The organism is Mycolicibacterium sp. SMGY-1XX (assembly GCF_059132455.1).
The window spans coordinates 1719274-1775304 of the sequence record NZ_CP101139.1 but is presented as its reverse complement, the minus strand read 5'-3'; the positions used below and the strand labels follow the sequence as shown (position 1 = coordinate 1775304).

Here is a 56031-nt window from a genome sequence, read left to right as displayed (position 1 = left end):
GGCCGAGAGATCCCAGTCGATGTGGAAGACACGGGCGTGAGCAGCGTCGTCGTTTCCCGAGAAATCGGTGATCGTGTAACTGTCGGCGGTGATCACGACGGCCTGATCCTGGCCCAGCTCGACGGCTTCGCGGGTGTATTCGATGAACGCCGCGACATCGGAGCCGACGAACATCTCGCCCTCGCCGATGCCGACCACCAGCGGGGTGGAGCGCCGGGCCGCCACGATGGTGCCGGGTTCGTCGGCGTTGGCGAACACCAGGGTGAAATGACCCTCCAGTCGGGGCAGCACGGCGTAGACCGACCGCACGAAGTCACCGGCGGTGGGACCGTCGTGGTAGGCCTTGGCGACCAGGTGAACGGCGACTTCGGTATCGGTGTCGCTGGCGAACTCGACACCCGCGGTTTCCAGCTCTTTGCGCAGGATGGCGTAGTTCTCGATGATGCCGTTGTGAACGACGGCGATCTTGCCCGCCGCGTCGCGGTGCGGGTGTGCATTGCGATCGGTGGGCCGGCCGTGGGTGGCCCACCGGGTATGGCCCAGTCCCGTGGTGCCGGCCAGCGCCGCGGTGTCGGTTTCTTCCAACGCTCGTTGCAGGTTGGCCAGCCGGCCGGCACGCCGACGGACGGTCATCCCACCGTCACCGTCGAGCAGCGCCACCCCCGCGGAGTCATAACCGCGGTACTCCATCCGGCCCAGGGCGTCCACGACGACGCCGCGGGCGTGGCGCGTACCCACGTATCCGACGATTCCGCACATGAGGTACCAGGGTAGTCCAGCGGCCCGAGTCCACCTGTTTCAAATCGCCCGCTATAGGGTCTAGGCGTGGCCAGCACGAAGAAGCTCTTCGCCAAACTGCGTCGACGTGGACCCCATCGTGTTCTGCGCGGTGACCTGGCCTTCGCGGGGTTACCAGGGGTGGTGTACACACCGGAATCCGGGCTGAATCTGCCCGGTGTGGCATTCGCCCACGATTGGCTCACACCTGCGCTCAGCTATGTCGGGACACTCGAACATCTGGCGTCTTGGGGCATCGTTGCCGCCGCCCCCGACACCGAAAAGGGAATCGCCCCGTCGGTGCTCAACCTGGCGTTCGACCTGGGTACCACGCTGGACATCATCGCCGGTGTCCGGCTCGGGCCCGGGCAGATCAGCGTGCACCCGAACAAGCTGGGCGTCACCGGGCACGGTTTCGGCGGCTCGGCCGCTGTGTTCGCCGCAGCCGGCGCCCCGGCCCGGGTAAAGGCCGTCGCGGCCCTGTTCCCGTCCAGCACGTCACCCCGAGCCGAGGAACCCGCCGCCGGGCTGAAGGCCCCCGGCCTGGTGCTCAGCGCCCCTGGCGACCCGATGACGCTGCGTTCCAACGCCGTGGAGCTGTCCCGGGTGTGGGAGGCCGGCACGCTGCGAACCGTCAGCGGCGGGAAAGCGGGCGGTCTGGTGGAGGGACGGCGGCTGGCGCGCGCGGTCGGGCTCCCCGGCGCCGACCGGAGCACTCAGAAGATCGTGCGCGCACTGCTGACGGGCTTTCTGCTGTTCCATCTGACGGGAAACAAGGACTACGCCGAGTTCGGCGATCCCGAGGCGGTGTTGCCTAAGACCGAGTTGCCCGATCCGAACGAAGATCCGGTGGACTTGGAGAACAAGGTCATCGCACTGCTCAAGCCCTAGCGGGAATTGGCCAACCAACCGGTTGGGTGTATAACTCGTTCATGCGGACAGGCATCTTTCTGAGCTACGCCGGCGGCTTTCGTGAGGCCGCCGAACAAGTGGTCGAGTTCGAGAAGATCGGCGTCGAGATCGCGCTGGTCGCCGAGGCCTACTCCTACGACGCCATCAGCCAGCTCGGCTATCTGGCCGCCAAGACCTCGACCATCGAGCTCGGCACCGGTGTTGTTCCCATCTACACCCGCACCCCCACCCTGCTGGGCATGACGGCCGCCGGGCTGGATTACGTGTCCGACGGCCGGTTCCGACTGGGCCTCGGCACCTCCGGCCCGCAGGTGATGGAGGGCTTCCACGGTGTGCCGTTCGACGCACCGATGGGCCGCACCCGCGAGGTGGTGGAGATCTGCCGCCAGGTCTGGCGCCGAGAGAAGATCAACTACAACGGCAAGCACTACCAGATCCCGCTGCCCGAAGGCCAGGGCAGCGGCCTGGGTAAACCACTTCGGCTCATCAATCACCCTGTGCGCGAACGTATCCCGATCACGATTGCGGCGCTCGGACCCAAGAACGTGCAGCTGACAGCCGAGATCGCCGAGGGCTGGCAGCCGGTGTTCTTCTATCCCGAGAAGGCCGACGACGTGTGGGGCGATTCCCTGCGGGCCGGTTACGCCAAGCGCGATCCCTCGCTGGGACCGTTGGACATCATGGTCTCGGCCAGCCTGGCCATCGGGGACAACGTGGAAGATCGATTGGCCTGGGCGAAGCCACAATTGGGCCTTTACATCGGCGGTATGGGCGCCCGCGGCCAGAACTTCTACCACAAGCTGGCCACCCGCTACGGCTACGAAGCCGAGGCCGACCACATCCAGGACCTGTTCCTGGCAGGCCGTAAAGAAGAGGCCATCAACGCCGTGCCAGATGAGTTGGTGCGCAACGTGTCTCTGGTGGGGCCGCGGTCGTTCGTCAAGGAACGCCTGGCCGCCTACGCCGAGGCCGGGGTCACCACCATGCTGGTACACCCGCTGGCCTCCGACGAGCGCGAGGCCGTCGGCTTCGTCGAAGAACTCGTGTCGTTGACGTCCTAGAGTTCAAGCATTCGTGACCGAGTGTCACTACGGTGCGGGATTCTGGGCCGGAACCCGCCCTGTAGTGACACTCGCTTCACCGGGCGGCACCGAAATGCGACGGTCGGCACGCCGATGCAGCTCTAAGTGACCTTTCCTCACTCCCCCACCTGCGGCAGTTCGTCCGCGGCTATCTCACAGGGTGTCGCGGCCGGATCCGCCGGCGGGGCCGGCGGTACCGAAGCGGGCGGCTCAGCCACCTCGGTCTCGGGACAGTCGGGCGGCGGCGCATCGCCGGTGTCGGTATCGGTCGCAGCCTCCTCGACCACCGGCTCGCCGTCCGCCACGTCCTCGTCGGCCGCCGCCTCCTCCTCGCCTTCAGGATCTTCCTGTGCGTCTTCGTCGGGGGTCTCGTCCTCGAGCGCCTGATCCTCGAGCGCCTGGTCCTCGAGCGCCTGGTCCTCGAGCACTTGGTCGGGTTCGAGCTCCGGTGGATCAGCAAGGGAGGGGTCGGTGGGGGGCTCGCCCAGAGCCGGATTCGCGTCGAACAGACTTCCCAGAGTCTCGGCGAAACGCCCGGGAAGCCCGGCAGCAGCTCCGAGCGCATCCGGCAATCCCGACGCCATGCCGCCCACCGGCGGCATGGCGGCAGCCAACGGATCTGGTTGTGGTATCGCGGAGTTGGGCGCCGCGAGGGGTGGAGCCGGCTCGCCGGGCAGTGTCGGCGCCGGCGTTGCGGCCGCCGGCTCGGTGAACGACAACGGTGCCGGTGTTGCCGCCGCCGGCTGACCAAAGGCCATCGGTGTCGGTGCTGCCGCCGCCGGCACGGTCACCACAGCAGGTGACACTCCCGCCGCGCTCGGCGGCGTCACCGGAACGGGCCGGGGACCGAGGTCGCCCGGGATGTCGAAGCGGGCACCGGTGCGCGAGGCCACCGCGTCCACCGCCTCGCGATAGACCGATCCCAGGGCATCCAGGGACGCACGCATGGCGGGAACCCACTCACCGGCGATCACCGTGTCCACATACGGCGTGATCTCGCTGTCGACAACGTGATTGGCCTCCTCGGCTGTGGCACCTCCCGCCACCACCGCCCGTGCCGCCGTCAACCACCCTGCCCGTTGCGATGACGTGCGGTCATCGATCGACACCGTGGTGTCCACCTTGTCGCCGACGATTCGCCACAGTTCGTCACGCAGCCGCTCGGCGGCGGCCACCGCCGTCTCGGCCGCCGCCGTGACCCTGGCCGCACTGTCCGCATGTCGGCGCAGGAAATCCATTGCCGCACTGGCGCCTTCACCATCCCAGGCCCCGTCCATCGCGGCGATCTGCGTGCGCACACATTCGAGGGCCGCACTTGCTTGCTGCGCCACCGATCTCAGCACCCCACAATCGGCGTCGAGCAACCGCAGGTCGAGCCCGTCCTCGGTGCGAAACCAGTTCTGCACCTGTGCGCTGTGCTGGGTCAGATCGGGATGGTGATAGCCGCGCAGCGCACACGCGCGCACGTATGTCTGCGTGTTGTCCACTGCGGCAGCACCTTCGGCCAATCTTCCGGCGACATCAAACGACGCGGACATGGGTCAGGACATCCCGTCGGCGGCCGCCTGATCGGCGTCGCGGTACCGGCGGGCACCCACCCGCAGCGTGATGCCGATCTCGGCCGCGGCACGCCCCCACGCCGTGAGGTCGGTCAGCACCGCCTCGACGGCCCGGCGCCACTGGTCTCCATGTCCGGCGTGCGCACGTCCTGCCGACGCGCCGTCGAACCCGAGACGGCCGCGCGCAGCCCGCTCGGTCAGGACGACGGCGTCGTCGAATCGGTGTGCAATGGTGTCGAGCGCGGCGACGTCGACCCTGGCGGTCTGTGTATTCCCCATGCCTCACTTAGTCGTGAGGCCCGGCGAAACGGTTCCCGCCGGCGGCGGATCAGTTCTGCTCGCTCACCGATTCGGCAACCCGCACCGCCAGCTGGCGTGCGGTGTCCTCATCGGCGGCCTCGACCATCACCCGCACCAGTTGCTCGGTTCCCGACGGTCGCAGGAGGATCCGGCCGGTGTCACCGAGCTCGGCCTCGGCCTCGGCGACCGCGTTCTGCACACCCGGCGCGGCGGCCACGGTGGTCTTGTCGGTGACCTCGACGTTGATCAACACCTGGGGCAGCGTCTGCATCGGTGCGGCGAGCTCGGCCAGCGGCTTCTGCGTCTGCGCCATTCGCGACATCAGCCGCAGCCCCGTGACGATGCCGTCGCCGGTGGTGCCATAGGCGGGTAAGACGATGTGTCCGGACTGCTCACCGCCGAGGGTGTACTCACCGGCCCGCAGCTCCTCCAGCACATACCGGTCACCCACCCCGGTGGTGCGCACCACGATGCCGGCATCGCGCATGGCCATGTGCAGACCCTGGTTGCTCATCACGGTGGCCACCAGGGTGTTCGACGCCAGTTCGTCGGCCTCCTGCATGGCCAACGCCAGTACCACCATGATCGCGTCACCGTCGATGATCTGGCCGTCGGCATCGACGGCCAGACAGCGGTCGGCATCGCCGTCGTGCGCCAGGCCCAGGTCGGCGCCGTGCACGCGCACCGCTTCCCGGAGGGCGTCCATGTGGGTGGAACCGCAGTCGGCGTTGATGTTGAGCCCGTTGGGTTCGGCGTTGAGCGCGATGACCGTGGCGCCGGCGGCGCGGTAGGCACGGGGCGCGGCGGTGAACGCCGCACCGTGGGCGCAGTCGACGACGACGGTGATGCCGTCCAGCGGTGCCGAGACCGCCTTGCTGACGTGGCGTAGGTACCGGTCGAGGGCGTCTTCGGCGTCGAGGACACGTCCGATACCGGCCCCGACCGGACGCTCCCCCGGGCCCGAGGACACCAGTTCGGCGATCCGGTCCTCGGCGGCGTCGTCGAGTTTGTGGCCACCGGGGCCGAAGATCTTGATGCCGTTGTCGGGCATCGGGTTGTGCGAGGCCGAGATCATCACGCCGAAATCGGCGTCGTAGGCATTGGTCAGGTACGCCACCGCCGGGGTCGGCAGCACGCCCACCCGCAGCGCGTCGACACCCTCACTGGCCAGGCCGGCGATCACCGCGGCCTCCAGCATCTCACCGCTGGCCCTGGGATCACGCCCCACCACGGCCACCTGCCGTCTCGCCGGACCGGACCGCCCGAGTCGCCGCGCCGCGGCGGAACCGAGCGCGACGGCGAGTTCGGCGGTCAGGTCACGGTTGGCGACTCCGCGCACCCCGTCGGTACCGAAAAGTCGAGCCATGGACCCCAACATCTCACATTCGGGGGTCCGGGAGCCAACTGCCGCACCGGACCGAGGGGCGGTGAATCAACCGATCACGATCAGTTGTAGCCGGGGTTGTTCGGTTCCGGCTTGTCGGCGCCTTCCGGAACGTCGGGCGGTTCACCTGCACCGGCGCCGGATGTGTCACCCTCGATCCCCTCCGGCGGCGCAGGTGGGGCCGGCTCTTCGGGGGCTCCGGTGCCGGCCTCGGTGCCAGGCACCACCGGCGACGTCTCCATGGCCGGCGGTCCGTTCTGGACCAGCACCACATCGCCCTCGGCGCTTGTGCAGGCCGTTTGGCTGGCCCCGGTGGCGTCGACCTGCGCGACAACGGCGCTGACGACGGCATCCGGAAGTGCGCAGCTACCGGCGACCGATTGCGTGGCCTGGGCGACGGGCACGCTGTCGAGCAGCACCGTGCCCCCGACGACCACGTTGACCAGGCCATCCGGACCCGGCGGCGGCGGTGGCGGTGGTTCGGCCTGCGCCAACCCGAGCCCGGCGGTGACAACCAGCGAACCGCCGATGACGGTGCCGACTGCAGCCCGTGCGAGATGTGATCGGAAATTCCGGGAATCCATCAGTTACCCCTTCCGCCATGCAACGTTGCGGTCCGGTGATACCCGGCGGGCGTCCGCATCGGCGTAAGGAGTAGCGGGCGTCCGCCCTTACCTCAGAGCAGTTGACGCCTTCGCAGAATCTCAAACCCGCGAGCCGCGGAAGTGGGTGTCAGTTCTCGCTGGACATGTTGTCGGGTTCGGTCGGCAGGCTTCCGGTGATCGGCGCGGGGCCGTCGGGTTCGCTGCCGCCACCGGATCCGAAGGACGCCGATGTGCCCGGGACAACTGGCGACTTCTCCATCGCGGGCGGGAGGTTCTGGACCAGCACCACATCACCACCCGACCGGCCCGAGCACGCCGTCTGGCTGCCGCCCGCCGCGTCCACCGCAGCGACCATCGCGTCGACGGCCGGGGCCGACAGCGCACACATGCTCGTGACGGCCTGCACCGCCTGCGAGTCGGGGACACTGTCGAGGACCGTCGCCCCACCCACCACGACATTCACCATCCCGTCAGACCCGGGCGGCGGTGGCGGCACCGGCAGAGCCTGCGCTGTGCCCATTCCTGCCGTCGCCATCAGCGTCCCGCCGAACACGGCGGCCACTGCGGCGGTCTTCATTCTGTTGCCGATGCTCATCGGTGACACCTTCCACTCGAGTGGCGGTCCGGTAGGCCTCACCGAGTTCGGCGCAGCCGGCGGCAGTCCCCCGGCTGCCGACGTCGCGATGACGTCCGCTCCTCAATTCTGTTGACTCCGCAGGCAATCGGAAACCCGTGGACCGCGATCCACAGATGGTTCACAACCAAAACACCGCTCACACCCAGGGGCGCGAGCGGTGTTCGGAGTGACCGGCTATCAGATCGGATCCCAAGTGGCGCCGATGCTTTCATCGGCCGCGGGCGAACCGGGCTCTTCCTCTTCCTCGGGCGGCGGCTCGGCTGCACCGGCACCCGTACTGTCACCCTCGGCGCTCTCCGCGGAGCCGGGCGGAACAGGTGCAGCCGGTTCGGCCGACGGGTCCACGGCCGTCTCGGCCGGGCCACCCGGCACCGTCGGCGACGGCGCCTCGGCGCTGATGTTCTGTGCGACAACAACGTCGCCGGCAGGCAGACCGGCACACGCGACCTGGCTACCGCCCAGAGCGTCGACCTGTTGGGCCAACCCCAGGGCGTTCGGTGCCGCGGGCCCACACAATTGCGCGATCGCACTTGCGGCCTCGGCGGTGGCCACGCTGTCGACGACGGTGGTGGCGCCCTGGGTGACAGTCACCAGATCGTCGGGGGTCGGAGGCGGAGGCGGCGCCGGCTCCGCCCCTGCCACTCCCAGACCGGCGGAGAAAAGCAGTGCGCCACCGAAAACTGTTCCTACAGCGGCGTTCTTGAAGTTCTTGCTGACAGCACTCATCAGAGATCCCTTCCGATTTCGCGACGTAGCGATCCGTTGACGCGCAAGGCATTTCGCTCGCGCCCGGGAGGCAGAGCTTTACACTGCCCGGCGCCGGTGTGACGCCCGCTTGGTGATCTTGTTGACGCCTCGCCGGATTCTCAAACCCCCCGAAATCAATCGCCGCCCGCATCACAGGATGCGGGCGGCAAGAGACACCGAGATCATTCCTCTTCGTCGGTGGTCAGCCCTTCATCCTCGCCGACCTGCTGATCTCCCCCGATGCCGAAGTCGGGGTCGGCGGTGGGGTTGGGCGCCTGGGCGGGTGCGCCACCTTCGGCGGAGCCGGGGGGCACGTCGGCCGCCGGTTCCTGAGCGGGGCCTTGCCCAGGGAAGACCGGCGATGGGGCCGCGCCGCCGTTCTGCACGATCAGCACATCACCGGCGGGGAGTCCGGCGCACGCCACCTGGCTGCCACCTTCGATGTCGACCTGCTGAGCCAGGCTCAGCGCATTCGGGGCGTTCGCCCCGCACAGATCCGCCACCACTCCGACGGCTTGATCGATGGCTACGCCATCCGCTACTGCGGTGTCGCCCTGGGTGACGGTCACCAGACCGTCGGGTGCGGGCGCCGGCGGCGCCGGAGAGGGCTCGGCACCCGCGACGCCGAGTCCTGCGGTGAACAGCAGCGATCCACCGAACACGGTACCTACGGCGGCTGTCTTGAAGTTCTTCCTGATGCTGATCATCAGTCACCTCTTCTTGCTTGCGATCTCGCCACAGCCGTGATGTGCAGCTATGGCGATTCGAGTGCCGGCGTTGGGTTCACGCCAACCGGACGAGGTCGGTGTTACCCCGCTCGAAGCGCTCAAACCCGGACACAGTCACCGCCCGCACCCTGGGTGGGTACGGGCGGTGAACCGGCGTCAGTTATCCGGCGTCTTCTTCGCCTTCAGCGGCCGGCGGCTCAGCCGCGCCCGCGCCGCTGGTGTCGCCCTCGGCGCTCTCGGCGGAGCCGGTCGGAGCCTCGGCGGCGCCGCCTTCGGCGCTACCCGCGCTACCCTCGGCCGAGCCTTCGCCCGCGCTGTCGGATTCGGTCTCCGGGAACACCGGTGACGGCGTTTCAGCGCTCACGTTCTGCGTCAGCACCAGGTCACCTCCAGGCAGCCCCGCGCAGACCGTCTGGTTGACGCCCTGGGTGTCCACCTGCTGGGCCAGCACGTTGACATCGGTGGCAGCAGTGCCGCAGATCGCGGCGCTGGCGTTACTGGCGACGTCGGCCGGCACGCTGTCGAGGATGGTGGTGCCACCCACGGTGACGTTGACGAGGCCGTCGGGCACCGGAGCCGGTACCGGCTCGGCGCCTGCAATGCCCATGCCCGCGGTGAACAGCAGCGAGCCCCCGAACAAGGTGCCCACGGCGGCAGTCTTGAAGTTCTTGCTGATTACCTTCATCAGGTACCCCTTCCGAATCGCGAAGCCACGGTCCGGACGCACGAGCGACGTGCTCGGTTCCGGAGGCAGAATCTCTGCCGACGTGACTCAGACGCCCGCGCTTCCGGATCTGAGGCTGTCTCATCCCGGGGCGGAAACTCAACCACCGATCACACAGTGGCCGCGATGGGTGCGGCGCGCTAAGTAACTGTCTTTGGCGACATCGCAGGGCAGCCAGGTGCGGCGATTTCCTGAGATTGTGGTGTGTGACAGGTCACACTTGGGTGTTACTCCCCCGAAACGACGATCGCCGAGCACGTTGACACGTGCTCGGCGACCATCTCGAACTCTTTGGATCAGCGCTTCGAGTACTGAGGCGCCTTACGGGCCTTCTTGAGGCCGTACTTCTTACGCTCGATCGCACGCGGATCGCGGGTCAGGAAGCCGGCCTTCTTCAGCGCCGGACGATCCTCGGGGGTGACCAGGATCAGCGCTCGGGCGATGGCCAGACGCAGCGCGCCGGCCTGGCCGGACGGGCCGCCACCATCGAGGTGAGCGAAGATGTCGAAGCTCTCCAGGCGATCGACGGTCACCAGCGGAGCCTTGATCAGCTGCTGGTGCACCTTGTTCGGGAAGTACGCCTCGAGGGTGCGGCCATCGAGATCGAACTTGCCGGTGCCCGGAACCAGGCGCACCCGGACGACGGCTTCCTTACGGCGGCCGACGGTCTGGATGGGACGGTCGATGTAGATGGGCTCGCGCGCCACTGCGTCATCGTCGTACGACGCGGCGACCTCTTCCGTCACGAACGCTTCATCGGCAACGACGTCGGCGCTGAAGTCTTCTGTGGTGTCGGTGGTTTCGGTCACTGGCTCACCTGCTTGATTTCGAACGGAATCGGCTGCTGAGCGGCGTGCGGATGATCCGGGCCGGCGTAAACGCGCAGCTTCTTCTGGATCTGGCGGCTCAGCTTGTTGTGCGGGAGCATCCCGACGATGGCCCGCTCGACCACGCGGTCGGCGTGCTTGGCCATCTCATCGCCCAGCGAGCGTGCGCGCAGACCGCCCGGGAAACCCGAGTGGCGGTAGGCGAACTTCGTCTGGAGCTTGTCACCGCTGACGGCGATCTTGTCGGCGTTGATGACGATCACGAAATCGCCACCATCGACATTGGGGGTGAATGTCGGCTTGTGCTTGCCGCGGAGCAGCTTGGCTGCTTCGACGGCGAGCCGGCCGAGCACCACATCCGTGGCATCGATGACGTACCACGAACTGGTGGTGTCACCTGCCTTCGGCGTGTACGTAGGCACAGCGCTTACCTTCTCTTCTCGGGCCCTCACGGGCTTGTGGATCCCGGAAACCGGGCGTCGGCCAGGCGAAGCGGTGAACACTTCCGGCGACCGACACTGACCCGGAAGCGACGCGTTCCCGGAGAGTCCGGGCGTACCGCACGCCGACGGAGCAGCTTACCTGTGCGTGTCGGTGCAGGTCAAAACGCCGATCGGGCGGGCGCTCCCGGGGAGGAGAGCACCCGCCCGATCTTGGGCGAGGACGGTGGAAAGGGGATCCGCACTCGCCGATGGGCTTCCTTGATCAGAAGAAGCCCAGAGCGTTGTCGCTGTAGCTCACCAGCAGGTTCTTGGTCTGCTGGTAGTGATCGAGCATCATCTTGTGGTTCTCGCGGCCGATACCGGACTGCTTGTACCCACCGAACGCGGCGTGCGCGGGGTACTGGTGGTAGCAGTTGGTCCACACCCGGCCGGCTTTGATGTCACGGCCGGCCCGGTAGGCGGTGTTGCCGTTGCGGGACCACACGCCGGCGCCCAAGCCGTAGAGGGTGTCGTTGGCGATGGAGATCGCCTCGTCGTAGTCCTTGAACGACGTCACCGCGACCACCGGACCGAAGATCTCTTCCTGGAAGATCCGCATCTTGTTGTGGCCGGTGAAGATGGTCGGCGCCACGTAGTAACCGCCGTTGAGGTCACCGCCGAGCTGGGCACGCTCACCTCCGGTGACCACCTGGGCGCCTTCGCTCTTGCCGATCTCGATGTAGGACAGGATCTTCTCGAGCTGATCGTTGGAGGCCTGGGCGCCGATCATGGTCTCGGTGTCCAGCGGGTCGCCCTGGCGCACTGCCTTGGTGCGAATCGCAGCCAGAGCCAGGAACTCGTCGTAGATATCGGCCTGGATCAGCGAGCGCGACGGGCAGGTGCACACCTCGCCCTGGTTGAGGGCGAACATCGTGAAGCCCTCGAGCGCCTTGTCCTGGTAGTTGTCGGCGGCGGCCAGCACATCGCTGAAGAAGATGTTCGGGCTCTTGCCGCCGAGTTCCAGGGTGACCGGGATCAGGTTCTGCGAGGCGTACTGCATGATCAGCCGGCCCGTGGTGGTCTCGCCGGTGAAGGCGATCTTGGCGATCCGGTTGCTGGAGGCCAGCGGCTTGCCGGCCTCGACACCGAAGCCGTTCACCACGTTGAGCACACCGGCGGGCAGCAGGTCGCCGATCAACGACACCAGGTACAGGATCGAGGCCGGGGTCTGCTCGGCGGGCTTGAGCACCACGGCATTTCCGGCGGCCAGTGCCGGAGCCAGCTTCCACACCGCCATCAGGATCGGGAAGTTCCACGGGATGATCTGGCCGACGACGCCGAGCGGCTCGTGGAAGTGGTAGGCCACCGTGTCGTCGTCGATCTCCGATAGCGAACCTTCCTGGGCGCGGATCGCGCCGGCGAAGTACCGGAAGTGGTCGACGGCCAGCGGGATGTCGGCGGCCAGGGTCTCCCGGATCGGCTTGCCGTTGTCCCATGATTCGGCGACGGCGATGGAGTCGAGGTTCTCTTCGATGCGGTCGGCGATCTTGTTGAGGATCAGCGCACGCTCGGCGGCCGAGGTCTTACCCCAGGCGGGGGCGGCGGCGTGAGCGGCGTCGAGGGCCTTCTCGATATCGGATTCGTCGGAGCGGGCCACCTCGCAGAACACCTCGCCGGTGACGGGGGTGGGGTTCTGGAAGTAACGGCCCGCGTTCGGCGGCACCCATTCGCCGCCGATGTAGTTGTCATAGCGTGCGTCGAAGGACATCAGCGCGCCGTCGGCACCTGGCCGGGCGTAGGTGGTCATCGATTCATCTCCTACCGTCTGCTGCTCCTCCAGCTGAAATCAGCTGTCAGTGAGTCACGAATGTGTCGTGCGTCACCACGGTAAGAGTTGAACCGTTGCACCACAGTTGCATCGTCGCGAACCCGGCCAGAATCGCTGTGATCAGGCGGGTTCGGCGAGTTCCTGGGCCTCGGTCAGCGGGATCAGCGAGGCGGGGTCGCACAGTTGCAGCACCCGGTGCACCGCCGGACTGGGGAGCACCGCCCAAGAAGCCCCGCACCGCATGACCAACGCGTTGACCGCGTGCAGGGCCGTGCATCCGTCGACGGCCAGAAAGTCCAGCTCGGACAGGTCGACGGTGATGTCGCGCCCCTGGCCAGCATCGGCGATCAGAGCACATACCTGGTCGGCGAAGGCCTTGGCGTTCTTCGCGTCGACCTCACCCACCGCGGCGATGACGAGTTCCGAGGTCACCGCGTGGTCGAGGCGGGTGACTACCAGGGGTGTCGAGCGCGTGGCCCGGCGTGACCGCAGGGCGCAGTCATCCTGCACACCTTGGAGGTACGTGACCGTCACCGTGATTCCACCACTCGATAAGTGCTGCTCAGGCCGATTTGGCCGGTGGGTTACCCCAATTTCGAATTCATCAAACCTGATCGCGAGAATTCGGGCACTTCACCACGCGGGTCAGCTGAGTTCGTAGTCGATGCCGGCCAGGTGCCCGCCTGCTTGAGCGCGGCGCAGCGGATCGATCACCGCGCTGTCGCGCAGCACCCGCCACCCGTCGCGGTCATCGCGGCCCTCCGGCGATTCCAGCCACCGCCGCAGCAGGTCCGTCCTCCCACGTGCCGCCTCGGCCAGCACCGCTCCCCGCAGCGACGCGGACAGCTGGGTACGCAGCCGGGCGATGGCCGGTGACGCCGACTGCGGTAGCAGCGGCCCCTGGTATCGGGCCAGCGCCGACTCCACGTCACCGGCGTCGAGCGCATCGAAGATCTCGCCGATGTCGGAGGTGACCGGCACCAGCAGCTTGTAGGGACGTGAGGTGAGGTGCTCGGGCCCGATCACCTTTCGCAGCCGCGACATCTCGGCACGGACGGTGACGACGTCGAGGTCCTTGTCGTCGAGCAGTACCGCGAGGTGGTCGGCGGACAGCCCTTCCGGGTGGCGGCTGAGCAGCACCAGGATGTCGGCGTGGCGTCCGGTGAGTCCGGTGGCCCGCAGATGGCCGAGGTCATCGGTGGTGACCCAGCGTGGCCGCTCGGCCCCGAGCACCACCAGATGCGGTTTGCGCGCCGCTGGTTCGGGGGTGGTGTTGCCGGTGAGCCGCAACAGCGCCAGGTGGCTCTCGACGGCCACCACCGTCGCCCGCACCAGGGCCAGCGTCTGTGGGGAGGCCACCTCGGCACCGCCGGTCAGGTCGATCGCACCCAGCAGCGCGCCGGTGCTGGGGTCGTGGACCGGTGCCGCGGTGCAACTCCAGGGCTGGACGACGCGGGAGAAATGTTCGCCACCGCGGATCTGCAGTTCCCGGTCCAGTGCCAGCGCGGTGCCCGGGGCGTTGGTGCCGGCTCCCCGTTCGCTCCAGTCGGCGCCGGGCAGGAAATTCATGGCCTCGGCTTTACGCCGCATCACCGGGTCGCCTTCCACCCACAGCAGCGTGCCGTCGGCGGCGCTGACCGCCACCACCACGCCCGAGTCGACGGCGTCATCGACGAGCAGGCGCCGGATCACCGGCAGCGCGGGTGCCAAGGGGTGGGTCTCGCGCAGGCGGGCCACCGTGAGCGCCACCGACGACTGCCGGGCACCGCCGAGGTCGGGGTCGACGCCGCCGGCCAGGCTGCGCCGCCAACTCTCGGCCACCACCGGCCGCACCTGGTTGGCGTCGAGGTAGGTGGCGTCGACCTCACCGGTGACGAATCTTTCGTGCACAGCAAGAAGCGTCCGGGCTGCTACCCGGTCGCGCGAATCCTGTGTCATGTCCACCGGCGATCACCGTTCCCTTGGCGAGTGCCACGTCCTCGGACTCGCCGTGTGCCGCCACCCTATCCGTTCGGCGAGCCACTGCGCAGCCACTTGTTCCCGGGCGGTTGCTGTGCGGCCCCGCAGGGCTCTCCATTCCCCGCAGGGCCGCACAGGTTCGTGGTGTCACCGCCAGGCGTTGGCCGCCGCCCGGTCGGTGTCAGCGACGTGTCCGGCGCCCTGGGCGACGGCGTTGCCGAGCCGCATCAGGATGTCGTTGAGCGCTGCGGCGGACTGACGCCAGGCGGTCTGCTGCACGAGGTAGGCCTGCGCCGCTTCCCGGGTCCAGACCTGCTGTAGCGGGGCGATCCGCGCGGTCAGGTCGTCGAGGGCGGCATTGAGCCGCGTCGCGGTGGTCTGGATCTCCTGCCGCACGGCGAGGTCGATCTCGTTGAAGTCGTAGCTGATCTGGTCCATGGGTGTTCTCCTCGGTGGGTCAGGGACGGAGCTCGGAGGCCACGGCGGCGATCTGTTGCGCGTGCTGGTGGCCGGCTTCGTTCAACGTCTGCTCGTTGTGCCGGATTGTCGCGGCGATGTTGTCCAATGCGTGGCACAGCTTGACGGTTTCGGCATTCCAGCGCTGCACCACGTCTTGGAAGCGGGTGGCCGCCATCCCACCCCACACCGAGGGCGGGACCGCCGACAGTCTGCCGATGCAGCCCTGCAGCAGTGTCCGTATCTCCGCGCAGCGGGCGTCGGTGGTGTCGGCAGCGGCGCGCATCAGCGCGAAATCTGTGGTCAGCGAGGCGTTGGTCATCGGCGGTCTCCTTCAGCGTGTCGGTGCTGTTTCTCTGTTCGTCTGTCCCGGAGTCGATTTGGTTCCCTCATCGAAGTCTTTGGGCGGTGCGTATCGCGTCGTCGCAGGCGGCCGCCACCGCGATGCTGCGGCCGGTTGCGTTCTGACAGCCGATGCTGATGCGCACATCACCGTCGACGAGCACCGTCCACAGGATGTCGCGCCCGGGCCGGATCTCGCGGTAGGTGACCGCCGCCCGGCCGGCACGGTGATCGGCGGGGTTGAAGTCGACGAAGGTGCCCTGGGGTTCGGCGTCGACCGCACGCCGTAGTGCGGTCGCGGTGGCGGCCAGGTCCGGATCCACCAGCCGGGACTGGGTGATGTGCACCATCGCGTCGCTGTCTTCCGGCGAGATGACCTGCACACGCGCCGATCCCGGGCCGGAGGTGATCCTGCGAACGATCCAGTGGGCGGGGATCTGCAGGGTGACGCTGCCTTCGACCAGCGCGGCGACCGGCGTGGGGGCCGCGCGTTCGCGACGCTCCCCGGGTGCGACGATGACGCCGGCCGCCAGGATGACGGCGGCGAGCGCGACGGTGAACAACACCGCCGGCCAACGGATCCGTCGCAATTCCCTGGCCTCGACGGGCCCGGGCTGGGGCGTCGAGCGCACGAGTGTGGTTGCTGCCCAGAACAATTGCCGGTCATCCGAGCTCCGGACCTGGACCGAGTGGCATGCCAGCGCCGCTTCGACCGCCGCGGCGACCTCGAAGGCGCCGGCGACCTGTGCCGGGGTGTCGATGACGGCGGGCCCCTCCCGCCCAGCCCCGAGAACGGTTTCGGCGACGCGACGCGCCACCGCATCGGGCGCGCAGATCCGCTGGTGCACGGCGACGGGCAGGCCGTCGCGCAGCACCAGGACGGCGTGCGGCGCGATCTCCACGACAACGGCGCGGGGATGCCGGTGCCCTAGCACCACGGAACGCGACATCAGTTCCGCGTCGGCATCCAGGCCCGCCACCGCGGCGCGCACCGTCTCGATCCGCGGCGCGGTCCACCACGAGGGGTGGATCAGCACCGCGCGGTCAGCGCCGGCGAGCAGCGGTGCCAGGCTGTCCAGCCACACCCGTTGCAGTGGGGCGGGTTCATCGCCGACGAGCACACAGCGCCCGTCCCCGCCATCGAGGGCCGCCTGCACCAGGGCCACCCCGGCGGGGTGCGCCTCGGGTGGGTCGCCGGGCAGCCGGGCGATGGTAGCGGGCCCGACCGCGCAGATCGCCGCGGTCACGCCGGCTCCACCCACGCCAGCTGCAGCAAGTGCCGTCCGGACCGGGTGGTCATCACGGCGCGGCCGGGCCGCAATGGCTGCGGGCGCCGCGCGTCGTCGCCGTGCCCCATCTGCACGGTGACCGCGGCGAGGTCACGCATCGCGGCCGGCACCGGCTCATACAGTGACCGGGCCGTCTCGCGCTGCGCCACCACGAGGCGCAAGCCGATGTCGGAGGCGTGCGGGAGCAGCTCGAGGACAGGTGAGAGCGGATTGCCCGCGGCACCGGCGATGAGGTCATGGTCGTCGACGATCAGGTACACCTCGGGGCCGGTCCACCACGACCGCGCCCGAAGCTGCGCTGCGGTGACATCCGCTCCGGGGATGCGGCCGCGGAGCAGGGCCGCCAGCGTCGCGACCACGTCGGTGCACTGCGCGGCGGTGGCCGCGTATCCCGCCACCCGGTCCGGGTGGTGTTCGGCGAGCAGTGTGCGCCGGGGATCGATCAGGTACACCTGCGCTGCCGATGGCGCGGTAGTGCGGCAGATCTCGCGGTAGAGCAGGCGCAGTACCGCGGTCTTGCCGCACCCGGGATCGCCGGACACCAGGAGCAGCGGATGCTCCGCGAAATCGATTGTCACCAAGGAGCATTCGTCGCCGCCCACCCCCAATACGGGTAGCGGGGGTTTCGGCATCTGGTGATAGTCGAGCTGGTCGGGCAACAGCCGCACCTGGGGTGCTCGCGGCCCGTGGTGTCGAGCCGCCAGCGTGGCGGCGGCCGCGTTGACCTGCTCGGTGAGCCCTGCACTGCTGGACACGCCGTCGAGCCGGGGTAACGCCACCAGCATGGGCGCCCCGTCCGGCGCCAGACCACTACCGGGCCGGTTCGCCGGCACGGCGCGGGCGCGGGCGCGGTCGATCTCCGAGTCCACCGGATCGCCCAACCGCAGCTCGAGGCGAGTGCCGATCTGGTCTTTCAGCGCCGGCCGGATATCTGCCCACCGGGACGCCGACAGCACCACATGCACGCCGAAGGACAACCCGTCGGCGGCGATCGCGGTGATGGCGGAGTCGAGCCCGTCGAACTCCTGTCGCACGGTGGGCCAGCCGTCGACGACCAGGAACACGTCGCCATACGGATCCTCTGACCCGGCCGGCCGTTGCCGTCGGTAGTCGGCCACGGAACCGATGCCGCGAGCACCGAACAGGGCCTCGCGGCGTCGCACCACGGCCGCGACATGCGCCACCGTGCGGTGCACCAGATCGGGCTGCTGCCGCCCTGCCAGCGCGCCGATGTGCGGCAGCGTCGCCAGCGCGGCCAGGCCGCCGCCGCCGAAGTCCAGGCAGTACAGCTGCACATCTGCCGGACTGTGGCGCGCGGCCAGCGCCAGCACCAACGTCCGCAGCGCGGTGGACTTCCCCGATTGTGGCGCCCCGACCACCGCGACGTTTCCGGCCGCCCCGGACAGATCGAGAACCACCGGTGCATAGCGCTGCTCGAATGCCCGGTCGGACATTCCGATCGGGATCACCAGAGGCGCAACTGGTTCCGCCGTCAGGCTGTCCAGGGTCGGTGATCGCGTCAGCGGCGGCAACCACACCCGGTGCGCCGTCGGCCCGGAACCGGCCACCCCGTCGAGGACCACCTCCAGGACCCGCCGGTCGGTGGCACGGACCGCCGCAACCGGCCGCACCACACCGACCTGCGCGCAGCTGAACACCGCCGGCGCCTGCGGCGACTCCACCACCGGTGCCCTGCTCGCGGGCGCCGGCCCAGAGACATGGGCGGCCTGGAAGCGGACCGGATCGGCGGCACCGACCTTGAAGTAGGCCGCGCCCGGGGCGGTGGGCAGATGGTGGGCGTCGGGAACACCGATCGCGATCCGGGACTCATTGGGCGACAGTGTTTTCAGGCAGATACGGTAGGAAAGATGCGAGTCCAGACCACGCAGTCGACCTTCGTCGAGGCGCTGGCTGGCCAACAGCAGGTGGACGCCCAGCGATCTACCCAGCCGTCCGATCGCCACGAACTGCTCGATGAACTCCGGGTGCGAGCTGAGCAGCTCGGAGAACTCGTCGATGATCAGGAACAGCGCCGGCAGCGCCGGAAGATCGGGACGGGACCTTCGCTCCTGCGCGTAGGCCGTCACGCCGGCCAGGTTGCCCGCCGACCGCAGGAGCTGTTGGCGACGCTGGATCTCGCCTCCGAGAGCGTCCTGCATACGGTCGACCAGATGCGCCTCCTCCGCGAGGTTGGTGATGACCGCACTCACGTGCGGGGCGCGCTCCAGGTCCAGGAATGTGGCCCCACCCTTGAAGTCGACGAGGACGAGGTTCAGTTCCTCGGGTGAGTGCCGGGCGATCATGCCGAGTGCGACCGTACGCAACAGTTCTGATTTACCCGATCCCGTTGCCCCCAGGCATAATCCGTGTGGCCCCGCACCGCCGAGTGCCGCCTCGTTGATGTCCAGATACAGCGGTTCGCCCTCTTCGGTGGTGCCGATCGGGCAGCGCAGCCGCGAGCCGGACCCGTCGAGCAAGCCCAGCCAGTCCGGGCGCTCGCGGGGCTGCGGTGCGCCGCAGTGCGCCGCGAGGCGACGGGCACACGTCGCGGCCGACAGCAGGGACAACGCATCGGGTTGCACCACGGGCAGGTCCGGACTCGGCGAGGCGCCGGTGATGCAGATGGCCGCCACCTGCGGGCCACCCGGATAGTTCCCGGCTTCCACACCGTCGATGACGAGCACCGTGATCCGGTCCTCCGGCGTGGCAGCAAGCGCGGCGCTGACTGTCCGGAACGTCAGCCGCCGCGGACCGGCAGCATCGGCCATCAACGGATCCCGATGATGCGGAAGCCATTTCAGCCAATCCCACTGGTGCCGCTGTCCACCGCCGGTCACCGCGACGATCGCCACCTCGGCCGGGCTGTGGAAAACGGCGAGCTGGCACAGCATCGCGCGCGCCAACGCACGGGCAGCTGCCTCGTCGCCGCCGAGTCGCAGCAGCGGCGTCTGCCGCAAGTCCACGGTCTCCGGGACGTCCTCCAGGACGGTGTGCGCAGTGAGCAGTCGCTGTAGCGCCGCGGTTGTCACCGGATCGACCTCACCACTGTCGTCCTGCTGTGGCGCGACCGGCCGGGTGGTCGCCGCCACCTGCCCTCGGCCCACCCTGATCCGGCAGAACGACACGTGGCCGGGGTCGCGCTCCCACTGCCGCGGTGTCCCCGCCAGCTGCCACAACTCGTCGGGCTCGGGGTGCTCGACTTCCGCCGAATTCCGTTGTGCGGCCGCGGCGTCCCCGAGTTGTGCACCGATGTCATGAAGGTAGGCCAGGTAGCGGCGGCGGGCGGCGTTCATCTCGGCCGTGCCCTGCCTGCCGGCACCCTGGGCGAGACTGCCCAAAGCCGACACCACCAGCACCGCGGGGAACATCAAGAACATGGGACTGCTCACCAGCGGCGAGCCGGCCGCGTAGACCGCGGCCACCATGGCCGCCGTGATCACCAGGGTGAGGATCGGGATGAGCCGGCTCAGCATGGCGGTGGGCGCCGCGGTGGGCACCGCGGGCGGTGCCGCCACCGGGATCTCCACGTGCATTGGCCCTCCCCGCCGATAGCAGCTGCGATGTGAGTGCGGACGCTAAGCAGCCGCGCGCCGCTTGGCAATTCACCTGTGCACAACGGTGTACGGCCGGCACGCGGGCGTGCTTACAGTCCCGGGCGTGACTCGCGTTGTGGTGTACACCGGCGGTGACGGCATTGATCTGACCCTCCCCGGCGACGTCCCGGTGGCGGTGCTGCTGCCGGTGTTGCATGACCTGCTGAGCGAGGTGGGGCTGCGTCCCGGCCGCGGGGGCGCGCTGGCGCCCATCGGGCATGGACCGCTGGATTCATCGAAGACACTGCAGCAGAACGGTGTTCGCGATGGATCGGTGTTGGTGCTGCGGTCGGCCGGGGTGGCGCATCGTGCGCCGGCGGTGATCGACCCGGCGGTGGCCGTCGCGGCTGCGGCCGGGCAGTCCCACCCGGCGGGCCCGCTGGTGGTTCGCCGGGCCGGAGCGGTGGTCGCGACGGTGATGGCCGCCCTGACCGGCGTTCTGGTGGTACCGGGCGGACCGGGTCTACCCGATGTGTTGCTGGCGTCGGCCGCGGCGGCGGTCACCGCTGTGGTCTCGGTGCGGGTGGTCGGCGATCCTGCAGGTGCCGGGTCCGCAACGGCGTGGGTGGCGGCGTTGTGTTCGGTGGTGGCCCTGGTGGGAACACTCGGCGGGCTGAGCGTGGCCACCAGTGGTGTGGCACTGGTGGTGGTCTCGCTGGCGGTGCTCACCTGTGCGGCCCGGTTGGTGGTCCGGGTGTCCGCGGGCGCGGAACCCGCTGTCCTGCATCGCCGGCTGGCGGCCCTGACGGCGGGGGCGGCGGCGGGTGCTGCCCTGGGCGTGGTCGCCGTCGCCTGCGCACAGCCGGGGTGGGCCGCGTGTGTGTTGGGCGCCGTGGTGGCGGCTGTCCTGGCGCTTCGTATCCGGGCCCATCGTCAGGCGCTGTCGGCATTCGCATTGGGTGGTGGTGGAATGGTCTGCGCCGCAGCTGCTTTACTGCGACTGGGGGTTCAGGTTCCCCTGGTGTCCTGCCTGGTCGCCGTGGTGCTCGGCGTCGCGGGCCTCCTGCTTGCGGTGTCTTCTGGTCGAATCCCGGTGTCGCCGGTGACCGACCGGGTGCTCAACGGACTCGAACTCGGGTTGCTGGCCGCGGTGACACCGTGGGGATGCTGGACCGTGGGCGCGTTCGGCGGGCTGCTGCCGTGAGGGCGGCGGCCAGCCTCGCTGTCGTCACCCTCGCACTGTCGGCCGCGGTGCCTGCCGCCCACGCCGTGAGTCCGCCCGTGGTGGACGCTGGCCTGTTACCCGCGGCCGCAGCACCGGCACCGCCGCGACCCAGTGTGCAGCGGGAGCCGTGTGCAACTGTGCCGGTGGCGGCCAAACCCCGTTCCGCGCCTGGGTTCTTCGATGTCACGGCGGTCCATCAGTTGTCCCGCGGCCAGGGTCAGCGGGTCGCTGTCATCGACACCGGTGTGGCACGGCATCGGCGGCTCGCCGAAGTCCACGCCGGAGGTGATTACGTGTCGACAGGTGACGGGACCCAGGACTGCGACGGCCACGGCACGCTGGTTGCCGGAATCATCGCCGCCACAGCCGATCTCGACGACCCGATGGGATTCTCAGGCATCGCTCCGGCCGCCGCCATCCTGGCGATCCGCCAGTCCAGCGCCATGTTCACCGCCGCCGACTCCTCTGATACCGGCTCCGGCGATGTGAACACCATGGCCATGGCGGTACGGACGGCTGCCGACCTGGGCGCCACCGTCATCAACATCTCCACCGTCGCCTGCGCCGCCGGCCCGCTGGACGACCGCGCCCTCGGCGCCGCGCTGGCCTATGCCGTGGATGTCAAAGACGCCGTGGTGGTGGCCGCCGCGGGGAACATCGGCGGTGCGGGCAGGTGCCCCAGACCGCCGGAGGACAGCGAATCCGACTGGGAGACAACCACGGTGATCACCAGCCCCGGCTGGTATGACGATTACGTACTGACCGTCGGATCGGTCGGTCCGACGGGTGCGCCGTCCGATTTCAGCCTGCCCGGTCCGTGGGTGGACATCGCCGCACCCGGCGAGCAGGTGGTGTCGTTACATCCGAGTGGCAGCGGCGTGGTCGATGCACTCCCGGCGTTCGGCCGCACCATGCCGATATCGGGGACCAGTTACGCCGCGCCGGTGGTCAGTGGTGTCGCCGCCCTGGTGCGGTCCCGCTTCCCGGAGCTGACGGCACGGCAGGTCATGCAACGTCTCGAGTCGACGGCACGCCCTGTGTCGACGGGCTGGACCCCGGAGACCGGCCACGGGGTGGTGGACCCGGCTGCTGCACTGAGCGCCGAAACGCCGCCCGCTCCGGTACCGCTGCCGGCACCCCGGAGTATCGCCGCACCGACACCGCCTCCGCCCGCGTCGTCGAACGGCAGGGCGGCGGCCACCGCGGTGGCCGGGACCGGGCTCTGTGTGGTGCTGCTGATCGGAACCGCTGTGCTGGGCAGGCTACCGCGACCGGGTGGAGATGGTGTCGTGGGCGGTGAGGGCGGCTGACCGGCTCAGCGCCGGGCCCTGCGGCAGCGCCTCGAGGACGGCGCGCGGGACCGCGGTGGGCGCGGGCAGGGCCAGCACCCGCGCGGTGTCGGCGTCCGCGACGGGAAACCGGGTGCCGAACTCGGTGACCAGCCAGCCTGCGCCCGAACCTGTTCCCTCGGTCAGGTGTACCTGCCGGCCGGCCGGCAGGTACACAGCATCGGTTCGGGGTCCGGCGCCGTCGGCCTGCGCCAACTCGACCGGCATCTGCGTCGCCTCCAATGGAGTCGGCCCGGACAGCACATCGACGCTACCGTCGCGCCATGATGCGCAGACCCCGTGCTCGTCACCACTGACCGCGCCGATCCGGTCGGGGAAGCCGGCCACCGGCAGCACGCCCAGTTCCGGAATCGCGGCCAGCGAGGCCGGGGCAATGGAGGTGACCGAGGAGGCTCGCCCGGCTGCCCGCAGGACGTCCGCGGCCACCTGCCCGATTCGTTGGATCCCGCCGGCCAGCACCACATAGAACTGCGCCTCGCTCGCCCCGCGCACCTGCACCACGTCACCGATCATGAATCCGGGCAGGGCTGCCGGCCCCGGCGCGCCGAGGGCCGGTATCTGCGGGGTACGGATCGGCGCCACTTCCGGCACCAGTTCCAGTAGTGCCCGCGACACGAGGGCGGGGCGGATACCCTCGGCGCCAAGCGCTCTGACGACACCGGGGTCGGTGAGGTCCACCCGGGCCCGCCGGCCGTCGTACACCAGGTAGACCGTGCCCGACGGGCCGGCCACCAGAACCCCGTGGTCCGGCGCGAGCGGCCTCGCGGTGGAGCCCAGAGCCCCCGCGATCAGCGTCGTCGCATTGTGGTCACACACCGTCCACCCCGAGTCGGTCAGCGGTTCGCCGATCTCGGACGGGGCGCCCGGAATGCCCAGCAGCACACCGCGGGCGACGCCTTCGAGGGCCGCCGCAGTGACCTGCTCGGGCACATCGGGGGTCCCGGTGATCAGCCGCGCGGAGGTCAGGTTGAGAACCGGGTGCACGACGTCGTCGACACGCACGTAGAGCGCACCGCTGCCGCGCACCACGACCATGCCGGCGTCACCCCAGGTGGGCGCCGGCCGCAGCCCGGCCATGACCGTGCACAGGGCCACCGCCACCGCCGCCGCGCCCGCGCCTGCCACAAGCGAAAGCCATTGCGAGCGAGGCGAATTGTCGTCGGTGTGGATGTCTGCGGCCAGCAGCGCGCGTTCCATCCGGTGCACCAGGAAGCGCTGCGCGCTGAGCTGCAGCCGTTTGGACGGTCGTGCCATTGCGCCACGCTATGGCGGCCACGCTCGCCCGGGTGTGCGTCCATCCACAGACCGGCGGTCAGTCCTCCTTGGCCCGACGCTCCCGGTAGGCGGCCACGTGCTGCCGGTTACCGCAGTTGCCGGTATCGCAGAACATGCGGGAGCGGTTGCGCGACAGGTCGATCAGCACCGCTTCGCAGTCCGGGGCGGCGCAGGTCTTGAGGCGGCGCAACTCCCCCGCGCGGATCAGGTCGGCCAGCGACATCGCCATCTCGGCGCCCATCCGCTGCGCCAGCGGGTCGTGAATGGAAGCCAGATGGAGATGCCACTCGGGCATCTCGGGATGGCGGGTCAGCCACGGCGCGGCCCTGGTATCCGACAGCAGCGCGTTGACCTGACCGACGGTGCGTTCCTCGTCCTCGGCGACGGCCCAGATCTTGCCCAACCGCACCCGCAACCGGTGTACGTCGTCGAGTTCGGCGTCGTCGTGGTCACGGCGTCCCGTCCATCCCCAGTCGGTCAGGTACCGGTCGAGCGCAGGCTGGTCTCCCAGCTGTTCACCGTCCACCCGATCGGTGTTGACCAATACACAGGCCGCACGCAATGTGAGCTCAGTGTCATGACTGAAAATCATTTGACTCCTGACCTCTCACGCCCGTAGCGTCACTACCAAAGTTCATTTTACTCATTACATCCTCGGGGAGGTGGCTCGACATGTTGATGTCCGAATCGACCGGCGCGGCGCGGAGCAGTACGTTCCGGCTCGGTCTGTTGTTTGCGCTCGGCTCGGCATTCACGTTCGGCCTGTCCGGCCCCTTCGCCAAATCGTTGATGGCGGCGGGCTGGAGCCCCACCGCCGCGGTGACGGCCCGCCTCGCCGGTGGCGCGTTGGCCATGGCCGTGTTCGCCACCGTCGTCAAGCCCGGCTGGTTCCGCCAGGCGCTGCAGCACATCAAGCCCATCGTGCTCTACGGCCTGATTCCCATCGCGGGAGCCCAGCTGTGCTACTACAACGCGGTCTCCCACCTCTCGGTCGGCGTGGCGCTGCTCCTCGAGTACACCGCGCCGTTGCTGGTGGTCGGCTGGGTCTGGATCGCCACCTCACGACGCCCCAGCAACCGGACCCTCGCCGGTGTCGGCACCGCAGTGGCCGGGATCATGCTGGTGCTGGGCGTGTTCGACGGGCTGACGTCGGCCACCGTCAACGTCACCGGCGTCATCTGGGGGTTGGGGGCGGCGATCTGCGCGGCCTGCTACTTCCTGATGAGTGACAACGTCAGCACCGACGGCGACGGACTCGACGCGATCACCCTGGCGGCCGGCGGGCTGATCGTGGGCGCCGCCGCGGTGGCGGCACTGGGGTTGACGGGCCTCATGCCGCTGGCCTTCAGCACCAGCGACGTGGTGGTCGCGGGCTTCACCACCTCGTGGATCGTCCCGGTGATCCTGCTTGCGCTCCTGCCCACGGCCATCGCGTACACGCTGGGCATCGGCGGTATCGCCCGCCTGCGGCCCAGCTTCGCGTCGCTGGTCGGGTTGTCCGAAGTGCTGTTCGCGGTGCTGTGGGCCTGGCTGCTGGTCGGTGAGGCGATGAGCATCACCCAGGCGATCGGCGGACTGGTGGTGCTGGTCGGTCTGGCGATGGCCCGCGCCGGCGACCGCTCCGCCGAGGTGACCGCCGCGACCTGGCCTGACGTGGGCCCGCTGGAGGACACCGACCGCCTGGACCCGAGCCGTCGGGACTGACTGCCGCGAAAATCACACGGCATCCATCTGTCGTGCTGGGCTAACATCTTTGCTGTGACGAGCGACAAACGCACCGTGAACATCTGTAGGGCGCTGGCCGCCGCGCTCGGAGCGGCGGCCGTGGCCATGGCAACGCTCATAGCGGCGCCGCAGACGGTCGTTCCCGCCGCGCAGGCCGAACCGTCCTGCCCGGACATCGAGGTGATCTTCGCGCGCGGCACCGACGAACCGGTCGGCCTCGGCCGCGTCGGCGGGGCGTTCGTCGACTCCCTGCGCGGACAGGTGGGCGACCGCTCGATCGGCACCTACGCGGTCAACTATCCGGCCACCTGGGACTTCCTGGCAGCGGCCGGCGGGGCCAACGACGCCAGCGGTCACATCCAGTGGATGGTGACCAACTGCCCCGACACCCGCCTGGTGCTGGGCGGGTATTCGCAAGGCGCCGCCATCGTCGACGTACTGGCTGCGGTTCCCTTCCCGGCGGTGGGTTTCAACGCGCCGTTGCCCCCGAATGTGCCCGCGCACATCGCCGCTCTCGCGGTGTTCGGCAATCCCACCACGAAAGTGGGGCTGCCCCTTACCGTCAGCCCCGTTTACGGCACCCGGTCGATCGACCTCTGCAATGTCGGCGATCCAGTGTGCTCCGGCGGCAACGACATTGCCGCACACAGCGGTTACGGCCCTGCCGGTCTCACCGCGCAGGCCGCCACTTTTGTTGCGGGACTGGTCTGATGGATTCGGTGGAAACCCGTCGCTGTGTGAGTATTAGCGCCATGAGCGACCGTCCGGAGACCCCGTCACTGTTGCGCCGGATCACCCGTGCCGTTGCGCCCGTCATTGCCGCGAGCATGCTGTTGGTCGCACCGGCCGGGGGTATGGGCACAGCATCGGCCGAACCTCCCTGCCCCGACGTCGAGGTCGTCTTCGCGCGCGGCACCAGCGAAGCGCCCGGAGTCGGCCGTGTCGGAGTGGCACTGGCCGACGCGATCCGCGCGCAGAGCGGACTCAACGTCGGCACCTACGGTGTCATCTACCCGGCGACATACGACTTCTTCGGCGCGGCCGACGGTGCCCGTGATGCCACCAATCGCATTGCGCTGATGTCACAGCAGTGCCCGAACACACGAATCGTGCTGGGCGGCTACTCCCAGGGCGCCGCCGTGGTGGACATGCTGGCCGGAATCCCGCCACTGGGCAATCGGGTCGGCGATGTCGGTTCGGGGCCGCCACTTCCGGGCAATTTGAACGGCAATGTCGCTGCCGCCGCGGTATTCGGCAACCCCTCGGCGAAGTTCGGTGTCCCCCTCAACGGTTCGGGTCAGTTCGCCGGTAAATCGATCGACATGTGCAGCGACGGCGATCCGATCTGTTCTGACGGTCGTAACCCGTTCGCCCACACCAGCTACGAGCGCGGTCCGCTGGTTCCGCAGGCCGCAGGCTTCATCGTCGGCCGGCTCTAAGAACTGACGCGCGCGACGGTTTCGTCCCGGGGCTGAGCTGCACCGCAGGCTATATTGACCACATGGGTCACTTCTGTCACACGCGTGTTCGGCGGGTCCTCGCCTCGACGTGTGCGGTGATCGCCGCCGCCGTGCTTCTGACAGCGCTTCCCGACGGTGCGGGTGCGCTGCCCACCGCCGAGGCCGCGGTATGCCCCCAGGCCGAAGTGGTCTTCGCCCGCGGCCGGGAGGAACCCGCGGGCACCGGCATCGTGGGCACCGCGTTCGTGAATGCGCTGCGGGCCAAGAGCTCGTTGAACATCGGGTACTACCCGGTGGACTACGACGCCGAGATCAGCGTCGACCAGGGCGCCAAGGACATGAGTTCGCACATCCAGTACATGGTGGCCAATTGTCCCGACACCCGCCTGGTGCTGGGTGGCTATTCACTCGGGGCCACGGTCACCGATCTGGTCCTGGCCACGCCCGGGCCGTTCTTCGGGTACAGCAACCCGCTGCCCCTGGGTAGTGACAGCCACATCGCCGCCGTGGCGTTCTTCGGTAACGGCGCCCGCAAGGTCCTCGGCTACCCGGTGTCGGAGTTCCTGCCCACCTACACCCACAAGATCGTAGACCTGTGCAACGCTCAGGATCCGGTCTGTAGCTCGAGCCTGGACGTCAAGACCTGGCCGGACAACTGGGGCGATCACCTGCAGGCCGGCTACATCGATTCCGGGCTGGTGAACCAGGCCGCGCAATTCGCTGCGGCCAGACTCTGATCGAAGAAACCTGGCGGGTTCGGCCCGGCCAAGTACCATGTGCCTCATGCGAGTCGGGCGCGCCATCGGGTCATTGTGTGCAGTCATCGGAGCCGCGGCGCTGTCCTTGGTGGCACCGGCCGTCGTACCGTCCTCATCGAGCAGCCTTCCCACCGCCGCCGCGGCACCGTGCCCGCAGGTCGAGGTCATCTTCGCCCGCGGCCGCGTCGAACCCGCGGGCGCGGGCCAGATCGGCAATGCGTTTGTCAGCGCGCTGCGACAGAAGACCGACAAGAACATCGATCTGTACGCGGTGAACTACCCGGCCGACAACGAGATCGACGTCGGCGCCAACGACATGAGCTCGCGCATCCAGGACATGGCGGGGCGCTGCCCCGACACCAGGCTGGTGCTCGGCGGCTACTCACTGGGCGCCGCCGTCACCGACGTGGTGCTGGCTGTGCCGTTCGGATTCTTCGGCTTCGACAAGCCCCTGCCGCCGGGGATGGACCAGAAGATCGCCGCGATCGCCCTGTTCGGCAACGGCGCCGCCTGGATCGGCCCGATCAGCAACTTCAGCCCGCTCTACAAGGAGCGCACCATCGAGCTGTGCCACGGCGCCGACCCCATCTGCAACCCTGCCGACCCCAACACCTGGCAGAACAACTGGTCCGATCACCTGCAGCCGGCCTACATCAACGGCGGCATGGTCAATCAGGCCGCAGACTTCGTGGCAGGCCGCATCTGACGGAGCGTCATCCCACCAACCCGGTGCGGGTCTTTGGGATGCCGTTCAGCGGCGCCGCACGTCCCGCGTGACGTGAATCCGTTCGGCCAGTTGGTCATCGGGCGGGTAATCGACCCCCACCAGGGTCAGTCCGCGGGCGGGTGCGGCGGCGAAGTCGCTGGAGCGCTTGTCTTCTGAGAGCAGGCCGCCGAGCCAATCGACGGGCCGGCGATGCTCACCGATGGCCAGCAGCGCACCGATCAACGAACGCACCATGTTCCAGCAGAACGCATCTGCGGTGACGGCCGCGGTGACCAGGTGGCCGTCGCGCTGCCAGGACAGTGCCTGCAGGTCCCTGATCGTGGTACCACCCTCGCGGTAACGGCAGAACGCGGCGAAATCGTGTAACCCCAGGAGGTTCTGCGACGCCGCGGCCATCGCCTCGACATCGAGTGGCCGCGGCCAGGAAGTGATGAACCGGGCCTGCTGTGGTTCCACCCCGTAGGGGGCCGTGGTCAACCGGTAGCGATAGTGCCTGCGCAACGCCGAGAAGCGGGCGTCGAAACCCTCAGGCGCGCGGACGATATCGCGTACGCGGACGTCCGCGGGCAGGAAGCGCCCCAATCTGCGCACCAGGGGCAGGAATTCGGGTTCACCGGGACGAGGTGTGCGTGGATACGCCTGCCCCAGCGCGTCCGTGGGAACGTCGACGTGCGCCACCTGGCCGGTGGCGTGGACGCCGGTATCGGTGCGACCGGCCACCCGCAGCACCACCGGCGTCCGGAACACCGTCGAGAGCGTCTCCTCGATGACACCGGCGACCGTGCGCTGCCCGGCCTGCGGCGCCCAGCCCGCGAATTCGGTGCCGTCGTAGGCGATCTCGAGGCGCAGGCGGACAAAAGCGACGTGCCCGCCATCGCATTCGATGGCGGGCACGTTCACAGCGTTGTCGCTACTTCTTGTCATCCTCGGCCGGAGCGTCCTCGGCGGGGGTTTCCTCCACAGCCTCGGCCGCCGTGGTGGTGTCCTCGACGACCTCGTCGGTGACGGGGGCGTCGGTGGCCTCCGGCGCTTCATCCTCCACAGGCGAGCTTGTGGTCGCGGCGGCGGCCGCCACCTTCTGCGCAGCATCGGAACGGCGGGCACGGTTGGCCTCAGAGGTCACCGTCTTCTCCCGGACCAGCTCGATGACCGCCATGGGGGCGTTGTCGCCCTTGCGGTTCTCGACCTTGATGATCCGGGTGTAGCCACCGTTGCGGTCCGCGTAGAACGGCCCGATCTCGGCGAACAAGGTGTGCACGACGTCCTTGTCACGGATCTTCTTGAGCACCTCACGCCGGTTGTGCAGCGAGCCCTTCTTGGCGTGGGTGATCAGCTTCTCCGCGTAGGGCCGCAACGCCCGAGCCTTGGGCTCGGTGGTCTTGATCCGACCGTGCTCGAACAGCGAGGTGGCCAGGTTGGCCAGGATCGCCTTCTGGTGAGAGGACGACCCGCCGAGGCGAGCACCCTTTGTGGGCTTGGGCATTGCGACTGTCTCCTAAATGGGGCCGGCCCCCGTATCAGGTAGGACCGGGACGGATGTAGAGCTTGGGTTAGAGCTGTTCGGTTTCGGCGTAATCCTGGGTGTCTTCCAGGTCGTAGCCGGCATCGCTGTTCCAGGTACCGGTGGCGACGTCGTAACCGGCAACCTCGGACGGATCGAACGTGGCGGGTGAGTCCTTGAGCGAGAGACCGAGCTGGTGCAGCTTGATCTTCACCTCGTCGATGGACTTCTGGCCGAAGTTACGGATGTCCAGCAGATCGGACTCCGTGCGGGCGACGAGCTCGCCCACCGTGTGCACACCCTCGCGCTTGAGGCAGTTGTACGACCGGACGGTCAGGTCCAGATCGTCGATGGGCAGCGCGAACGACGCGATGTGGTCGGCCTCGGCGGGCGAGGGGCCGATCTCGATGTGCTCGGAATCGGCATTGAGTTCCCGTGCCAGACCGAACAATTCCACGAGCGTGCCACCCGCAGACGCCAGGGCGTCGCGCGGGCTGATCGAGTTCTTGGTCTCGACGTCGATGACCAGCTTGTCGAAGTCGGTGCGCTGCTCGACCCGGGTGGCCTCCACCTTGTACGTCACCTTGAGCACCGGCGAGTAGATGGAATCGACCGGGATACGGCCGATCTCGGCACCGGAGGCCTTGTTCTGGACGGCGGGGACGTAGCCGCGGCCGCGCTCGACGACGAGCTCGACCTCCAGCTTGCCCTTGTCGTTCAGGGTGGCGATGTGCATGTCGGGGTTGTGCACCGTGACACCGGCCGGCGGCACGATGTCACCGGCGGTGACCGCACCGGGGCCCTGCTTGCGCAGGTACATGGTGACGGGCTCGTCCTCTTCGGAGGACACGACCAGACCCTTGAGGTTCAGGATGATGTCGGTGACGTCTTCCTTGACCCCGGGCACGGTGGTGAACTCGTGCAGAACACCGTCGATGCGGATGCTGGTGACCGCTGCGCCCGGGATGGACGACAGCAGGGTGCGCCGCAGCGAGTTACCCAGGGTGTAGCCGAAGCCGGGTTCCAGCGGTTCGATGACGAACTGCGAACGGTTCTCGGCAACGACCTCTTCGGCCAGGGTGGGACGCTGAGAAATCAGCATTTCTTTTCTCCTTCTCGGCAACCGCTATTTGATGCCGTCGGGTGATCCATGACCCGGTCGGGCCAGGACGGGTGTTACTTCGAGTAGAGCTCGACGATCAGCTGCTCGTTGAGCGGGATGTCGATCTGCGCGCGCTCGGGCAGCTGGTGCACGAGGATGCGCTGACGCTCGCCGACAACCTGCAGCCAGCCCGGGATCGGGCGCTCGCCGGCGGTCTGCCGGGAGACCTCGAAGGGCAGGGTGTTGATCGACTTGTCCTTGATGTCGATGATGTCGTACTGCGACACCCGGTAGCTGGGGATGTCGACCTTGACACCGTTGACGGTGAAGTGGCCGTGGCTGACCAGCTGACGCGCCATGCGACGGGTCCGGGCCAGGCCCGCGCGGTACACCACGTTGTCCAGCCGGCTCTCGAGGATGCGCAGCAGGTTGTCACCGGTCTTACCCGGCAGCCGCACGGCCTCTTCGTAGTAGCGACGGAACTGCTTCTCCATCACGCCGTAGGAGAAGCGAGCCTTCTGCTTCTCCTGCAGCTGCTGGCGGTATTCGCTCTCCTTGATCCGCGCGCGGCCGTGCTGGCCGGGCGGGTAGGGGCGCTTCTCGAACGACTGATCACCGCCGACGAGGTCGACGCCGAGACGGCGCGACTTGCGGGTGGCGGGTCCGGTATAACGAGCCATTTTTTAGTCCCTCTCCCCTAGACCCGGCGCCGCTTGGGCGGACGGCAGCCGTTGTGCGGCTGCGGGGTGACGTCGGAAATCGCGCCGACTTCGAGTCCGGCGGCCTGCAGCGAACGGATGGCGGTCTCGCGACCGGAACCCGGTCCCTTGACGAACACGTCGACCTTCTTCACGCCGTGTTCCTGCGCCTTGCGGGCAGCGTTCTCGGCGGCCAGCTGCGCGGCGAACGGGGTCGACTTACGCGAACCCTTGAAGCCGACGTGACCCGAGGACGCCCAGGCGATGACGTTGCCCTGGGGATCGGTGATGGACACGATGGTGTTGTTGAACGTGCTCTTGATGTGAGCAGCGCCGTGGGGAACGTTCTTCTTTTCCCGGCGGCGGGTGGTCTTGCCACGACGGGCAGCTGCACCGCCTGCGGCTTTCTTAGCTGGAGGCATGTGCTGTTACCTGGCCTTCTTCTTGCCGGCGATGGTGCGCTTGGGGCCCTTGCGGGTGCGCGCATTGGTCTTGGTCCGCTGACCGCGCACCGGCAGGCCACGGCGGTGCCGCAGGCCCTGGTAGCAGCCGATCTCGATCTTGCGGCGGATGTCAGCCTGCACCTCGCGGCGCAGATCGCCCTCGACCTTGAGGTTGCCCTCGATGTAGTCGCGGAGCAGGGTCACCTGGTCATCAGTCAGGTCCTTGGAGCGCTGGTCCCGGTCGATACCGGTGGCAGCCAGGATCTCCTGGGAGCGGGTACGGCCGATGCCGTAGATGTAGGTCAGCGCGATCTCCATGCGCTTGTCGCGCGGGAGGTCAACGCCCATGAGACGTGCCATCAGGCAGTGTTCCTTTTCGTTGCGGAGGTCTGTTCCCAGTCCGTTCCCCTCACGGGGTCCGGCCTCCGTGCCGGACGTGGTCGAGGGCCGTATGCCCTCAGTGGTACTGGGAGGTCTGCATTCAGTTGTGGGTGGTGCTCAGCCGAACGGCGGAGGGGTTCAGCCCTGACGCTGCTTGTGGCGCGGATCAGAGCAGATGACCATGACCCGCCCATGCCGGCGGATCACCCTGCACTTGTCGCAGATCGGCTTGACGCTCGGGTTCACCTTCACGGCAGTAACGATCCTGTCTTGTCTAAATGGGGATGTGAGTGTCGGACTGTTTACTTGTAGCGGTACACAATGCGGCCACGGGACAGGTCGTAGGGAGAGAGCTCCACCACGACGCGGTCCTCGGGCAGGATGCGGATGTAGTGCTGCCGCATCTTGCCGCTGATGTGCGCGAGCACCTTGTGTCCGTTCTCCAGCTCAATGCGGAACATCGCATTGGGCAGAGGCTCGACCACGCGGCCCTCGACCTCGATGGCACCGTCTTTCTTGGCCATACGCTTCGGCGATCCTTGCTTGTTCGGTTTCGTATCTACTGCGTCCGACTCGGCGCAGCAATCGTTGCCGACTACACAACGTGGACCGGAAGTGAGACATTCCTGAAGTTCGGCAGATGAATCTGCAGAACGAGCACGCAAAGAGTCGGCGCGGTTGCCGCACCGTTGGTCCACGATACCCGTTCGGCGGCCATGCTCCAAAAACAGCCGTTCGTGGTCCGGCTCGAGCGTCAACCAGCAACGACGCCGGGATGCGAAGATCATCTCGACAGCCGTGCCGCCACGACCATTCTGCCGGAGGGGGTCGAAGTGACAGCCGTGTACGTGGCCGCGTTCGCGGTGGGCGCAATCGCGTTGCTCGTGACCCTGCTGCTCGGCGACTCCGGAGGCGGTGGTCATGACGTGGGCCATGACGGGCTGCCATTCCTGAGCCTGACGAGCCTGTCCGCGGCGATCCTCGGGGTGGGCACCGGCGGACTGCTCAGTACCTGGGCGGGACTGGGTGCTCTCGGGGCCGGTTTCGTGGCCCTGGGCAGCGGGGTGGTGCTCGTGCTGATCTTGCAGGGCGCGCTGATGCCCTATCTACGGCGTCAGCAGTCGAACTCCCAGCGCGGCCGGGTGTCCTACATCGGGCTACTGGGCACCGTCACCCTCGAGATCCCGCCCGACGGTTGGGGTGAGGTGGCGTTCGCCGACCCCGACGGCAACCGGGTCCGGGCCCGCGCGGTCACCGCCGAGCCCTCGGCCCTGAGCAAGTCCACCCGCATCTACATCGCCGATGTCGATGCCGATTACGTCCACGTCGTCGCGGTTCCGGAAGACCCGGCAATTCCCGATCTGGAAGGCACACCCTGATGTCTCTGCTCGTGATCATCATCGTCGCGGCCGTCGCGGCCGTCCTGCTGCTCGTCGTCGTACCGCTCATCTACGTCAAGAACTACATCAAGGTCCCGCCCAACGAGGTCGCCGTCTTCACCGGTCGCGGTGCACCCAAGGTGGTGCGCGGCGGGGCCCGGTTCCGGGTTCCCGGAATCGAGCGCGTCGACATCATGAGCCTCGAGCCGTTCAACGTCAGCATCAACCTGCAGAACGCGCTGTCCAACGACGGCGTCCCCGTCAACGTCGAGGCCGTCGGCCTGGTCCGCATCGGTTCGGCGGACGAAGCGGTACAGACTGCGGTGCAACGCTTCCTGACCTCGGATCTGGATGCCCTGCAGAATCAGATCAACGACATCCTGGCCGGCAGCCTGCGCGGTATCACCGCGACGATGACGGTCGAGGACCTCAACTCCAACCGTGACACCCTGGCGCGCAGCGTGGTCGAGGAGGCCGGTGCCGATCTCGCGCGGATCGGTATGGAGGTCGACGTCATCAAGATCGCCGGCATCTCGGACAAGAACGGCTACCTCGAGTCGCTGGGCCAGCGGCGCATCGCCGAGGTGAAGCGCGACGCCGCGGTGGGCACCGCCGAGGCCGAGCGCGACGCGCAGATCCGGTCGGCCAAGGCGCGCCAGGAGGGCGCTGTCGCGCAGGCCGAGGCCGATACCGCGATCGCCACCGCCAACCAGCGCCGCGATGTGGAACTCGCCCGGCTGCGGGCCCAGACCGAAGCCGAGAACGCCGAGGCCGACCAGGCGGGCCCGCTGGCCAACGCCCGCGCGCAGAAGGACGTGGGCATCGCGACCGAGCAGGCCGAGGCGGCCCGCGTGCAGGCCCGCATCGAGGTGGAGCAGCGACGTGCCGAACAGGCCCGGGCGGCGCTGCAGGCCGACGTCATCGCCCCGGCGGAAGCGCAGCGGCAAGCCGACATCGCCCGCGCCGAGGGGCAGCGGCAGGCCACCATCCTGGCCGGGCAGGCCGAGGCCGACGCGCGCAAGGCCGCCGCCGAGGCGTTCCGGGTGGAACGCCAGGCCGAGGCCGACGGCATCCAGGCCAGGCTCGTGGCCGAAGCCGCCGGCAAGAAGGAGATCGCGGCCGCGCTGAACACCTACTCCCCCGAGGCTGCCCGGCTGCAGACCCTGCCCGATGTGCTGCAGTCGGTGGTCAAGGCCACCGAAGCGGCCGCCATGCCGCTCGCGGAGATCGAGCGGCTCTCGATCATCGGCGGCCCGTCCGACGCCCAGGACGCGGTCGGAGGACTGCTGGGGGTGAGCCCGCTGGCGGTGGCCAAGATCGTCGAGAGCCTGCGGGCGTCGGGGATCGATCTGGCGCAGCTGTTGAACCGGCCGGAGCCCGCGCCGCCGATCACCAACGGGCAGCCCGTTTCGCCCACCGAGTAACACCTGCGGTCGGGCGCCGGATGTCACCCGCCCGGCGCATACTTACAGGCGATGTCCGGATCAGAGTCACAGACCCGTAAACCCGTCATCCTGAGCGTCGACGACGACCCTGCGGTTTCGCGCGCCGTCGCTCGGGATCTCCGCCGTCACTACGGCGAACATTTCAGGATCGTCCGCGCCGAATCCGGCCCCGATGCCCTGGAGACCCTCAACGAACTGAAGCTGCGCGGTGAGACGGTGGCGGTGTACGTCGCCGACTACCGCATGCCGCAGATGAGCGGTATCGAGTTCCTCGAAGCCGCCATGGACATCTTCCCGATGGCCCGGCGCGTGCTGCTGACCGCATACGCCGACACCCACGCGGCCATCGACGCCATCAATGTCGTCGATCTGGACCACTACCTGCTCAAGCCGTGGGATCCGCCGGAGGAGAAGCTGTACCCGGTGATCGACGCGCTGATCGAGGCGTGGCGCACCACCGGCGAGCACGCCATTCCGCACACCAAGATCATCGGCCACCCGTGGAATGCCCGCTCCAATGAGGTGCGCGAGTTCCTGGCTCGAAACCGCTTGTACTACACCTGGTTTCGCGCCGACGAGCCCAAGGGCAAACAGCTGCTGGAGGCCGCCCATCTCGATGAGCTGACGCTGCCGGTGGTGATCACCGAACAGGGCGAGACGCTGGTGGATCCCACCGACGCCGAACTGGGCGCCACCCTCGGACTGACCACCACTCCGGCCGACGACTTCTACGACCTCGTGGTGATCGGCGGCGGCCCGGCCGGCCTGGCGGCCGCGGTGTACGGCGCCTCCGAAGGCCTCAAGACGGTGCTCATCGAGCGGACCGCCACCGGCGGCCAGGCCGGACAGAGCTCGCGGATCGAGAACTACCTCGGGTTCCCCGACGGGTTGTCGGGATCTCAGCTCGCCGAGCGGGCGCGCCGCCAGGCCGAGAAATTCGAGGCCGAGCTGATCACCGCCGCCGAGGTGACGGGCCTGGACGTCGACGGTTCGGCCCGCACGGTCCGGCTGTCCGACGGGCGCTCCATCGGCGCCCGGTCGGTGATCCTGGCGATGGGTGTGGAGTACCGCCAGCTGCCGGCCGAAGGATGCGCGGGGCTCACCGGGGCCGGGGTCTACTACGGCGCCACCGCGTCGGTGGCCTCGGACTGCGACGACGACGAGGTGTACGTCATCGGCGGCGCCAACTCCGCCGGGCAGGCCGCCATGTACCTGTCGCGTACGGCGAAGTCGGTGACCATCGTCAGCCGGCGCACGCTCGAGGACTCGATGTCGTACTACCTGATCCAGCAGATCCGGGCCAACGACAAGATCAAGGAGATGCCCAACACCGTGGTGCACGCGGTGAAGGGCAACGGCCACCTCGAGGGAATCTGCCTGGAGAACCGGGAAACCGGTGAGCGCGAGGACTTCAAGTGCGGGCGCATGTTCATCTTCATCGGCGCCGAGCCGCGTACCGACTGGCTCGACGGTGTGGTGGTGCGCGACGACCACGGCTTCATCCTGGCCGGACCGGATCTTCGTGACATCTCCGGGTGGACGCTGGACCGCCCGCCGCACCATCTGGAGACCAGCGTGCCGGGGGTGTTCGTCGCCGGCGACGTGCGCGCCGAATCCGCCAAACGGGTGGCCGCCGCCGTCGGCGAAGGGTCCATGGCGGTGATGCTGGTGCACCGGTATCTGGCCGAAGCCTGACGGGAGCGGGGGTGTTGTCAGACCGGTGTGACATCGACGAGCTCCGCGGGCTGTTCATCTTCGAAGGACTGACCGACCACCAGCTGACCCGTCTGTGCGCCGATGCCGAAGTCCTGACACTGCCGCCGGGGCTGCTCTGCCGTGAGGGCGACCCGGCGGCGGTGTTCTACGTTCTGCTCGACGGTGAGATCGCGCTGTCCAAGCGATCCGGTGACCGCGATATCGACATGTGGCGGGCCTCGCAGCCCGGGTCCTATTGCGGTGCGTGGGCGGCGTTCCTGCTCGATGAGGCCGACACCTACGACAACACCGCCACGCTGACCAAACCGTCGCGCATGCTGGCCATCCCCGCGACGGCGTTCGGGACGTTCCTGCGCACCGAATTCCCCATGGCCAGCCACCTGCTGATCGCCCATTCCGACGGCCGGTCCTACCAGACCCGCATTCTCAACACCCATGACCGGCTGGTGCAGCTCGGGCAGCTGACCGCCGGGCTGACCCATGAGCTCAACAACCCGGCCGCCGCGGCAGCCCGTGCCGCCGACGAGCTCCGGGCTCAAGTGGCAGAACTGCGGCATCAGCGCGCCGAACTGCCCGATCTCGTCGAGCTGCAGGACCGGGTGGCCGAGCTGGCGGGTAAGCCCAGCACGCTGTCGGCGGTACAGAAGTCCGATCTCGAGGACGCCGTCGGCCAGTGGCTCGATGACCATGACGTGCCCGACGCGTGGGAACTGGCCAGCAGCTTCGCCGAAGCCGGACTGGACATCGACTGGATGGAACGGGTGGCCGCCGCGCCGTGCGCCGCTACCCCGGACCAGCTGAACTCGGTGCTGCGGCGGCTGCGCTCCGTCGTCGAGACCGAGCTGCTGCTCACCGAGCTGACAGACGCCACGCGGCGCATCTCCGGACTCGTCGACTACGCCAAGCAGTACTCGCAGGTGGACCGTGCGCCGTTCGACCTCAGCGACGTCCACGAGCAGCTGGAGAGCACCCTGACCATGCTGGCGCACCGGCTGGTGCCCTCCGTCACCGTCGAACGCGATTTCGGCGCGGGTATCCCGCTGCTGCCGTGTCATCCCGCCGAGCTCAACCAGGTGTGGACCAATCTGATCGACAACGCGCTCGACGCCCTCGCCGGGGCGCCTGCCGGGGTGCTGACCCTGCGCACCCGCCGCGACGGCGATTCGGTGCGCGTCGAAATCCGCGATTCCGGTCGCGGTATCCCCGCCGAACTGCTCACCCGTGTTTTCGACCCGTACTTCACCACCAAGCGGTTCGGTGAGGGCACCGGTCTGGGGCTCGACACCGCGACACGCATCGTCGACGGGCACCACGGAAATCTGTGGGCGGAATCAAAACCGGGTGACACTTGTTTCACGGTGTTGCTGCCGCTGACCGTCGCACCGGATGCTCCCGCTCCGGATTTCTCGCCGCGACCGGTTCCACCGGTGAACGTGACCGCGCCCGACACCGACGTGTTTAGGAAGGAAGCCTGATGGGCGAGCAATGCCTGGCCGAGGAGCTGCGCACGTTGTTCCTGTTCGAGCACCTCACCGATGAGCAGCTCGACATGCTGTGCGGGCACGGCCATATCGAGACCTTCCCGGCCGGTCCCCTGCATTCCGAGGGTGACCCGGCGACGTGTTTCTACGTGCTGATCGACGGCGAGTTGGTGATGACGAAGCGCTCCGGCGGCGTCGACATCGAAACCGGCCGCACCTCGCAGCGCGGCGTGTACTGCGGCGCGTGGTCGGCCTACATCCCGGGCGAGGAACACGTCTATCAGGCTTCGGTGCGGCTGACCCGCCCGTCGCGGATGTTCGTGCTCGACGCCGAAGCGTTCGCGAAGTTCATGCAGTCGCAGTTCCCCATGGCCGTGCATCTGCTCGAAGGGCACATGGTCGGCACCGCGCGGGCCCGCTCGATCCTGGATCAACGCGAGAAGCTGCTCGCACTGGGCACCATCACCGCCGGCCTGACCCATCAGCTCAACAATCCGGCGGCGGCCACCGCCCGTGCCGTCGCCGACCTGCGTGAAGGTGTCGGCCACATGCGGCACAAGCTGGCGATGGTGGCCGAGGCGAGATTCACTCCCGAGGCGCTGCGGATGCTGGTCACCATCCAGGATCAGGTGGCCGAGCAGGTGGCCAAGAGCAAGGACCTCGAACTGTCGGCACTGGAAACCTCCGACCGCGAGGATCAGATCGGCGACTGGCTCGACGACCACGGCATCGCCAGCGCCTGGGAGTACGCCCCGACGTTCGTCGAGGCCGGTCTGGACACCGACTGGCTGGAGCGGGTCTCGGCCCTGGTGGACGACGCCGACGCCTCGGCGTCGCTGCAGAGCGCGATCGGGTGGCTGAAGTACACCATCGACAACGAGCTGCGGATGAACGAGATCGCCGAGGCGAGCAAGCGCATCTCGGCGCTGCTGGCCGGAGCCAAGCAGTACTCGCAGATGGACCGCGGCGCCTACCAGAGCGCCGACATCCACGAGCTGCTGCGCAGCACCATGATGATGTTCGGCGACAAGATCGGGATGGCGGGCAAAGGCAAGCCCATCACTCTGGTCAAGGAGTGGGACGCCAGCCTGCCGGAGATCCTCTGCTATCCGGGCGATCTCAATCAGGTGTGGACCAACATCATCGACAACGCCATCCAGGCGATGGACGGCCACGGCACGTTGACCGTGCGGACCAGCCGCGAGAGTGACGGTCTGGTGCGCATCGAGATCTGCGATGACGGCCCCGGCATCCCCGAGGACATCATCGAGCGGATCTTCACCCCGTTCTTCACCACCAAACCGGTGGGCCAGGGCACCGGCCTGGGACTGGATCTGGCGTGGCGCGTCGTGGTCGAGAAGCATCGCGGCAACCTGTCGGTGCAGTCCAAGCCCGGTGACACCCGGTTCATCGTGTGCCTGCCGTTGCAGGCCCCGGCGCCGGAGTCGTCGACGCCCGCTGAACTCACCGTGAGCGAAACGGAATAGTCACCGCCGTCACACAGGTTGTCCGTGCCATGACCAAACCTGATCTCGGCACGTACGGCGTTTTCGGCCACCATTCGCTGTGGCAGCAGTTCAGTCCGGAGCAGCTCCGGGAGATCGAGAGCCTAGGCTACGGCGCCCTCTGGGCCGGCGGTTCCCCGGCCGCTGAGTTGGAGTGGGTCGACCCGATTCTGGGTGCCACGGAGAAGCTGCAGGTCGCGACAGGCATCGTCAACATCTGGACGGCAGATCCCGGTCGCACCGCCGAGTCCTTCCAGCGCATCGAGGCGGCCTACCCGGGCCGGTTCCTGCTCGGCATCGGCGTCGGTCACCCCGAAGCGCAGTCCGAGTACAAGAAGCCCTACGACGCGCTCACCGAGTATCTCGACACGCTCGACCAGCACGGCGTCCCGAAGGATCGCCGGGTGGTGGCCGCCCTGGGACCGCAGGTGCTGAAGTTGTCGGCGCGCCGCAGCGCCGGTGCCCACCCCTACCTGACCACCCCGGAACACACCGCGCAGGCGCGTGAATTGATCGGGCCGGACGCGTTGCTGGCTCCCGAGCACAAGGTGGTGCTGACCACCGATGCGGAGCAGGCGCGTGCCGTCGGGCGCAAGGCGCTGGAGGTCTACCTCAATCTCGCGAACTACCTGAACAACTGGAAACGACTCGGATTCAGTGATGCGGATGTGGCGAAACCGGGTAGTGACTCTTTGGTCGACGCCGTGATCGCCTACGGCGAGGTCGACGCCATCGCGGCCAGGCTGAAAGCGCATCTGGACGCCGGCGCCGACCATGTGCCCGTCCAGGTGCTGACCTCACCTGACAAGCTGATACCAGCACTGGCTGAGCTGGCCGGCCCGCTGGGCCTGAACTGAATACCTGTTACCGAGCCGAACTGGGAGCCCATACATGACTGACGCTGTTTCGCTGAAGCCCGACCTCGGCCGGTTCGGGGTGTGGACCGGCGGACCGGTCACCCCGGAGCAGGCGCAAGAGATCGAGAAGCTGGGGTACGGCGCCGTGTGGGTCGGGGCGTCCCCGCCCGCGGATCTCGCTTTCGTCGAACCCATCCTGGAGGCGACGTCCACGCTGCAGATCGCCACCGGCATCGTCAACATCTGGAATGCCGACGCCGAGACGGTCGCCGAGTCGTATCACCGCATCGAGAAGGCCTTCCCGGGCCGGTTCCTGCTCGGCGTCGGCGTCGGGCACCCCGAGCACACCCAGGAGTACACCAAGCCGTATACCGCGCTGGTCGAATACCTGGACGCGCTGGACGCCAAGACGGTGCCCACCAGCAGGCGGGTGATTGCCGCGTTGGGGCCCAAGGTGTTGGAGCTGGCCAAGAACCGCAGCGCCGGTGCGCATCCGTACCTGACCACACCGGAGCACACCGCGCAGGCCCGCGAGCAGGTGGGCAACAGCGTGTTCATCGCCCCGGAGCACAAGGTGGTGCTGACCACCGATGCCGACAAGGCCCGCGAGCTGGGCCGCAAGACGGTCGGGTTCTATCTCGATCTGAGCAACTACGTCAACAACTGGCGTCGGCTGGGTTTCACCTCCGACGATGTGGAACAGCCGGGCAGTGACAAGCTGATCGACGCGGTGGTCGCCTACGGCTCCCCGGAGGCCATCGCCGCGCGCCTGAAGGAGCACCTGGACGCCGGCGCCGATCATGTGGCCATTCAGGTGCTGGGCAGCAAGGACGAGCTGGTGCCCGCGCTGACCGAGCTCGCCGGACCCCTGGGGCTCAGCGGGTAGCGTCAACGGCATGCGGTTGCTCGTCACCGGTGGCGCCGGCTTCATCGGCGCCAACTTCGTTCACGCGGCGGTGCGCGACTACCCCGGCGACACGGTGACGGTGCTCGACGCCCTCACCTACGCCGGGACGCGCGAATCGCTGCGCCCGGTGGCGGGCGAAGTGCGACTGGTGGAAGGTGACATCGCCGACGCCGCCCTGGTGAACGGGTTGGTCGCCGAGTCCGACGCCGTGGTGCATTTCGCCGCCGAGACCCATGTCGACAACTCGCTGGCCGATCCGGAGCCGTTTTTGCGGGCGAACGTGATCGGGACGTTCACCCTTCTGGAGGCAGTGCGGCGGCATGGGGTGCGGTTACATCACGTCTCGACCGACGAGGTGTACGGCGATCTCGCGCTCGACAGTCCGCAGCGGTTCACCGAGCACACGCCGTACAACCCGTCGAGTCCGTACTCGTCGACCAAAGCGGCTTCGGACATGCTGGTCCGCGCCTGGGTGCGGTCCTACGGGATACGCGCCACGATTTCGAACTGCTCCAACAACTTCGGGCCCTACCAGCATGTGGAGAAGTTCATTCCCCGGCAGATCACCAACATCCTCACCGGTCGCCGGCCCAAGTTGTACGGCGCCGGGGCGAATGTGCGGGACTGGATTCACGTCGGCGACCACAACGACGCGGTGCGCCGGATCCTGGAGTCCGGTTCCCCTGGCCGGACCTACCTGATCGGCGCGGACTGTGAGCGTTCCAATCTGGTGGTGATGCGGGAGATCCTGACGCTGATGGGCCGCGACGCCGACGACTTCGATCACGTCACCGACCGCGCCGGCCACGATCTGCGTTATGCCATCGATCCGGCGTCGGTGCGCGAGCTCGGCTGGAAGCCCCGGCACGCCGACTTCCGTGACGCCCTGCGCGCGACCATCGAGTGGTACCGCACCAACGAAGACTGGTGGGGTCCCCTCAAGGAGGGCGTCGAAGCCGGCTATCTGAAACGTGGTCAGTGACATGAGCTTTCATGAACTTCGGGTGCCCGGCGCCTGGGAGATCGTCCCCCGGCTGTTTCACGACGAGCGCGGCTCGTTCTTCGAGTGGTTCACCGATCGGGAGTTCATCGAGGCCACCGGGCACCGGTTCGACCTTAGGCAGGCCAACTGCTCGACGTCGTCGGCCGGCGTGCTGCGTGGGTTGCACTTCGCGGCACTGCCACCGAGCCAGGCGAAGTACGTGACCTGTGTGCGCGGTGCGGTGTTCGACGTGGTGGTCGACATCCGGGTGGGCTCCCCCACGTTCGGACTGTGGGACGCCGTGATCCTCGACGACCGCGAGCATCGCTCGGTGTACATCTCGGAGGGCTTGGCGCACGGTTTCCTTGCGTTGCACGATGATTCGACCGTGATGTACCTGTGCTCCGCGGAGTACGCCCCCGATCGGGAACACACGATCTCCCCCACCGACGAGTCGTTGGGCATCGAGTGGCCCGCGACGGTGTTCGGCCCGGAGGTGGTGCTTTCCGACCGCGACCGCGATGCCCCCACGTTGGAGCAGGCCCTCGAAGCCGGGACCCTCCCGACCTGGGATGCGGCCCGGGAGTTCGTCGACGAACTGCGCGCCCGACTCCAGGCTTGACTGACCGCGCGAGCGCGCGTGTTTGTACGCGACACGCGCAGCGTGGGCGTACAAACACGCGCGCTCGCGCTCACGGGGACGGGACCAGCTCCAGATCGTCCGGCTTCCAGGACCCGTCGAATGCCGGGCCGTCGGGACCGTAGATGCGGAAGTAGGCGAACCAGCCGGACCCGGGAATCGTCTTGATCCAGCGGCCCTCGGCCTCCGCGGGCGGCTCGGGACCGAAGTGCAGCACCACCGAATCCCCCTCGAGCCCGGACAGCTCGAACAACGACCGCAGCGCCGCCTTGCCCTGATCGGTCTGGATCTGACTGCGCGTGGTGGCGTCGTAGACGGTCACCGACCAGAACAGCTTCGCCGGCACCGGCAGCGGCACGGTCAAGGTGTAGGTGTTGCCGCCGTCGAGGTAGGCGCCGGTGCGGTCGGACAACGCCAACCAGTACAGCGATCCGGCACCGGCGTCGCGGCGGAACATCGCCGGAGAGGTGGCGATCGCCTGGAAGAACCACTTGTCCAGCGCATAGGTGTCGCGGTAGCCGGCGGTGTCGAAGGTACCGTTCTCCGACCGCAGCGCCACCCATTCCCATTGCCGGTCGGACCACACCAGCCGCGCCGGGGTGCGGTCGGCGAAGGACTCCACCCGCATCTGCAGATTCGCCGTCTGTGCGGCCAGCTCCAGGATGCGGGTCAGCCGCTCGTCGGGTTCGAACGGCTGGCCCTTGACAATGCCGAGCGCGGCCAGCTCGCCGTATTGGGCCCGGCTGTCCTCGAGCACGGGTTCCTCATCGACGATGCGGTGCACTGATTTCCAGAACTCGATGCTGGTCTCGATGGCCAACGGCGTGGTGTCCTGCCCGCTTTCGGACATGTCCACCCACGTCGGCTCCTCCCAATCGTCCGGGCGCTCCAGGGGGTGAACCTTGACCGTCGTGACCCGCTCCAATGCGGCTCTGGCGTCACCGTCGACCGGAATGGAACGCACCGCGGCCACCACCCGGAAGGCTTCGGACCTTCCCACGTGGTAGCCCTCCGGCACGTCACCGTCGTAGCCGGGCGGCAAGATCAGGTGCTTGCCGCCGGCGCCGCCGTCGGGTCAGCCCGAAGTCGAGGATCCAGCGTTGATGGATGTCGATGACGGCGCCGACGAAGGACCCTTCGGGCACCTCGACCACCAGCGGGCCGGCATGCAGGTCCAGCAGCAGTGCGCCGTACGGGGTGTCCGAGTTCAGTGTGAAGCCGACGTGGCGTGGCTGGGTGTCGAGGTAGCCGAAGGTCTTGTTGGGCTGCACCCCCGCGGCCGCGGTGCCGTCGAAGATGGCCGCACCGGACACCGAGCGGTAGAAGTACCGGTACATCTGGACGGCCCGGTTGAGGTCGACTGCCTCGTAGGCGAGCTGGACGGTGTCGGGCAGTGGGTAGCCACCGCGCAGCGGCTCAGACGACTCTGGGTTTGCGGTCATCGCCGAAACTCCCTTCCCGGTCTGTGCTGACAGTAACTCCGCGCAGTGGCCGGGAAGGCCATTCGGGCTGGGTGTCGGCGTGGAAGCTGGAGCCTCTTGCGCCTGGCGTCAGCGATTACTAGGATATGCAAGTATCTTCTGGATCCGCATCGCGGGCGGATACCCGCGCCACTTCTCGATCTTGGGACTACTGATGACGACACAAATTCCGCACTTCATCGACGGCAAGCGCTCCACGTTGAACTCTTCGCGCACCGCCGATGTCCTCAACCCGAGCACCGGCCAGGTGCAGGCACAGGTGCTGCTGGCCTCGAAAGCCGACGTCGACACGGCAGTGGCGTCCGCGGTCGAAGCGCAGAAGGAATGGGCCGCGTGGAACCCGCAGCGGCGCGCGCGGGTGATGATGAAATTCATTCAACTCGTCAACGAGCACATAGAAGAATTAGCGGAACTGCTCTCCATCGAGCACGGCAAGACCGTCGCCGATTCCAAGGGCGACATCCAGCGCGGCGTCGAGGTCATCGAGTTCGCCATCGGCATCCCCCACCTGCTCAAGGGTGAGTTCACCGAGGGCGCGGGCTCGGGTATCGACGTCTACTCGATCCGTCAGCCGCTGGGTGTGGTCGCCGGGATCACCCCGTTCAACTTCCCGGCGATGATCCCGCTGTGGAAGGCCGGTCCGGCGTTGGCCTGCGGAAACGCGTTCATTCTCAAGCCTTCTGAGCGCGACCCCTCGGTCCCGGTCCGACTGGCCGAGCTGTTCCTGGAAGCCGGCCTGCCCGCCGGGGTTTTCCAGGTGGTCCAGGGGGACAAGGAAGCGGTCGACGCCATCCTCACCCACCCCGACATCCAGGCCGTCGGGTTCGTCGGCAGCTCGGATATCGCGCAGTACATCTACTCGACCGCCGCGGCCCACGGCAAGCGTTCGCAGTGCTTCGGCGGTGCGAAGAACCACATGATCATCATGCCCGACGCCGATCTGGACCAGGCCGTGGACGCGTTGATCGGCGCCGGTTACGGCAGCGCCGGTGAGCGGTGCATGGCGATCAGCGTCGCCGTCCCGGTGGGCGAGGAAACCGCAAACCGGTTGCGCGGCAGGCTGGTTGAGCGCATCAACCAGCTGCGGGTGGGCCACAGCCTGGATCCCAAGGCCGACTACGGGCCGCTGGTCACCGGCGCCGCACTGGAACGGGTGCGCAACTACATCGGCCAGGGCGTCGAGGCCGGCGCCGATCTGGTGGTCGACGGCCGCGAACGTGCCACCGACGAGCTGACGTTCGACGATCAGGACCTGTCGAAGGGCTTCTTCATCGGCCCCACCCTGTTCGATCACGTCACCCCCGACATGTCGATCTACACCGACGAGATCTTCGGCCCGGTGCTGTGCATCGTGCGCGCCGCCGACTACGACGAGGCCTTGAGCCTGCCCTCCAAGCACGAGTACGGCAACGGCGTGGCGATCTTCACGCGCGACGGTGATGCCGCTCGCGACTTCGTATCGAAGGTCCAGGTGGGCATGGTGGGTGTCAACGTGCCGATCCCGGTTCCGGTGGCCTATCACACCTTCGGCGGCTGGAAGCGGTCCGGCTTCGGTGATCTCAACCAGCACGGCCCGGCGTCGATCCAGTTCTACACCAAGGTCAAGACCGTCACCGAGCGGTGGCCGTCCGGCATCAAAGATGGCGCCGAGTTCGTCATCCCGACGATGAAATAGGCAGGGCCATGCAGTTATTCGGCCTCGACGACGACGAGCGCGTCATCACCGAGACGGCGGCGGCGTTCGCGGCCAAACGGCTGGCTCCGCACGCCCTGGACTGGGATGCGGCCAAACACTTTCCGGTCGAGGAGCTGCGGGCCGCCGCCGAGTTGGGAATGGCGGCGGTGTACTGCAGCGAGGACGTCGGCGGGAGCGGGCTGCGCCGACTGGACGCGGTGCGGATCTTCGAGCAGCTCGCTGCCGCTGATCCCACCGTGGCGGCGTTCCTGTCGATCCACAACATGTGCGCCTGGATGATCGACACCTACGGCACCCGGGAACAGCGCAAGAACTGGGTGCCCAAGCTCGCGTCCATGGAGGCCATCGCGTCCTACTGCCTCACCGAACCGGGTGCCGGGTCCGACGCCGCCGCACTGCGCACCCGCGCGGTGCGCTGTTCTGATGCGACTGGTGACCATTACGTCCTCGACGGGGTGAAGCAGTTCATCTCCGGGGCAGGCAGCTCGGATGTGTACGTGGTGATGGCCCGTACCGGCAACGAGGGACCACGGGGCATCTCGGCGTTTGTCGTCGAAAAGGACACTCCCGGACTCAGTTTCGGGCCCGACGAGATCAAGATGGGCTGGAACGCCCAACCCACCGCCCAGGTGATCTTCGAAGGTGTGCGGGTTCCGGCCGACGCGCTGCTCGGTGGTCCCGAAGGTGAGGGTGCCGGCTTCGGTATCGCGATGAACGGTCTCAACGGCGGCCGAATCAACATCGCAGCCTGCTCACTCGGTGGTGCGCAGACCGCCTATGAGAAGGCAGCCGCCTACGTCCGCGACCGCGAGGCCTTCGGTGGGTCGCTCCTCGATGAGCCCACCATTCGCTTCACGCTCGCGGATATGGCCACCGCGTTGCAGACATCACGAATCCTGTTATGGCAGGCGGCTTCTGCACTCGATGCCGGCGCGCCCGACAAAGTGGAGCTGTGTGCGATGGCCAAACGCTACGTCACCGACACCTGCTACGACGTCGCCGACAAGGCCTTGCAGCTGCACGGCGGTTACGGCTACTTGAAGGAATACGGGCTGGAGAAGATCGTCCGCGATCTGCGAGTGCATCGCATCCTCGAAGGCACCAATGAAATCATGCGTGTGGTGATCGGCCGCGCCGAAGCCGCCCGCGCCCGCGCCGCCGTCTGAAGGGACAACAATGACGACAATCGCATTCCTCGGCCTGGGCAACATGGGCGGTCCGATGGCTGCCAACCTGGTGGCAGCCGGGCACACCGTGCGCGCCTTCGACCTGGTGCCCGCGCTGCGCGAGGCAGTGGAAGCCAAGGGTGCCACCGCATTCGACAGTGGCGCCGCGGCCGTCGCCGAGGCCGAGGTGGTGATCACCTCGCTGCCCAACGGGGCCATCGTCAAGGCGTGCTACGCAGAGGCGCTGCCCGCCGCCAAGCCCGGCACGCTGTTCATCGACACCTCCACCATCTCGGTGGCGGACGCCCGTGACATCAACGCCCAGGCAGTAGAGGGGGGCTTTCTTCAGATCGACGCGCCCGTCTCCGGCGGTGTCAAAGGGGCCACGGCGGGCACGCTGGCGTTCATGGTCGGTGGCAGCGACGAAGCCGTCGAACGGGCCCGGCCGGTGCTCGATCCCATGGCAGGCAAGATCATTCACTGCGGCGACTCCGGCACCGGCCAGGCCGCCAAGCTGTGCAACAACATGGTGCTGGCCGTGCAACAGATCGCCATCGGTGAAGCGTTCGTGCTGGCCGAGAAGCTCGGCCTGTCGGATCAGGCGCTGTTCGACGTGATCACCGGCGCCACCGGCAACTGCTGGTCGGTGCACACGAATTGCCCGGTGCCGGGCCCGGTTCCGACGTCACCGGCCAACAACGATTTCAAACCCGGCTTCGCCACCGCGCTGATGAACAAGGACCTCGGGCTCGCGATGGATGCGGTGTCCTCCACCGGTTCCAACGCGCCGCTGGGCACCCACGCCGCCGAGATCTACCAGAAGTTCAACGAGGAGCACGCCGCCGAGGACTTCAGCGCCGTCATCAATCTGCTGCGCTGACTCTCGCCAGGCCCCCGAGGCGCGCTAGAAGTCTCCGGCGCTGTGCCGCAACGTCTCGATGGACGCCACCAACCCACGCGACTGTTCGTCCGACATACCGATATCGGCGAACACCTTCTCGTTCAGGGTCATGGTGGCGTCCTCGACGGTCGAGCGGCCCAGGTCGGTGATCTCCACCAACGTGGTGCGGCCGTCGGTGGGATGTGGCAGCCGGCGCACCAGTCCGCTGGCCTCCAGCCGCCGGATCGCGTGCGTCACGCTGGTCACGTGAACCTGTAGGCGGTCGGACGCCTTCGTGATGGGGAGCGCGCCGGCCCGGCTGAACGCCAGCAGCCGGAGCAGTTCGAAACGCGAAAAGCTCAGATCGTATGGCCGCAGCGCATTCTCGACCCTGGCCAGCAGGATCTGGTGGGCGCGCATCACCGACGTCACCGCCACCATGCCGTCGGCGACGTCACCCCAGCCGGCGCGCTCCCAGTTGGCGCGCGCCTGGGCAATCGGATCGCGCTTGTCGCCGGACTCGGACATCCGACCATTCAAGCAAATTCGGGTCCCGGCTGGCACGACGGACACCACCAGGTGCGCCGCCGCTCAGGATCTCCTGCCACTTCGGCGCGCACCCGCACGGTGGTCGCACACCGTAGGCAGGGCCGCCCGGCCCGGCCCGCCACCCAGTGCTGCTCACGCTTGTGCCGCCTACCCGTGGTCACCTGCATGGCGCCCGGCACGGTGGCCGAATGCTGCAGTGCGCGTGCACCGAGATCCAGCAGTGCGGGCACGTCGACCTCGCGTACCGGAGTCCACGGGCTGTGCCCCCGCAGGAAGCACAGCTCGTTGGCCCAGAGGTTGCCGAAGCCTGCCACACAGCGCTGGTCGAGCAGGGCGGCCACGAGTGGGCGATCGGGTTCGGCGGTGATCCGGCGCGCGGCCTCGGCGGCGTCCCAGTCCTCGCGCAACGGATCCGGGCCCAGATGACCGATGACGTCGGCCTCGTCGCGGGTGCGCAACAGGTCCACGACGGGCAGCCGCACGCCGTAGGCGGCCGGGCCGTCGGTCCGCAGGATCACACGCACGTCGGGCATCACCGCACGGGGCAGCCACCGCCCGGCCGACGACACGGTCCAGGAACCCGACATGCGCAGATGGGTGTGCAGCGTCAGATCGCCCGAGAGCCTGGTCAACAGGTGCTTGCCATGTGTCACCTGTGCCAGCACCGTCCGCCCCGCGAGGTCGGCGGTCGCATGCGCGGGCACCCGCAACTCGCCGTGGGTCAGGGTGCGCCCACCCAGCGCGGTATCGAGCCGGCGGGCCAGCACGTAGACGGTGTCACCCTCGGGCACGGTGCTCAGTCAAACGTCTTCTCCAAGAGGACCTCGCCGGAATCCGCCGACACCACCTGCACGGCAGCGATCTCGTTTCTGCTCAGCGAAGTGCTGGCCTGCGGCAGGGCCGTCGCGCCTGTCACCGCCGTCCACGTCGCCAACCGGGTCTCCCTGCCGTCACGACCCACGGTCACCATCGCCAACCTGTCGCCGTCGTCCTCTTCTTCGGGTTCGCCGGGCGTGTGGGTGTACGTGCACGCCATGGCGATATGCGTACCCCAATCGTGGTCGGTGAGCGTCATCGTCGCGGTGAACTCCGACGGCTCGACCGCCACGAGTTCCACGGATGCGGCGTTCGAGGCGGGCGCAGGCGAACTCGGCCACACCGCGACCACCAGAGCGATGGCCAGGAGCACTGCGGCCGCCGAGACCATCGACACGGCCCACCTCGACCGACGCCGCCGCTGGGCCACCTTGGACAGCACAGCGCCGAGCATCTCCGGCGGCATCTCGGGCGCCGGCGGCTCATCGGCCACCGAGTCACGGTCCAGCAGCGCGAGCAGCGCCGGCATGCCGCTGAGGTCGGTCACCGCCGACCGGCATGCCATACACCGGTGCAGATGCGCTTCGTACTCGCGGCGCTCGTCACTGGCCAACGAACCCAACACGTACGCGGCGTCCCACAGTGCGTACGGATCCCCCGGCGTCATCTCGTCACTCCCATTTCCTGCAGGGTCAGCCGCAGCGCGCGTACCGCGTAGTGCAGGCGCGATTTCACCGTGCCTTCGGCGATCTGCAGGTCCACAGCGATTTGCGCGGTCGTCCAGCCGAGGTAGTAGGACCGCCGGATCACCGCGCGGTGATCGGCGGACAGTTGGGCCATCGCGTCACCGATCAGCAGCCGGTCCAGGGCGGCGTTCACCTCGTCGGGACCTGGGTCTTCGTGCTCGGCGCCGGCATCGGGTGATTCGTGCCGAAAGCGTGCGCTGCGGCGCTCGTCGATGATCATGTTGCGGGCGACGGTGAACAACCAGGCCCGCGCGGGTCGTTCGGTGTGGCCGACGGCCTCGGGGTGCTCCCAGGCCCGCAGCAGGGTTTCCTGCACCACGTCTTCGGCGCGGGTGCGGTCCCCGGTCAGGCGCATGGCATATCGCCACAACGCAGCGGCGTGCTCGTCGTACAGCGAGCGCAGCAGTACGGTCTCCGGGTCGTCCATCAGGCAACCTCCCGATCGTTCCACGAAACGGGTGGCCAACTGGTTCAAGTGTGCGCGCAGCCGCGGGCGAACACACCGAGAACGCCCAATCGTGAGAGTGGGCGGCGGGGGTCAGAGCGTCAGGATGCGGGGGCCGTCCTCGGTGACCGCGACGGTGTGCTCCCAGTGGGCGGCGCGCGAGCCGTCGGCGGTGATGACCGTCCACTCGTCTTCCAGGACTTTCGTGCGGGTGGAACCGAGGGTCAGCATCGGTTCGATGGCCAGCACCGATCCGGGTGCCAGGAACGGGCCCCGCCCGGGCGGCCCTTCGTTGGGCAGGAACGGGTCCATGTGCATCTGCCGTCCGATGCCGTGGCCGCCGTACCCGGCCACGATGCCGAACTTGCGACCGTATTTGGCCTCGGCGGCCTTCGTACCGCTCTCGATGGCGTGCGAGATGTCGCCCAGCTTGTTTCCCGGGACCATCGCCGCGATACCGGCCTCCATGGATTCCCGCGTCGCCGCCGAGAGGTTCTCGTCCGCCGGGATCAGCGGGCCGACACCGAAGGTGACGGCGGAGTCGCCGTGCCAGCCGTCGACGATGGCACCGCAGTCGATCGAGACCAGGTCACCGGAGGCCAGTACATCGGCGGACGACGGGATGCCGTGCACCACCCGGTCGTTGACCGACGAGCAGATGCTCGCCGGGTAGCCGTGGTAACCCAGGAAGGACGGCACCCCGCCGCCGTCACGGATGACGGCCTCGGCGATGCGGTCCAGATCCAGTGTCGAAACCCCGGGTGCGGCGGCGTCGCGGACCGCTCGTAGCGCCTTGGCGACCAGCCCTCCGGCCAGCGCCATGGCGTCGAGCTCGCCAGGGCTGCGCTGCGGCACCACTTTGCGGCCGCGCAGTCCGGGGATGGAGACCATTACTTGCCGAGTGCCTGCAGCGCCCGGGCGAACACCTCGTCGAGCGAGCCGACGGCGTCGACGGTCTTGAGTTCGGCGCTGTAGTGGTCCAGCAGCGGGGCGGTCTCGTCGCGGTAGACCTTGAACCGGTTGCGGATGACGTCTTCGGTGTCGTCGGCGCGGCCGCGGCCCTTGAGGCGCTGCACCAGTTCCTCCTCGGGAACGCGGAACTCCACCACGGCGTCGAGCTTCAGCCCGCGCTTGGCGAGCATCTCTTCGAGTGCCTCGGCCTGCTCGACCGAGCGGGGGAAGCCGTCGAGAATGAAGCCTGCGGCGGCGTCCTCGTCGTCGAGCCGGTCGTCGACCAGCGCATTGGTGAGCGTCGCGGGTACCAGGTCGCCGGCGTCGAGGTACTTCTTGGCCTCGACCCCGAGTTCGGTGCCGGTGCTGATGTTGTGCCGGAACAGGTCACCCGTGGAGATCTGCGGGACTCCGAGCTTCTCGGCCAGCTTCACGGCTTGTGTGCCCTTGCCGGCGCCCGGCGGTCCGAGCAAAACGATTCTCAACTTGCCGAACCCTTCTGTCACTTGAGGAAGCCCTCGTAGTTGCGCTGCATGAGCTGGCTCTCGATCTGCTTCACGGTGTCCAGGCCGACGCCGATCATGATCAGCACCGCGGTGCCGCCGAAGGGCAGGTTCTGCACACCGCCGCCGCTGTTCCCGATGTCGAGGAACACGTTGGGCAGCACCGCGATGATGCCGAGGTAGACCGAGCCGGGCAGCGTGATCCTGCTCAGTACGTAACGCAGATAGTCCGCGGTGGGCTTACCCGGGCGGATGCCGGGGATGAAGCCACCGAACTTCTTCATCTCATCAGCGCGTTCGTCGGGGTTGAAGGTGATCGACACGTAGAAGTAGGTGAAGAACACGATCAGGCCGAAGTACACGGCGATGTAGATGGGGTCGGACGGGTTGGACAGGTAGTCGGCGACGAACTTGTCCCACCAGCCGGTGCCGGGGTTGGAGCTGCCGCTCTGGATCAACTGCGTGATCAGCTGCGGGATGTAGATCAACGACGAGGCGAAGATGACCGGGATGACGCCCGCCTGGTTGACCTTCAGCGGCAGGTAGGTCGAGGTGCCGCCGTACATCTTGCGGCCCACCATGCGCTTGGCGTACTGCACCGGGATGCGGCGCTGGCCCTGCTCGACGAACACCACGCCGATGATGATGATCAGCGCCGCGACGCACACCAGCGCGAAGACCATGTTGCCGCGGCTGTCCAGGATGGCCTTGCCCTCGCCCGGGATGGCGGCGGCGATGCCGGCGAAGATCAGCAGCGACATGCCGTTGCCGATACCGCGCTCGGTGACCAGCTCGCCCATCCACATCACCAGCGCCGCGCCTGCGGTCATCACGATGACGATGACCACCAGGGTGAAGATGCTCTGGTCGTTGATGATGTCGAGCGCGCAGCCCTGCAGCAGGCCGCCGTTGGCCGCCAGCGCCACGATCGAGGTGGCCTGCAGAACCGCCAGCGCGATGGCCAGATACCGCGTGTACTGCGTCATCTTGGCCTGGCCGGACTGGCCTTCTTTACGGAGCTGTTCGAAGCGTGGGATCACGACGGTCAGCAGCTGCACGATGATGCTGGCGGTGATGTAGGGCATCACGCCGACGGCGAACACCGACAGCTGTAGCAGCGCGCCGCCGGAGAACAGGTTGATCAGCGAATAGATCTGACCTGATTCGCCACCGCTGACCTGCTCGATGCACTGCTGCACGTTGCCGTAGTTGACCCCGGGCGACGGCAGTGTTGCACCGACGCGATAGAGGATCACCATCGCCAGCGTGAACAGGATCTTCCGCCTCAGGTCGGCTGTCCGCAGCGATGAGATGAAAGCCGAGAGCACTCTTCCTCCTGGGCAGCCGGGCTCTATCGCGGCGTGCCGATGGGGCTGGCCGAACCAGCGTCGGGTAATCCTGTGTCATACGCCGAGAACCGGCAGGCCAGAGTGGGTAACCACAGCCAGCGGTCTTGCGCGTCAAATCAGTGTACGAGAGTAACAGCTGGGGCCCTCACCGCCCGCATCAGCGCAGCCGCAGTTTCCTCTCAGGCGGCTGTCAGTATTTCCGGCGTACCGTGGATTACATCTCGTTAAGTCAGCTAAGCAACTCCGGAGAGGACCTGTACACCGATGGCGCGCACCGACAATGACACGTGGGATCTGGCCTCGAGCGTGGGGGCGACCGCGACCATGGTGGCCGCCGCCCGCGCCATGGCCACCAAGGCGCCCAACCCGGTGATCAACGATCCTTTCGCCGAGCCGTTGGTCCGCGCGGTGGGTGTCGATTTCTTCACCAAGCTGGCCAGCGGCGAGCTCAAGCCCGAGGACCTCGACGAGAGTCCGGCCGAATCGTCGGCGCGAGGTGCCATGCGGTTCGCCGACGGGATGGCCGCGCGCACCCGGTTCTTCGACGACTTCTTCCTCCAGGCGGGTAAGGCCGGCATCAAACAGGCCGTCATCCTGGCCGCCGGCCTGGACGCCCGCGCCTACCGGCTGGACTGGCAGCCCGGCACCGTCGTGTACGAGATCGACCAGCCCGAGGTGATCGCGTTCAAGACCCAGGCGCTGGCCGACCTCGGCGCCGAACCCACCGCCGAGCGCCGTGCGGTGGCCATCGACCTTCGTGACGACTGGCCGGCCGCACTCCGCGAAGCCGGGCTCAACACCGCCGAGCCCGTCGCGTGGATCGCCGAAGGTCTGCTGGGTTACCTGCCACCCGAAGCGCAGGACCGGCTGCTCGACACCATCACCGAACTGAGCCCTGTCGGGAGCCGGCTGGCCGTCGAAGGCGTTCCCAGCATCAGCGCCGAGGATCAGGAAGCCGCCCGCGAGCGGATGCAGTCGGTGACCGACCGGTGGCAGGACCACGGATTCGATCTCGACTTCTCCGAGTTGACCTATCTCGGTGACCGCGCCGACGTGCCGACCTATCTGCAGGAGCGCGCCTGGGGCACCACCACGCTCACCACCAACGAGCTGCTGACCCGGGCCGGCCTGGCACCCATCGAGAAGGACGAGGTCGGTTTCGCAGACGTCCTCTACATCACCGCCGTCCGATGAGCTCGCCTGCCGGACGCACCGACTCCGACAGCTGGGATCTGGCCTCCAGCGTCGGCGCGACGGCCACCATGGTCGCCGCCGCACGCGCGCTGGCGAGCACCGAGCCCGGCGCGTTGATCGACGATCCGTTCGCCGCGCCGCTGGTGCGTGCGGTCGGCGTGGAGTTCTTCACCAAGATGGTCGACGGTGAGCTCGAGGTACCGGCCGAGGCCCAGGAGGCGGCGGCGGCCATGACGACGGTCATGGAGGTACGCACCCGGTTCTTCGACGACTTCTTCCTGCAGACGGGCCTCACCCAGGCGGTCATCCTGGCCTCCGGCCTGGACTCCCGTTCGTACCGCCTGCCCTGGCCCACCGGCACCGTGGTCTACGAGCTCGATCAGCCCGAGGTCATCGAGTTCAAGACCCGGACACTGACTGATCTCGGTGCCGTGCCCACCGCTGAGCTCCGGACGGTACCGATCGATCTGCGCGAGGATTGGCCCGCGGCACTGCGCGCCGCCGGGTTCGATGCCCACGCGCCGACGGCCTGGAGCGCCGAGGGGCTGCTGATCTACCTGCCGCCGGAAGCGCAGGACCGGCTGTTCG

Annotated in this window: 60 protein-coding genes (2 of these 60 cut by a window edge); 23 read left to right on the top strand and 37 right to left on the bottom strand. The window is 68.0% G+C overall.

Annotated features, from left to right (window positions below; genetic code table 11):
- Window positions 1-759, bottom strand: partial view of a glutamine--fructose-6-phosphate transaminase (isomerizing) gene (gene glmS, locus NL241_RS08760; protein WP_487690966.1) — the 5' portion only. It extends 1110 nt beyond the left edge of the window; the window shows 759 of its 1869 coding nt (coding positions 1-759); its start codon is at window positions 757-759; its stop codon lies off the left edge, out of view.
- 66 nt (window positions 760-825) lie between these two features.
- Between glmS and NL241_RS08755 the strand changes: the two genes are divergently transcribed.
- A complete protein-coding gene (locus NL241_RS08755) occupies window positions 826-1668 on the top strand; it encodes a dienelactone hydrolase family protein (protein WP_494397312.1) in 843 nt (280 codons plus the stop codon).
- Window positions 1669-1709: 41 nt separating this feature from the next.
- Window positions 1710-2750, top strand: a complete 1041-nt coding sequence (locus NL241_RS08750; protein WP_494397311.1) for an LLM class F420-dependent oxidoreductase — start codon at window positions 1710-1712, stop codon at window positions 2748-2750.
- A 137-nt stretch (window positions 2751-2887) separates the two neighbouring features.
- Here the strand turns inward: NL241_RS08750 and NL241_RS08745 are convergent, their stop codons facing one another.
- The 17 genes from NL241_RS08745 to eccCb all read right to left on the bottom strand — a co-directional run bounded on the left by NL241_RS08745 (window position 2888) and on the right by eccCb (window position 20111).
- Window positions 2888-4258: a hypothetical protein gene (locus NL241_RS08745; protein ID WP_494397310.1), complete on the bottom strand. Its 1371-nt coding sequence runs from the start codon at window positions 4256-4258 to the stop codon at window positions 2888-2890.
- A gap of 54 nt (window positions 4259-4312) precedes the next feature.
- Window positions 4313-4609, bottom strand: coding sequence for an ESX-1 secretion-associated protein (locus NL241_RS08740; protein ID WP_494397309.1), 297 nt, complete (start codon window positions 4607-4609; stop codon window positions 4313-4315).
- Between the two features lie 49 nt (window positions 4610-4658).
- Window positions 4659-5996, bottom strand: coding sequence for a phosphoglucosamine mutase (gene glmM, locus NL241_RS08735; RefSeq protein ID WP_494397308.1), 1338 nt, complete (start codon window positions 5994-5996; stop codon window positions 4659-4661).
- Between the two features lie 80 nt (window positions 5997-6076).
- Window positions 6077-6598 (bottom strand): hypothetical protein, encoded by a 522-nt coding sequence (locus NL241_RS08730; protein WP_487690954.1) that lies wholly within the window; start codon window positions 6596-6598, stop codon window positions 6077-6079.
- A 148-nt stretch (window positions 6599-6746) separates the two neighbouring features.
- Complete coding sequence (locus tag NL241_RS08725) at window positions 6747-7214, bottom strand: hypothetical protein (protein ID WP_487690952.1); 468 nt, start codon at window positions 7212-7214, stop codon at window positions 6747-6749.
- 219 nt (window positions 7215-7433) lie between these two features.
- On the bottom strand, window positions 7434-7982 hold the full coding sequence (locus NL241_RS08720) for a hypothetical protein (RefSeq protein WP_487690951.1): 549 nt from the start codon (window positions 7980-7982) through the stop codon (window positions 7434-7436).
- A 203-nt stretch (window positions 7983-8185) separates the two neighbouring features.
- Entirely contained in the window at window positions 8186-8710 is a 525-nt protein-coding gene (locus NL241_RS08715) for a hypothetical protein (protein WP_494397307.1), read from the bottom strand.
- A gap of 181 nt (window positions 8711-8891) precedes the next feature.
- Window positions 8892-9416, bottom strand: a complete 525-nt coding sequence (locus NL241_RS08710) for a hypothetical protein (RefSeq protein ID WP_494397306.1) — start codon at window positions 9414-9416, stop codon at window positions 8892-8894.
- A 335-nt stretch (window positions 9417-9751) separates the two neighbouring features.
- Entirely contained in the window at window positions 9752-10264 is a 513-nt protein-coding gene (gene rpsI, locus NL241_RS08705; RefSeq protein ID WP_494397305.1) for a 30S ribosomal protein S9, read from the bottom strand.
- Window positions 10261-10704, bottom strand: a complete 444-nt coding sequence (rplM, locus tag NL241_RS08700) for a 50S ribosomal protein L13 (RefSeq protein ID WP_487690945.1) — start codon at window positions 10702-10704, stop codon at window positions 10261-10263. The genes rpsI and rplM overlap by 4 nt, the downstream gene beginning before the upstream one ends.
- Window positions 10705-10987: 283 nt before the next feature.
- Window positions 10988-12511, bottom strand: a complete 1524-nt coding sequence (gene adh / locus NL241_RS08695) for an aldehyde dehydrogenase (RefSeq protein ID WP_487690943.1) — start codon at window positions 12509-12511, stop codon at window positions 10988-10990.
- A gap of 141 nt (window positions 12512-12652) precedes the next feature.
- Window positions 12653-13066, bottom strand: a complete 414-nt coding sequence (locus NL241_RS08690) for an STAS domain-containing protein (protein WP_494397304.1) — start codon at window positions 13064-13066, stop codon at window positions 12653-12655.
- Window positions 13067-13177: 111 nt separating this feature from the next.
- Window positions 13178-14470 (bottom strand): helix-turn-helix domain-containing protein, encoded by a 1293-nt coding sequence (locus tag NL241_RS08685; protein ID WP_494397303.1) that lies wholly within the window; start codon window positions 14468-14470, stop codon window positions 13178-13180.
- A 168-nt stretch (window positions 14471-14638) separates the two neighbouring features.
- Window positions 14639-14929, bottom strand: coding sequence for a WXG100 family type VII secretion target (locus NL241_RS08680; RefSeq protein WP_487690937.1), 291 nt, complete (start codon window positions 14927-14929; stop codon window positions 14639-14641).
- 19 nt (window positions 14930-14948) lie between these two features.
- Entirely contained in the window at window positions 14949-15269 is a 321-nt protein-coding gene (locus NL241_RS08675) for a WXG100 family type VII secretion target (protein ID WP_487690935.1), read from the bottom strand.
- Between the two features lie 67 nt (window positions 15270-15336).
- The gene (locus NL241_RS08670; RefSeq protein WP_494397302.1) at window positions 15337-16536 is read right to left on the bottom strand and encodes a type VII secretion-associated protein; all 1200 of its coding nucleotides are present in this window, start codon (window positions 16534-16536) and stop codon (window positions 15337-15339) included.
- Window positions 16533-20111 carry a type VII secretion protein EccCb gene (eccCb, locus tag NL241_RS08665; RefSeq protein ID WP_494397301.1) on the bottom strand — a complete coding sequence of 1193 codons (3579 nt, stop codon included), beginning with the start codon at window positions 20109-20111 and terminating at the stop codon, window positions 16533-16535. Before eccCb ends, NL241_RS08670 begins: the two co-directional genes overlap by 4 nt.
- 124 nt (window positions 20112-20235) lie before the next feature.
- Here eccCb and NL241_RS08660 point away from each other — a divergent pair, with 124 nt between their 5' ends.
- Both NL241_RS08660 and mycP read left to right on the top strand, forming a co-directional pair.
- A complete protein-coding gene (locus NL241_RS08660) occupies window positions 20236-21315 on the top strand; it encodes an EsaB/YukD family protein (protein WP_494397300.1) in 1080 nt (359 codons plus the stop codon).
- Entirely contained in the window at window positions 21276-22646 is a 1371-nt protein-coding gene (mycP, locus tag NL241_RS08655) for a type VII secretion-associated serine protease mycosin (protein ID WP_494398269.1), read from the top strand. The genes NL241_RS08660 and mycP overlap by 40 nt, the downstream gene beginning before the upstream one ends.
- Here mycP and eccB read toward each other — a convergent pair.
- Together eccB and NL241_RS08645 are read right to left on the bottom strand one after the other, a co-directional pair.
- Window positions 22599-23939, bottom strand: coding sequence for a type VII secretion protein EccB (eccB, locus tag NL241_RS08650; protein ID WP_494397299.1), 1341 nt, complete (start codon window positions 23937-23939; stop codon window positions 22599-22601). The genes mycP and eccB overlap by 48 nt on opposite strands.
- A 58-nt stretch (window positions 23940-23997) precedes the next feature.
- Window positions 23998-24552 (bottom strand): CGNR zinc finger domain-containing protein, encoded by a 555-nt coding sequence (locus NL241_RS08645; RefSeq protein WP_487690927.1) that lies wholly within the window; start codon window positions 24550-24552, stop codon window positions 23998-24000.
- A gap of 80 nt (window positions 24553-24632) precedes the next feature.
- Here NL241_RS08645 and NL241_RS08640 point away from each other — a divergent pair, with 80 nt between their 5' ends.
- The 5 genes from NL241_RS08640 (at window position 24633) to NL241_RS08620 (ending at window position 28609) form a co-directional block, all read left to right on the top strand.
- Window positions 24633-25664, top strand: a complete 1032-nt coding sequence (locus NL241_RS08640; protein ID WP_494397298.1) for an EamA family transporter — start codon at window positions 24633-24635, stop codon at window positions 25662-25664.
- A 126-nt stretch (window positions 25665-25790) separates the two neighbouring features.
- Entirely contained in the window at window positions 25791-26396 is a 606-nt protein-coding gene (locus NL241_RS08635; protein ID WP_487691446.1) for a cutinase family protein, read from the top strand.
- Between the two features lie 116 nt (window positions 26397-26512).
- A complete protein-coding gene (locus NL241_RS08630; protein WP_487691445.1) occupies window positions 26513-27124 on the top strand; it encodes a cutinase family protein in 612 nt (203 codons plus the stop codon).
- A gap of 62 nt (window positions 27125-27186) precedes the next feature.
- Window positions 27187-27882: a cutinase family protein gene (locus NL241_RS08625; protein WP_494397297.1), complete on the top strand. Its 696-nt coding sequence runs from the start codon at window positions 27187-27189 to the stop codon at window positions 27880-27882.
- Between the two features lie 37 nt (window positions 27883-27919).
- Complete coding sequence (locus NL241_RS08620) at window positions 27920-28609, top strand: cutinase family protein (RefSeq protein ID WP_494397296.1); 690 nt, start codon at window positions 27920-27922, stop codon at window positions 28607-28609.
- A gap of 45 nt (window positions 28610-28654) precedes the next feature.
- On the opposite strand, the gene truA is transcribed toward NL241_RS08620, so the two are convergent.
- The 8 genes from truA to infA all read right to left on the bottom strand — a co-directional run bounded on the left by truA (window position 28655) and on the right by infA (window position 33279).
- Complete coding sequence (gene truA / locus NL241_RS08615) at window positions 28655-29554, bottom strand: tRNA pseudouridine(38-40) synthase TruA (RefSeq protein ID WP_494397295.1); 900 nt, start codon at window positions 29552-29554, stop codon at window positions 28655-28657.
- Window positions 29541-30113 (bottom strand): 50S ribosomal protein L17, encoded by a 573-nt coding sequence (gene rplQ, locus NL241_RS08610; RefSeq protein WP_487690919.1) that lies wholly within the window; start codon window positions 30111-30113, stop codon window positions 29541-29543. Before rplQ ends, truA begins: the two co-directional genes overlap by 14 nt.
- Before the next feature lie 67 nt (window positions 30114-30180).
- A complete protein-coding gene (locus tag NL241_RS08605) occupies window positions 30181-31233 on the bottom strand; it encodes a DNA-directed RNA polymerase subunit alpha (RefSeq protein ID WP_487690918.1) in 1053 nt (350 codons plus the stop codon).
- 74 nt (window positions 31234-31307) lie between these two features.
- Window positions 31308-31913, bottom strand: coding sequence for a 30S ribosomal protein S4 (rpsD, locus tag NL241_RS08600; RefSeq protein ID WP_487690916.1), 606 nt, complete (start codon window positions 31911-31913; stop codon window positions 31308-31310).
- Window positions 31914-31930: 17 nt separating this feature from the next.
- Window positions 31931-32353 carry a 30S ribosomal protein S11 gene (rpsK, locus tag NL241_RS08595; RefSeq protein WP_487690915.1) on the bottom strand — a complete coding sequence of 141 codons (423 nt, stop codon included), beginning with the start codon at window positions 32351-32353 and terminating at the stop codon, window positions 31931-31933.
- Window positions 32354-32359: 6 nt separating this feature from the next.
- Complete coding sequence (gene rpsM, locus NL241_RS08590) at window positions 32360-32734, bottom strand: 30S ribosomal protein S13 (protein WP_487690913.1); 375 nt, start codon at window positions 32732-32734, stop codon at window positions 32360-32362.
- 159 nt (window positions 32735-32893) lie between these two features.
- A complete protein-coding gene (rpmJ, locus tag NL241_RS08585) occupies window positions 32894-33007 on the bottom strand; it encodes a 50S ribosomal protein L36 (RefSeq protein WP_003879483.1) in 114 nt (37 codons plus the stop codon).
- A 50-nt stretch (window positions 33008-33057) separates the two neighbouring features.
- The gene (infA, locus tag NL241_RS08580) at window positions 33058-33279 is read right to left on the bottom strand and encodes a translation initiation factor IF-1 (protein WP_003418601.1); all 222 of its coding nucleotides are present in this window, start codon (window positions 33277-33279) and stop codon (window positions 33058-33060) included.
- 309 nt (window positions 33280-33588) lie between these two features.
- Here infA and NL241_RS08575 point away from each other — a divergent pair, with 309 nt between their 5' ends.
- From NL241_RS08575 to rfbC, 9 genes are read left to right on the top strand one after another with little or no spacing between them, the layout of a single operon-like run.
- Window positions 33589-34134, top strand: a complete 546-nt coding sequence (locus NL241_RS08575; RefSeq protein ID WP_487690911.1) for an NfeD family membrane protein — start codon at window positions 33589-33591, stop codon at window positions 34132-34134.
- Entirely contained in the window at window positions 34134-35558 is a 1425-nt protein-coding gene (locus NL241_RS08570; protein ID WP_487690909.1) for a flotillin family protein, read from the top strand. Before NL241_RS08575 ends, NL241_RS08570 begins: the two co-directional genes overlap by 1 nt.
- Before the next feature lie 51 nt (window positions 35559-35609).
- On the top strand, window positions 35610-37274 hold the full coding sequence (locus NL241_RS08565) for an NAD(P)/FAD-dependent oxidoreductase (RefSeq protein WP_487690907.1): 1665 nt from the start codon (window positions 35610-35612) through the stop codon (window positions 37272-37274).
- A gap of 14 nt (window positions 37275-37288) precedes the next feature.
- Entirely contained in the window at window positions 37289-38770 is a 1482-nt protein-coding gene (locus NL241_RS08560) for an ATP-binding protein (protein WP_494398268.1), read from the top strand.
- Window positions 38770-40263 (top strand): ATP-binding protein, encoded by a 1494-nt coding sequence (locus NL241_RS08555; protein WP_487690905.1) that lies wholly within the window; start codon window positions 38770-38772, stop codon window positions 40261-40263. The genes NL241_RS08560 and NL241_RS08555 overlap by 1 nt, the downstream gene beginning before the upstream one ends.
- A gap of 29 nt (window positions 40264-40292) precedes the next feature.
- Window positions 40293-41138, top strand: a complete 846-nt coding sequence (locus tag NL241_RS08550) for an LLM class F420-dependent oxidoreductase (protein ID WP_494397294.1) — start codon at window positions 40293-40295, stop codon at window positions 41136-41138.
- A gap of 34 nt (window positions 41139-41172) precedes the next feature.
- The gene (locus tag NL241_RS08545; RefSeq protein WP_487690901.1) at window positions 41173-42024 is read left to right on the top strand and encodes an LLM class F420-dependent oxidoreductase; all 852 of its coding nucleotides are present in this window, start codon (window positions 41173-41175) and stop codon (window positions 42022-42024) included.
- Between the two features lie 10 nt (window positions 42025-42034).
- Window positions 42035-43027 carry a dTDP-glucose 4,6-dehydratase gene (gene rfbB / locus NL241_RS08540; protein ID WP_494397293.1) on the top strand — a complete coding sequence of 331 codons (993 nt, stop codon included), beginning with the start codon at window positions 42035-42037 and terminating at the stop codon, window positions 43025-43027.
- Window position 43028: 1 nt separating this feature from the next.
- A complete protein-coding gene (rfbC, locus tag NL241_RS08535) occupies window positions 43029-43649 on the top strand; it encodes a dTDP-4-dehydrorhamnose 3,5-epimerase (RefSeq protein WP_487690898.1) in 621 nt (206 codons plus the stop codon).
- 70 nt (window positions 43650-43719) lie between these two features.
- On the opposite strand, the gene NL241_RS08530 is transcribed toward rfbC, so the two are convergent.
- Together NL241_RS08530 and NL241_RS08525 are read right to left on the bottom strand one after the other, a co-directional pair.
- A complete protein-coding gene (locus NL241_RS08530) occupies window positions 43720-44709 on the bottom strand; it encodes a DUF1214 domain-containing protein (RefSeq protein WP_494397292.1) in 990 nt (329 codons plus the stop codon).
- Window positions 44687-45109 (bottom strand): DUF1254 domain-containing protein, encoded by a 423-nt coding sequence (locus NL241_RS08525; protein ID WP_494397291.1) that lies wholly within the window; start codon window positions 45107-45109, stop codon window positions 44687-44689. The genes NL241_RS08530 and NL241_RS08525 overlap by 23 nt, the downstream gene beginning before the upstream one ends.
- 193 nt (window positions 45110-45302) lie before the next feature.
- On the opposite strand from NL241_RS08525, the gene NL241_RS08520 reads away from it, so the two are divergent.
- The 3 genes from NL241_RS08520 to mmsB are packed head-to-tail and all read left to right on the top strand — an operon-like array spanning window position 45303 to window position 48890.
- Window positions 45303-46823, top strand: coding sequence for a CoA-acylating methylmalonate-semialdehyde dehydrogenase (locus NL241_RS08520; protein ID WP_487690895.1), 1521 nt, complete (start codon window positions 45303-45305; stop codon window positions 46821-46823).
- An 8-nt stretch (window positions 46824-46831) separates the two neighbouring features.
- Window positions 46832-48010, top strand: a complete 1179-nt coding sequence (locus tag NL241_RS08515) for an acyl-CoA dehydrogenase family protein (protein WP_487690894.1) — start codon at window positions 46832-46834, stop codon at window positions 48008-48010.
- Window positions 48011-48020: 10 nt separating this feature from the next.
- On the top strand, window positions 48021-48890 hold the full coding sequence (mmsB, locus tag NL241_RS08510) for a 3-hydroxyisobutyrate dehydrogenase (protein ID WP_494397290.1): 870 nt from the start codon (window positions 48021-48023) through the stop codon (window positions 48888-48890).
- Window positions 48891-48914: 24 nt separating this feature from the next.
- Here the strand turns inward: mmsB and NL241_RS08505 are convergent, their stop codons facing one another.
- From NL241_RS08505 to secY, 7 genes are all read right to left on the bottom strand, one after another.
- Window positions 48915-49418: a MarR family transcriptional regulator gene (locus NL241_RS08505; protein WP_487690890.1), complete on the bottom strand. Its 504-nt coding sequence runs from the start codon at window positions 49416-49418 to the stop codon at window positions 48915-48917.
- An 8-nt stretch (window positions 49419-49426) separates the two neighbouring features.
- Window positions 49427-50230, bottom strand: coding sequence for a DNA-formamidopyrimidine glycosylase family protein (locus NL241_RS08500; protein WP_487690889.1), 804 nt, complete (start codon window positions 50228-50230; stop codon window positions 49427-49429).
- A 5-nt stretch (window positions 50231-50235) separates the two neighbouring features.
- Entirely contained in the window at window positions 50236-50922 is a 687-nt protein-coding gene (locus NL241_RS08495; protein ID WP_494397289.1) for an anti-sigma factor family protein, read from the bottom strand.
- The gene (locus NL241_RS08490) at window positions 50919-51428 is read right to left on the bottom strand and encodes a sigma-70 family RNA polymerase sigma factor (RefSeq protein ID WP_487690885.1); all 510 of its coding nucleotides are present in this window, start codon (window positions 51426-51428) and stop codon (window positions 50919-50921) included. The genes NL241_RS08495 and NL241_RS08490 overlap by 4 nt, the downstream gene beginning before the upstream one ends.
- A gap of 111 nt (window positions 51429-51539) precedes the next feature.
- Window positions 51540-52337, bottom strand: a complete 798-nt coding sequence (gene map, locus NL241_RS08485) for a type I methionyl aminopeptidase (protein ID WP_494397288.1) — start codon at window positions 52335-52337, stop codon at window positions 51540-51542.
- The gene (locus tag NL241_RS08480) at window positions 52337-52882 is read right to left on the bottom strand and encodes an adenylate kinase (RefSeq protein WP_487690881.1); all 546 of its coding nucleotides are present in this window, start codon (window positions 52880-52882) and stop codon (window positions 52337-52339) included. Before NL241_RS08480 ends, map begins: the two co-directional genes overlap by 1 nt.
- Window positions 52883-52899: 17 nt before the next feature.
- Complete coding sequence (secY, locus tag NL241_RS08475; RefSeq protein ID WP_487690879.1) at window positions 52900-54228, bottom strand: preprotein translocase subunit SecY; 1329 nt, start codon at window positions 54226-54228, stop codon at window positions 52900-52902.
- Between the two features lie 285 nt (window positions 54229-54513).
- Between secY and NL241_RS08470 the strand changes: the two genes are divergently transcribed.
- Entirely contained in the window at window positions 54514-55443 is a 930-nt protein-coding gene (locus NL241_RS08470) for an SAM-dependent methyltransferase (RefSeq protein WP_487690877.1), read from the top strand.
- Window positions 55440-56031, top strand: the 5' portion of a protein-coding gene (locus NL241_RS08465) for a class I SAM-dependent methyltransferase (RefSeq protein ID WP_487690875.1). Its footprint extends 329 nt past the window's final position; 592 of the gene's 921 nt are visible here — the first part of the coding sequence; it begins with the start codon at window positions 55440-55442; its stop codon lies beyond the right edge, outside the window. Before NL241_RS08470 ends, NL241_RS08465 begins: the two co-directional genes overlap by 4 nt.

Coding starts and splice junctions, on each gene's coding strand:
- NL241_RS08645 (WP_487690927.1), bottom strand. CDS start 24,552: ATGATTTTCAGTCATGACACTGAGCTCACATTGCGTGCGGCCTGTGTA.
- NL241_RS08685 (WP_494397303.1), bottom strand. CDS start 14,470: ATGACACAGGATTCGCGCGACCGGGTAGCAGCCCGGACGCTTCTTGCT.
- NL241_RS08525 (WP_494397291.1), bottom strand. CDS start 45,109: ATGACCGCAAACCCAGAGTCGTCTGAGCCGCTGCGCGGTGGCTACCCA.
- NL241_RS08490 (WP_487690885.1), bottom strand. CDS start 51,428: ATGGACGACCCGGAGACCGTACTGCTGCGCTCGCTGTACGACGAGCAC.
- NL241_RS08555 (WP_487690905.1), top strand. CDS start 38,770: ATGGGCGAGCAATGCCTGGCCGAGGAGCTGCGCACGTTGTTCCTGTTC.
- infA (WP_003418601.1), bottom strand. CDS start 33,279: ATGGCCAAGAAAGACGGTGCCATCGAGGTCGAGGGCCGCGTGGTCGAG.
- NL241_RS08730 (WP_487690954.1), bottom strand. CDS start 6,598: ATGGATTCCCGGAATTTCCGATCACATCTCGCACGGGCTGCAGTCGGC.
- NL241_RS08640 (WP_494397298.1), top strand. CDS start 24,633: ATGTTGATGTCCGAATCGACCGGCGCGGCGCGGAGCAGTACGTTCCGG.
- rfbC (WP_487690898.1), top strand. CDS start 43,029: ATGAGCTTTCATGAACTTCGGGTGCCCGGCGCCTGGGAGATCGTCCCC.
- NL241_RS08565 (WP_487690907.1), top strand. CDS start 35,610: ATGTCCGGATCAGAGTCACAGACCCGTAAACCCGTCATCCTGAGCGTC.
- NL241_RS08505 (WP_487690890.1), bottom strand. CDS start 49,418: ATGTCCGAGTCCGGCGACAAGCGCGATCCGATTGCCCAGGCGCGCGCC.
- rpsK (WP_487690915.1), bottom strand. CDS start 32,353: ATGCCTCCAGCTAAGAAAGCCGCAGGCGGTGCAGCTGCCCGTCGTGGC.
- NL241_RS08625 (WP_494397297.1), top strand. CDS start 27,187: ATGGGTCACTTCTGTCACACGCGTGTTCGGCGGGTCCTCGCCTCGACG.
- eccCb (WP_494397301.1), bottom strand. CDS start 20,111: ATGCACGTGGAGATCCCGGTGGCGGCACCGCCCGCGGTGCCCACCGCG.
- NL241_RS08750 (WP_494397311.1), top strand. CDS start 1,710: ATGCGGACAGGCATCTTTCTGAGCTACGCCGGCGGCTTTCGTGAGGCC.
- truA (WP_494397295.1), bottom strand. CDS start 29,554: ATGACAAGAAGTAGCGACAACGCTGTGAACGTGCCCGCCATCGAATGC.
- NL241_RS08620 (WP_494397296.1), top strand. CDS start 27,920: ATGTGCCTCATGCGAGTCGGGCGCGCCATCGGGTCATTGTGTGCAGTC.
- NL241_RS08720 (WP_487690951.1), bottom strand. CDS start 7,982: ATGAGTGCTGTCAGCAAGAACTTCAAGAACGCCGCTGTAGGAACAGTT.
- NL241_RS08470 (WP_487690877.1), top strand. CDS start 54,514: ATGGCGCGCACCGACAATGACACGTGGGATCTGGCCTCGAGCGTGGGG.
- NL241_RS08515 (WP_487690894.1), top strand. CDS start 46,832: ATGCAGTTATTCGGCCTCGACGACGACGAGCGCGTCATCACCGAGACG.
- map (WP_494397288.1), bottom strand. CDS start 52,337: ATGGTCTCCATCCCCGGACTGCGCGGCCGCAAAGTGGTGCCGCAGCGC.
- rplQ (WP_487690919.1), bottom strand. CDS start 30,113: ATGCCCAAGCCCACAAAGGGTGCTCGCCTCGGCGGGTCGTCCTCTCAC.
- NL241_RS08545 (WP_487690901.1), top strand. CDS start 41,173: ATGACTGACGCTGTTTCGCTGAAGCCCGACCTCGGCCGGTTCGGGGTG.
- rfbB (WP_494397293.1), top strand. CDS start 42,035: ATGCGGTTGCTCGTCACCGGTGGCGCCGGCTTCATCGGCGCCAACTTC.
- rpsD (WP_487690916.1), bottom strand. CDS start 31,913: ATGGCTCGTTATACCGGACCCGCCACCCGCAAGTCGCGCCGTCTCGGC.
- NL241_RS08715 (WP_494397307.1), bottom strand. CDS start 8,710: ATGATCAGCATCAGGAAGAACTTCAAGACAGCCGCCGTAGGTACCGTG.
- NL241_RS08680 (WP_487690937.1), bottom strand. CDS start 14,929: ATGGACCAGATCAGCTACGACTTCAACGAGATCGACCTCGCCGTGCGG.
- NL241_RS08710 (WP_494397306.1), bottom strand. CDS start 9,416: ATGAAGGTAATCAGCAAGAACTTCAAGACTGCCGCCGTGGGCACCTTG.
- NL241_RS08675 (WP_487690935.1), bottom strand. CDS start 15,269: ATGACCAACGCCTCGCTGACCACAGATTTCGCGCTGATGCGCGCCGCT.
- NL241_RS08550 (WP_494397294.1), top strand. CDS start 40,293: ATGACCAAACCTGATCTCGGCACGTACGGCGTTTTCGGCCACCATTCG.
- adh (WP_487690943.1), bottom strand. CDS start 12,511: ATGACCACCTACGCCCGGCCAGGTGCCGACGGCGCGCTGATGTCCTTC.
- mycP (WP_494398269.1), top strand. CDS start 21,276: ATGCTGGACCGTGGGCGCGTTCGGCGGGCTGCTGCCGTGAGGGCGGCG.
- NL241_RS08495 (WP_494397289.1), bottom strand. CDS start 50,922: ATGACGCCGGGGGATCCGTACGCACTGTGGGACGCCGCGTACGTGTTG.
- glmM (WP_494397308.1), bottom strand. CDS start 5,996: ATGGCTCGACTTTTCGGTACCGACGGGGTGCGCGGAGTCGCCAACCGT.
- NL241_RS08630 (WP_487691445.1), top strand. CDS start 26,513: ATGCTGTTGGTCGCACCGGCCGGGGGTATGGGCACAGCATCGGCCGAA.
- NL241_RS08635 (WP_487691446.1), top strand. CDS start 25,791: ATGGCAACGCTCATAGCGGCGCCGCAGACGGTCGTTCCCGCCGCGCAG.
- eccB (WP_494397299.1), bottom strand. CDS start 23,939: ATGGCACGACCGTCCAAACGGCTGCAGCTCAGCGCGCAGCGCTTCCTG.
- NL241_RS08740 (WP_494397309.1), bottom strand. CDS start 4,609: ATGGGGAATACACAGACCGCCAGGGTCGACGTCGCCGCGCTCGACACC.
- mmsB (WP_494397290.1), top strand. CDS start 48,021: ATGACGACAATCGCATTCCTCGGCCTGGGCAACATGGGCGGTCCGATG.
- NL241_RS08520 (WP_487690895.1), top strand. CDS start 45,303: ATGACGACACAAATTCCGCACTTCATCGACGGCAAGCGCTCCACGTTG.
- NL241_RS08725 (WP_487690952.1), bottom strand. CDS start 7,214: ATGAGCATCGGCAACAGAATGAAGACCGCCGCAGTGGCCGCCGTGTTC.
- rpsM (WP_487690913.1), bottom strand. CDS start 32,734: ATGGCACGTCTCATGGGCGTTGACCTCCCGCGCGACAAGCGCATGGAG.
- NL241_RS08570 (WP_487690909.1), top strand. CDS start 34,134: ATGTCTCTGCTCGTGATCATCATCGTCGCGGCCGTCGCGGCCGTCCTG.
- NL241_RS08605 (WP_487690918.1), bottom strand. CDS start 31,233: ATGCTGATTTCTCAGCGTCCCACCCTGGCCGAAGAGGTCGTTGCCGAG.